52 protein-coding genes and 2 pseudogenes (2 of these 54 cut by a window edge) are annotated in these 57,671 nt (G+C 53.9%); 36 read left to right on the top strand and 18 right to left on the bottom strand.

What is annotated here, in order from left to right; all coding sequences use genetic code 11:
• Positions 1–647: pseudogene (locus METLA_RS20565) on the bottom strand (DUF2490 domain-containing protein) (it extends 135 nt beyond the left edge of the window).
• 468 nt (positions 648–1,115) lie between these two features.
• Here METLA_RS20565 and METLA_RS20560 point away from each other — a divergent pair.
• The 5 genes from METLA_RS20560 to METLA_RS21730 all read left to right on the top strand — a co-directional run bounded on the left by METLA_RS20560 (position 1,116) and on the right by METLA_RS21730 (position 5,611).
• Positions 1,116–1,970 (top strand): sodium:calcium antiporter, encoded by an 855-nt coding sequence (locus METLA_RS20560; protein WP_198408447.1) that lies wholly within the window; start codon positions 1,116–1,118, stop codon positions 1,968–1,970.
• A 122-nt stretch (positions 1,971–2,092) separates the two neighbouring features.
• Positions 2,093–3,268: a cation:proton antiporter gene (locus METLA_RS0104575; RefSeq protein WP_024297435.1), complete on the top strand. Its 1,176-nt coding sequence runs from the start codon at positions 2,093–2,095 to the stop codon at positions 3,266–3,268.
• 57 nt (positions 3,269–3,325) lie between these two features.
• A complete protein-coding gene (locus METLA_RS23145) occupies positions 3,326–3,739 on the top strand; it encodes a DUF2934 domain-containing protein (RefSeq protein WP_036281443.1) in 414 nt (137 codons plus the stop codon).
• Positions 3,740–3,792: 53 nt separating this feature from the next.
• Positions 3,793–5,082: a chloride channel protein gene (locus tag METLA_RS0104565; RefSeq protein ID WP_024297433.1), complete on the top strand. Its 1,290-nt coding sequence runs from the start codon at positions 3,793–3,795 to the stop codon at positions 5,080–5,082.
• Positions 5,083–5,311: 229 nt separating this feature from the next.
• On the top strand, positions 5,312–5,611 hold the full coding sequence (locus tag METLA_RS21730; protein ID WP_245598728.1) for a hypothetical protein: 300 nt from the start codon (positions 5,312–5,314) through the stop codon (positions 5,609–5,611).
• 300 nt (positions 5,612–5,911) lie between these two features.
• Here the strand turns inward: METLA_RS21730 and METLA_RS0104560 are convergent, their stop codons facing one another.
• The 5 genes from METLA_RS0104560 to METLA_RS0104540 all read right to left on the bottom strand — a co-directional run bounded on the left by METLA_RS0104560 (position 5,912) and on the right by METLA_RS0104540 (position 10,676).
• Positions 5,912–6,556 (bottom strand): c-type cytochrome, encoded by a 645-nt coding sequence (locus METLA_RS0104560; protein ID WP_024297432.1) that lies wholly within the window; start codon positions 6,554–6,556, stop codon positions 5,912–5,914.
• Between the two features lie 2 nt (positions 6,557–6,558).
• Entirely contained in the window at positions 6,559–8,181 is a 1,623-nt protein-coding gene (locus tag METLA_RS0104555; protein ID WP_024297431.1) for a b(o/a)3-type cytochrome-c oxidase subunit 1, read from the bottom strand.
• On the bottom strand, positions 8,174–8,701 hold the full coding sequence (locus METLA_RS0104550) for a cupredoxin domain-containing protein (RefSeq protein WP_024297430.1): 528 nt from the start codon (positions 8,699–8,701) through the stop codon (positions 8,174–8,176). The genes METLA_RS0104555 and METLA_RS0104550 overlap by 8 nt, the downstream gene beginning before the upstream one ends.
• A 9-nt stretch (positions 8,702–8,710) precedes the next feature.
• Positions 8,711–8,863 (bottom strand): hypothetical protein, encoded by a 153-nt coding sequence (locus METLA_RS23140; RefSeq protein ID WP_024297429.1) that lies wholly within the window; start codon positions 8,861–8,863, stop codon positions 8,711–8,713.
• Positions 8,864–9,098: 235 nt separating this feature from the next.
• Positions 9,099–10,676, bottom strand: a complete 1,578-nt coding sequence (locus METLA_RS0104540; protein WP_051459740.1) for a bifunctional aminoglycoside phosphotransferase/ATP-binding protein — start codon at positions 10,674–10,676, stop codon at positions 9,099–9,101.
• Positions 10,677–10,822: 146 nt separating this feature from the next.
• Between METLA_RS0104540 and METLA_RS0104535 the strand changes: the two genes are divergently transcribed.
• Together METLA_RS0104535 and METLA_RS0104530 are read left to right on the top strand one after the other, a co-directional pair.
• Complete coding sequence (locus METLA_RS0104535) at positions 10,823–11,344, top strand: Hsp20/alpha crystallin family protein (RefSeq protein WP_024297427.1); 522 nt, start codon at positions 10,823–10,825, stop codon at positions 11,342–11,344.
• A gap of 47 nt (positions 11,345–11,391) precedes the next feature.
• Positions 11,392–12,417, top strand: a complete 1,026-nt coding sequence (locus METLA_RS0104530; protein WP_024297426.1) for a zinc-dependent alcohol dehydrogenase family protein — start codon at positions 11,392–11,394, stop codon at positions 12,415–12,417.
• Positions 12,418–12,420: 3 nt separating this feature from the next.
• Here the strand turns inward: METLA_RS0104530 and METLA_RS0104525 are convergent, their stop codons facing one another.
• Complete coding sequence (locus tag METLA_RS0104525; protein ID WP_342665852.1) at positions 12,421–13,791, bottom strand: TolC family outer membrane protein; 1,371 nt, start codon at positions 13,789–13,791, stop codon at positions 12,421–12,423.
• A gap of 124 nt (positions 13,792–13,915) precedes the next feature.
• On the opposite strand from METLA_RS0104525, the gene METLA_RS0104520 reads away from it, so the two are divergent.
• Positions 13,916–15,160, top strand: coding sequence for a hypothetical protein (locus tag METLA_RS0104520; RefSeq protein WP_024297424.1), 1,245 nt, complete (start codon positions 13,916–13,918; stop codon positions 15,158–15,160).
• A gap of 9 nt (positions 15,161–15,169) precedes the next feature.
• Here the strand turns inward: METLA_RS0104520 and METLA_RS0104515 are convergent, their stop codons facing one another.
• Genes METLA_RS0104515 through METLA_RS0104505 form a run of 3 tightly spaced genes read right to left on the bottom strand, consistent with a single transcriptional unit; the run spans position 15,170 to position 17,154 of the window.
• On the bottom strand, positions 15,170–15,904 hold the full coding sequence (locus tag METLA_RS0104515; protein WP_024297423.1) for an SDR family NAD(P)-dependent oxidoreductase: 735 nt from the start codon (positions 15,902–15,904) through the stop codon (positions 15,170–15,172).
• Positions 15,904–16,458: a beta-class carbonic anhydrase gene (locus METLA_RS0104510; protein WP_425411736.1), complete on the bottom strand. Its 555-nt coding sequence runs from the start codon at positions 16,456–16,458 to the stop codon at positions 15,904–15,906. Before METLA_RS0104510 ends, METLA_RS0104515 begins: the two co-directional genes overlap by 1 nt.
• Positions 16,459–16,500: 42 nt before the next feature.
• Positions 16,501–17,154, bottom strand: a complete 654-nt coding sequence (locus tag METLA_RS0104505; protein ID WP_024297421.1) for a DUF938 domain-containing protein — start codon at positions 17,152–17,154, stop codon at positions 16,501–16,503.
• Positions 17,155–17,439: 285 nt separating this feature from the next.
• Here METLA_RS0104505 and METLA_RS0104500 point away from each other — a divergent pair, with 285 nt between their 5' ends.
• Positions 17,440–18,993: a sigma 54-interacting transcriptional regulator gene (locus METLA_RS0104500; protein ID WP_024297420.1), complete on the top strand. Its 1,554-nt coding sequence runs from the start codon at positions 17,440–17,442 to the stop codon at positions 18,991–18,993.
• 370 nt (positions 18,994–19,363) lie between these two features.
• Here the strand turns inward: METLA_RS0104500 and METLA_RS0104495 are convergent, their stop codons facing one another.
• On the bottom strand, positions 19,364–19,771 hold the full coding sequence (locus METLA_RS0104495; RefSeq protein WP_152539367.1) for a hypothetical protein: 408 nt from the start codon (positions 19,769–19,771) through the stop codon (positions 19,364–19,366).
• A 444-nt stretch (positions 19,772–20,215) separates the two neighbouring features.
• Here METLA_RS0104495 and METLA_RS0104490 point away from each other — a divergent pair, with 444 nt between their 5' ends.
• Both METLA_RS0104490 and METLA_RS0104485 read left to right on the top strand, forming a co-directional pair.
• A complete protein-coding gene (locus tag METLA_RS0104490; RefSeq protein ID WP_024297418.1) occupies positions 20,216–20,491 on the top strand; it encodes a hypothetical protein in 276 nt (91 codons plus the stop codon).
• A 39-nt stretch (positions 20,492–20,530) separates the two neighbouring features.
• On the top strand, positions 20,531–21,004 hold the full coding sequence (locus tag METLA_RS0104485) for a hypothetical protein (protein ID WP_024297417.1): 474 nt from the start codon (positions 20,531–20,533) through the stop codon (positions 21,002–21,004).
• Between the two features lie 88 nt (positions 21,005–21,092).
• On the opposite strand, the gene METLA_RS21725 is transcribed toward METLA_RS0104485, so the two are convergent.
• The 4 genes from METLA_RS21725 to METLA_RS0104470 all read right to left on the bottom strand — a co-directional run bounded on the left by METLA_RS21725 (position 21,093) and on the right by METLA_RS0104470 (position 22,648).
• Positions 21,093–21,215 carry an XRE family transcriptional regulator gene (locus METLA_RS21725; RefSeq protein WP_084480062.1) on the bottom strand — a complete coding sequence of 41 codons (123 nt, stop codon included), beginning with the start codon at positions 21,213–21,215 and terminating at the stop codon, positions 21,093–21,095.
• 105 nt (positions 21,216–21,320) lie between these two features.
• On the bottom strand, positions 21,321–21,617 hold the full coding sequence (locus tag METLA_RS0104480; protein WP_024297416.1) for a DUF29 domain-containing protein: 297 nt from the start codon (positions 21,615–21,617) through the stop codon (positions 21,321–21,323).
• On the bottom strand, positions 21,611–22,051 hold the full coding sequence (locus tag METLA_RS0104475; protein WP_024297415.1) for a VOC family protein: 441 nt from the start codon (positions 22,049–22,051) through the stop codon (positions 21,611–21,613). Before METLA_RS0104475 ends, METLA_RS0104480 begins: the two co-directional genes overlap by 7 nt.
• Positions 22,052–22,057: 6 nt before the next feature.
• Positions 22,058–22,648, bottom strand: coding sequence for a DNA-3-methyladenine glycosylase I (locus METLA_RS0104470; protein ID WP_024297414.1), 591 nt, complete (start codon positions 22,646–22,648; stop codon positions 22,058–22,060).
• Between the two features lie 192 nt (positions 22,649–22,840).
• On the opposite strand from METLA_RS0104470, the gene METLA_RS0104465 reads away from it, so the two are divergent.
• From METLA_RS0104465 to METLA_RS0104340, 23 genes and pseudogenes are all read left to right on the top strand, one after another.
• Positions 22,841–24,376: a thymidine phosphorylase family protein gene (locus tag METLA_RS0104465; RefSeq protein ID WP_024297413.1), complete on the top strand. Its 1,536-nt coding sequence runs from the start codon at positions 22,841–22,843 to the stop codon at positions 24,374–24,376.
• A 4-nt stretch (positions 24,377–24,380) separates the two neighbouring features.
• The gene (locus tag METLA_RS0104460) at positions 24,381–25,274 is read left to right on the top strand and encodes a ribose-phosphate diphosphokinase (protein ID WP_024297412.1); all 894 of its coding nucleotides are present in this window, start codon (positions 24,381–24,383) and stop codon (positions 25,272–25,274) included.
• A gap of 205 nt (positions 25,275–25,479) precedes the next feature.
• Positions 25,480–25,893, top strand: a complete 414-nt coding sequence (gene ndhC, locus METLA_RS0104455; protein ID WP_024297411.1) for an NADH-quinone oxidoreductase subunit A — start codon at positions 25,480–25,482, stop codon at positions 25,891–25,893.
• Positions 25,894–25,902: 9 nt separating this feature from the next.
• Positions 25,903–26,544 carry an NADH-quinone oxidoreductase subunit B gene (locus METLA_RS0104450; RefSeq protein ID WP_024297410.1) on the top strand — a complete coding sequence of 214 codons (642 nt, stop codon included), beginning with the start codon at positions 25,903–25,905 and terminating at the stop codon, positions 26,542–26,544.
• Between the two features lie 26 nt (positions 26,545–26,570).
• Positions 26,571–28,349 carry an NADH-quinone oxidoreductase subunit C/D gene (nuoC, locus tag METLA_RS0104445; protein WP_024297409.1) on the top strand — a complete coding sequence of 593 codons (1,779 nt, stop codon included), beginning with the start codon at positions 26,571–26,573 and terminating at the stop codon, positions 28,347–28,349.
• A gap of 1 nt (position 28,350) precedes the next feature.
• Entirely contained in the window at positions 28,351–28,839 is a 489-nt protein-coding gene (nuoE, locus tag METLA_RS0104440) for an NADH-quinone oxidoreductase subunit NuoE (protein ID WP_024297408.1), read from the top strand.
• A 15-nt stretch (positions 28,840–28,854) separates the two neighbouring features.
• Entirely contained in the window at positions 28,855–30,147 is a 1,293-nt protein-coding gene (gene nuoF, locus METLA_RS0104435; protein WP_036281437.1) for an NADH-quinone oxidoreductase subunit NuoF, read from the top strand.
• The gene (nuoG, locus tag METLA_RS0104430) at positions 30,147–32,852 is read left to right on the top strand and encodes an NADH-quinone oxidoreductase subunit NuoG (protein ID WP_024297406.1); all 2,706 of its coding nucleotides are present in this window, start codon (positions 30,147–30,149) and stop codon (positions 32,850–32,852) included. The genes nuoF and nuoG overlap by 1 nt, the downstream gene beginning before the upstream one ends.
• Complete coding sequence (gene nuoH / locus METLA_RS0104425) at positions 32,852–33,808, top strand: NADH-quinone oxidoreductase subunit NuoH (RefSeq protein WP_024297405.1); 957 nt, start codon at positions 32,852–32,854, stop codon at positions 33,806–33,808. The genes nuoG and nuoH overlap by 1 nt, the downstream gene beginning before the upstream one ends.
• A 23-nt stretch (positions 33,809–33,831) precedes the next feature.
• Positions 33,832–34,347, top strand: coding sequence for an NADH-quinone oxidoreductase subunit NuoI (nuoI, locus tag METLA_RS0104420; protein WP_024297404.1), 516 nt, complete (start codon positions 33,832–33,834; stop codon positions 34,345–34,347).
• An 8-nt stretch (positions 34,348–34,355) separates the two neighbouring features.
• Complete coding sequence (gene nuoJ, locus METLA_RS0104415; protein WP_425411735.1) at positions 34,356–34,877, top strand: NADH-quinone oxidoreductase subunit J; 522 nt, start codon at positions 34,356–34,358, stop codon at positions 34,875–34,877.
• Positions 34,874–35,182: an NADH-quinone oxidoreductase subunit NuoK gene (gene nuoK, locus METLA_RS0104410; RefSeq protein WP_024297402.1), complete on the top strand. Its 309-nt coding sequence runs from the start codon at positions 34,874–34,876 to the stop codon at positions 35,180–35,182. Before nuoJ ends, nuoK begins: the two co-directional genes overlap by 4 nt.
• Positions 35,183–35,191: 9 nt before the next feature.
• Positions 35,192–37,027, top strand: a complete 1,836-nt coding sequence (gene nuoL, locus METLA_RS0104405) for an NADH-quinone oxidoreductase subunit L (RefSeq protein WP_024297401.1) — start codon at positions 35,192–35,194, stop codon at positions 37,025–37,027.
• On the top strand, positions 37,024–38,538 hold the full coding sequence (locus METLA_RS0104400) for a complex I subunit 4 family protein (RefSeq protein ID WP_024297400.1): 1,515 nt from the start codon (positions 37,024–37,026) through the stop codon (positions 38,536–38,538). The genes nuoL and METLA_RS0104400 overlap by 4 nt, the downstream gene beginning before the upstream one ends.
• Positions 38,520–39,971, top strand: a complete 1,452-nt coding sequence (locus METLA_RS0104395) for an NADH-quinone oxidoreductase subunit N (protein WP_024297399.1) — start codon at positions 38,520–38,522, stop codon at positions 39,969–39,971. Before METLA_RS0104400 ends, METLA_RS0104395 begins: the two co-directional genes overlap by 19 nt.
• A gap of 1,099 nt (positions 39,972–41,070) precedes the next feature.
• Entirely contained in the window at positions 41,071–44,520 is a 3,450-nt protein-coding gene (locus METLA_RS0104380) for a dockerin type I domain-containing protein (RefSeq protein WP_024297398.1), read from the top strand.
• 82 nt (positions 44,521–44,602) lie between these two features.
• Complete coding sequence (locus tag METLA_RS0104375; RefSeq protein ID WP_024297397.1) at positions 44,603–45,196, top strand: recombinase family protein; 594 nt, start codon at positions 44,603–44,605, stop codon at positions 45,194–45,196.
• 45 nt (positions 45,197–45,241) lie between these two features.
• The gene (locus METLA_RS0104370) at positions 45,242–45,979 is read left to right on the top strand and encodes a hypothetical protein (RefSeq protein WP_152539366.1); all 738 of its coding nucleotides are present in this window, start codon (positions 45,242–45,244) and stop codon (positions 45,977–45,979) included.
• Positions 45,934–47,088: pseudogene (locus METLA_RS0104365) on the top strand (DDE-type integrase/transposase/recombinase); the annotation flags it as partial. The gene METLA_RS0104370 and the pseudogene METLA_RS0104365, both read left to right, overlap by 46 nt.
• Positions 47,078–48,058 carry an ExeA family protein gene (locus tag METLA_RS0104360; protein WP_024297396.1) on the top strand — a complete coding sequence of 327 codons (981 nt, stop codon included), beginning with the start codon at positions 47,078–47,080 and terminating at the stop codon, positions 48,056–48,058. The pseudogene METLA_RS0104365 and the gene METLA_RS0104360, both read left to right, overlap by 11 nt.
• Before the next feature lie 170 nt (positions 48,059–48,228).
• Positions 48,229–48,474: a hypothetical protein gene (locus METLA_RS0104355; protein WP_024297395.1), complete on the top strand. Its 246-nt coding sequence runs from the start codon at positions 48,229–48,231 to the stop codon at positions 48,472–48,474.
• Between the two features lie 313 nt (positions 48,475–48,787).
• Positions 48,788–50,074 carry a hypothetical protein gene (locus METLA_RS0104350; protein ID WP_024297394.1) on the top strand — a complete coding sequence of 429 codons (1,287 nt, stop codon included), beginning with the start codon at positions 48,788–48,790 and terminating at the stop codon, positions 50,072–50,074.
• A 174-nt stretch (positions 50,075–50,248) separates the two neighbouring features.
• Positions 50,249–52,384 (top strand): PKD domain-containing protein, encoded by a 2,136-nt coding sequence (locus tag METLA_RS0104340; protein ID WP_084480060.1) that lies wholly within the window; start codon positions 50,249–50,251, stop codon positions 52,382–52,384.
• Positions 52,385–52,422: 38 nt separating this feature from the next.
• Here METLA_RS0104340 and METLA_RS0104335 read toward each other — a convergent pair whose 3' ends face one another.
• Both METLA_RS0104335 and METLA_RS0104330 read right to left on the bottom strand, forming a co-directional pair.
• Complete coding sequence (locus METLA_RS0104335; RefSeq protein ID WP_024297392.1) at positions 52,423–53,325, bottom strand: hypothetical protein; 903 nt, start codon at positions 53,323–53,325, stop codon at positions 52,423–52,425.
• A complete protein-coding gene (locus METLA_RS0104330) occupies positions 53,322–53,534 on the bottom strand; it encodes a hypothetical protein (RefSeq protein WP_024297391.1) in 213 nt (70 codons plus the stop codon). The genes METLA_RS0104335 and METLA_RS0104330 overlap by 4 nt, the downstream gene beginning before the upstream one ends.
• A gap of 460 nt (positions 53,535–53,994) precedes the next feature.
• Here METLA_RS0104330 and METLA_RS0104325 point away from each other — a divergent pair, with 460 nt between their 5' ends.
• Together METLA_RS0104325 and METLA_RS23135 are read left to right on the top strand one after the other, a co-directional pair.
• A complete protein-coding gene (locus METLA_RS0104325) occupies positions 53,995–54,891 on the top strand; it encodes a hypothetical protein (protein WP_024297390.1) in 897 nt (298 codons plus the stop codon).
• Between the two features lie 436 nt (positions 54,892–55,327).
• Complete coding sequence (locus tag METLA_RS23135; protein WP_198408446.1) at positions 55,328–56,926, top strand: PxKF domain-containing protein; 1,599 nt, start codon at positions 55,328–55,330, stop codon at positions 56,924–56,926.
• 64 nt (positions 56,927–56,990) lie between these two features.
• Here METLA_RS23135 and METLA_RS0104315 read toward each other — a convergent pair whose 3' ends face one another.
• Positions 56,991–57,671, bottom strand: partial view of an ISAs1 family transposase gene (locus tag METLA_RS0104315; protein ID WP_029646412.1) — the 3' portion only. Its footprint extends 411 nt past the window's final position; the window shows 681 of its 1,092 coding nt (coding positions 412–1,092); its start codon lies off the right edge, out of view; it ends in the stop codon at positions 56,991–56,993.

The raw sequence follows: 57,671 nt of genomic DNA, 5'->3' as shown, positions 1-57,671 counted from the left end.
CATTTTATGAGGCAGTTTGAGGGGCAATGACGGTACTTTATCGAACCCACCGGAAAACAAGTGTTTTACGACAGGTCGGCAATGACCAATAAGCCTGTGTATTTTCAGAAGACGAGTGCTGAAAACTTCAATTTTAGGCGTGAATTGATAGCTTAATCCGCTGAAAACACGGTTCTCGGTAAAGCCCTGCTTGCCCCAATCTGTTTGATTCAAATAGAACATGACTTCATCGCCGGCGTAGACACTTAAGCCCTTAAAGGATGGCTGATTTGTAATAATTGTCTGGGACGGTAACCTTCATTACCGCTTGTTTGGTTAATCCGATCTTCCATACGGGTTCGGCTCATGAGTTTGAAATCGCCCAAATCCTGTTTCCAGACAAAATCTACATAAGGACGGCTCTCCTGAAAGGCAGTCTTGTTTAGCGGATGAAGCCAATCATGTGTATAACCTAGCCACAGCGATGCGTTATTGTTTATTTGATAGCCGACTTGGCTAAATAACAGATTTTCGGAATACCTTGATCCACTTGGCGAATCTTCGCGGGTACGGCTTTGATCCACGATGAGCCAATTAAATTTGTTGAGGCTGGGCGACAAAGCTGTAAAATCCCCTTGCAACGTAGCCGAACCCCATACGCCGAACATGTTATTTGTGCCGTCGTCAGCGGCAAAACTGGAAAGCGGTTGAGTCAGTAATAAAGGGCCTAAAACCACAGTAGCTTTAAATTTGGTCATAAAAGAATTCCATAACTATGTTTATGCAAATATTTTTTACAAAAAGAAAGCATATTATGTGCCAATTTATAAGTTTATGATTTTTATATAGAATTCATTATCTCCGAGAAATTTAGAAACTATGAACGGTTGAAAAAACCAACTTGCGCTGGTTCTGTGGCGAGTATTAGAGCGAACGATTCACCCGGCTTGCATGGGCGTCATTTTAAATTTTTGTCTTGAACATGCCTACACGAGCCGAGTTGGACTCGCGGCATTTTAATTGCGTGATCAACATAGGGACCGGATGTCACATTGGCTTTTATTGCTTGAATTTGCCGGCTTAGCGTTGGTCATTGGAATCGCTGGCTATTTTCTCGCCCTCTATGGGTGACCTCCTTGCCGGAATTGGTAACGGGTATTAGCTCGGTAACGTATGTTGGTGTTCCGGATATAGCATTGGGCGATGCCTTGGGCAGCTGCGTATTCAATCTGCTGCTGATCGTGATGTTGGATTTTATGCACCGAGGTTCTTCGGTTTACACCCGAGCCAGTCAGGGTCACATCCTCTCGGCTGGGTTTGGTGTGGTACTGCTCGGATTCGTGGCGTTTAACATCCTATTGTATCGAAACGGATTCCGTTTGAGTTTGTGGCATATCGGGCTGTATGCCCCGATCATAGTACTATTTTATATCGTGTCCATGCGCACGGTGTTTCGTTTCGAAAAAGCTCAGCACCTGGAAGCCGTGGAAGAAATTGTCGAGCGGCACCCTAAAATGAGTTTGGCAAAGGCAATTGCTTTTTATTGTGTCGCCTCAGCCGTGGTCATTGCCGCAGGTATCCGTCTGCCATTGACGGCCGACCATGTCGCCCAGGCCATGGATTGGCAGCGTAGCTTCGTGGGCACGGTATTCGTGGCCTTGGCGACTTCGATGCCTGAAGTAGCTGTGACGTTCTCAGCTTTCAGAATCGGTGCCCTGGACATGGCCATCAGCGACTTGTTCGGCAGCAACCTGTTTAATCTGGTCATCATTGCCCTAGATGATGTAGCTTATTTAAAAGGCCCCCTACTTGCCTATGTTTCGTCTGCGCATCTGATTTCAGCACAGTCGGCCATCATGATGACAGGTGTTGCCATTGTCGGCCTGCTGTATCGTCCAAACACTCGCCTCTTCAAGACGGTGGGCTGGGTCAGCTTGTTCATGTTCAGTATTTTCATACTCAATATATCTGTGCTGTATTTGCAACATTAATAAGTCAATATTTGCCCCGATCACATTTATTTAAAAATACCGAAAAACATTGGCCTGTGATTGCTTTCTCATTTAAACTCAGATCCAAGCGATAATAATTAAACCAATAACGGAGCTCATCTATGGAAGCCTATCCTTCTGAACTTCTGCTGATCGCCTTTGTTGCGATGCTTGCACCGCTCCTTGCCGAGTTGCCCCCTGGTTTCCGCTTACCTGTTGTGGTTATTGAAATCATTTTGGGGATACTGATAGGCCCATATGGGTTAAACCTAGCCGTTCCGGATGGCATGATCGGTACACTGGGAGAACTCGGCTTGGCTTTTCTGTTATTCATGGTCGGGCTTGAGATCGATTTCGACAAGATTCGCGGCAGACCCTTGTCCTTGGCGGTAGGCGGTTGGTTTCTTTCGTTCTTCATGGCTATGGTTTGCATGTATTTTTTCCATGCGATTGGATTGATTCAAGCTCCGCCTTTATTGGCGGCAGTCGCTTTGTCCACCACAGCCTTGGGCGTCTTAGCGCCCATTTTGCGTGACCGGGGAGAGTTGGACTCCGCCTTCGGGACCTATATGGTTGCGGCCGCCGCAGCGGGTGAATTCGGCCCCTTGATGATCATTTCGCTTTTACTGATCCCCACGCATGACTCCTTTCTACATGGGCTGTTCATGGTGACTTTTATCATCATTGCTTTTGTCGCTGCGAATATCGCTCTTAATGCGCGTTCATCACGGATGATTGAAATCATGACGCGCACGATGCAAAGCAGCGGTCAGCTTCCTGTAAGAATTTGTATTCTGCTTCAGATTCTGTTCGTCTCGCTCGCCGCCAAATTCGGCTTAAATATCGTGATGGGCGCTTTTGCGGCCGGTATGGTGGCAGGGCTCGTCATTAAAGGGAAAGCGGGAGAACCACTCCGGCAAAAGCTGGATGCAATCGGTTATGGCTTTCTGATACCCATATTCTTTATCGTAGCGGGCATGAAGTTTGAAGTCAGCGCCTTATGGTCGGCCCCACTGGCACCCGTCCAAGTGATGCTTTTGTTGGGTTTGCTGCTATTGGTCCGGGGTGCCCCGGTGTTTTTATACAAGAAGGATTTGGCTCCCGACGAGCAGATACCCTTCGCGTTTTATTCCGCCACAGGCCTGCCTTTGATCGTTATCATCAGCGAAATAGGCGTTTCCGCCGAGCTGATGTCGCCCGGCAGGGCAACGATACTGGTGTGTGCGGGTATGCTTTCGGTCTTGCTCTTCCCTGTCTTAGCCGTGAAGCTGCGGGGGAAATTCAGTTTGACTTGGTGAATCTTCACTTTAAATAGGGCCATAGGATACGCACGTGGGAAGTGCTTAAAGCTGTCCGTGGCAGGACATCTGACGATTTTCCTGACGCGCACGCGCGGCCCATTCTGGTCCATACGCCCCGCGCGGATATTATGGGTGGCTGTGCTCGGCACGCAAATCGTGGCGACTTTGCTTGCGGTTTATGGGGTGTTCATGACCCCGCTCGGCTGGGGCTGGGCCGCGTTCGTTTGGGGCTATGCCTTGGTGTGGTTCCTAGTGAACGACCGGGTGAAACTGCTTGCTTATCGGGTGTTCGATCCGACTGCAGCCCCCCTATTGGTCAAAAAGCAGGCTGATGCGAAACCTGCGCCTGCCGATATGACGCAACAGATCGCCAAGCGAGCCTATGAGCTCTACGAGCAGGGGGGCCGCCAGGGCGGTCATGCAGTAGAGGACTGGGAGCAGGCAGAGCGGGAAGTTCGAAAAAAATAAAGCCCGCTCATAATCAGACGCGAACAACGCCGCATCAATGCGATCTTAATCAGATGCCAAAACAGTCTTTTCTTTCTTTAATCGTTTGGAAGCAACACCTGGTATTCTGGTTAGGCGCAATTGTTGTCGGTTTGGTTATCGTCGCCATGACGCTGCTCAGCGAATGGGCGGCAAACGTCTACCGAAGCCTTTCCATTCTCTATCCCTGGTTCCACTTCGTCATCCCTCCCGTCGGATTGGGAATCACAGCATGGATAACTTTTCGTTTCTTTCCCGGCAGCGAACGCAGCGGCATACCACAGGTTAAAACAGCGCTGGAAATCGCCGGCAATCTGGAAGCAAGAAATCAATTGATCTCCTTGAGAATCGCTTTAGGAAAACTGCTGTTACCGATCATGGGCCTGATTTCCGGAGCGTCAGTCGGTTTTGGCGGCCCCGCCGTTCACATCGGCGCATCCATTATGTTGTCTCTAGGTAAAGCGGTTAAATTTCCGCCGCATTACATGGAGAAAGGGTTGATTATAGCCGGCAGCGCCGCCGGTTTTGCGGCCATGTTCAGCGCTCCTTTGGCCGGCATCGTTTTTGCCATCGAAGAAATGGGCCGAACGTTGGAAGAGCGCATAAGTAGTCTGGTATTGACCGCGATCGTATTTTCCGGCGTGACCGCCTATGCTTTATTGAACAGCTATATATACTTTGAAGACGAATCGCTGCGCATGCCATGGGGACAACATTGGCTGGCTATACCTGTATGTGGAATCGCCGGCGGCTTTTGGGGTGGTTTGTTCAGCAAAATAACGATTGCAGGGGGACGTTTACTTAAGCGTTCAGGACTTCCCTTCGTCGTTATTGCTATTGCTTGCGGCGGCGTGATAGCCGCATTAAATTTTTTATCCGATGGGGCAACCGTAGGCACCGGTTACCAGCAAACCAAAGCCATTTTAAACAGCACGGCCCCTCTGGGTATTTCCTTTCCATTTCTCAAAATGCTTGCCACTTGCGCAACTTTTTTCAGCGGTATACCGAGTGGAATTTTTGTGCCCTCGATTGCAACCGGTGCGGGGCTGGGTATTGATCTAGCATACTGGCTTCCGATTGCGCCTGCTCCAGTGATGATTTTGTTAACCATGACCGCTTATTTCTCGGGGATGCTACAATCGCCGCTCACCTCATTTGTGATCGTCATGGAAATGACTAACAGCCATGAAATCCTGATACCATTGATGGCTACAGCTTTTTTTGCTACCGGAACGTCAAAAATAATGAACCCGGTGCCTTTGTACCTAGCTTTATGCGATGCCTACTCTACCTTAGGGACATCCCACAATTCCGTCAAAAACTAATTTCTGTTTTTAAATGCCGAACAGCGGCAGCTGTCCCAGCGGCTTCGACACAAATCTGTCCAATAGTCGAGTTTATATTTGGATCCAGACTATCAGATATTTGTTTTTTATATTCAGTGACTGACTCAAAATGGTCAACTGCTGCTATTCACGGCGGTCAGTATGCTCATATTTAGTATGATAAAGAGCCCTCCTACAGCGGGATAAACATGATAATTCTGAATCATAGATGCAGAAATCACATGAATTTATCTACTATTGCCCATTTTCGCACGAATCCTTACGGTCATCCTTCCTGATCGTATTGGGATTGCTGACGGCTATTCTGGTCGTCATGGCGATTTTACCTTCCCAATTACTAGGCCAAATGGAAATCTCTTTTCAGGAAGTGGCCTCGACAGGCAAAAATCCACGATCCGTGCCAAGTTTTGTAGATTGGATGGTTTTTTGCGAAATGGGTGGTCGCTGGCTGTTGGGGATCGTGGCCGCTTGGCTGAGTATTCAATTTCAGCGTTGGTTACTGCGGTAATGGGATAATCGCTCTGTCTATCGCTACTACAACAAGATGGAATTGTTGGTGGTTCGAAAACGACGCTTAACGTCACATCCTTTTTCCAACTAATAAAATTCGTGATGTTACTCATTTACGAAGGAATCCTTACGGTCATCCGATTTGACTTGAACGTGGACCAGGGTAACGTGCATGATTTCGCCTAAACAACAGTGGATAGGCCGTCATTATACTGCACGCGGTCGGTTCGATTGGGGCGAATTTGTAAGGGGACTCCCGCGCTATGGATGCATCCATAGCGCGGGATTTGCGGCAACACTACTTCAAGCTTTGATAATAAGCGCCGAGTTCTTCGATTTCCTTTTCGGTCAGCGTTTTCGCGATCAAACGCATTTTGCCGTAAACATCGTTATGGCGGCTGCCGTCCTTGAAGGCGTTCAAGGTTGCGCTCAGATACTCGGCCTTCTGTCCTGCCAGCGCCGGGATGTCCAGTTTCTGGCCTTCGCCGTCGTTGCCGTGGCAGACTTCGCAGGGGACGAGCAGGCGTTCATTGTCGCCTCGGGTGACCAAGGTTTCGGCCTGTTTGAGGTCAGCCAAGCCGGAGTTCTCGGAAGATGCAGGCTGGGAGGCAAACCAGGCGGCCAGATCCGCCATATCCTGCTTGCTGAGGCCCTTCGCGATGCCCGTCATAAATGGACTGTCGCGGCTGCCGTCCGCATAATCCTGCAATTGCTTGAACAAATAAGTCGGCAATTGTCCGGCCAGCGACGGATAGGCCGGCGTTTCGCTGTCGCCGATGTCGCCGTGGCAGGACGCGCAGGAGGCAGCCAGTTCCTGGCCTTTCTGCGCATTGCCGGCTTTGACGAATTTCAATTGTTCCGCAGTCCAGGCAACCTGGGATGAAGGCGCGGCGCCAGCCAGTGCCGGAACCGCCAAAATCAGAGAGAGCAATAGTCTGTTCATACTCAGTATCCCCAAGGGCTGGAACCGTAGGTTTTCATCAAAAAGAACTGCGCGACCGGATATCCGAACGCGAACAGCATGAACGCGCCAATCACCCAGTTCCACATCGCAAAGCTGTTCAGGTAGGCTGGAAGCGCTTTGACCGGATGGATAGGCTCCGCGTATTCGACTTCGCCTTCATAGGTCTCGGTCACGTGAAACTGTGTCTTCGCGAGGTTATAGATCAACAGACCCGCCGATCCGACCAGGATCAGGCCGCCGAAGATCATCGTGATTTCGTAAGGCTCCCAGGACAAGGTCAGCAAATTGTTGTAATGGACGCTGTCGATCCGCCGCGGCTGGCCGAGCAGGCCGAGGATGTGCCAGGGGGTGGTCAGGATCACCATGCCGATGAACCAGGTCCACAGCTGGATTAACGCCAGATTGTTCGAAAACAGCGGCCTTCCGGTCAATACCGGCCAGAAATAATAGGCAATCCCGAAATACATGATGATCGTGGTGCCGCCGAAAATCAGGTGGAAGTGTCCCGGAACCCAGGCGGTATTATGAATCATCGCGTTCATCGCATAGCTGGCGTTGATCAGGCCGCCGAAGCCGCCGAGGATCAGCATCAATAGAGCCAGAATGATCGCCAGCACCAAATGATTGGTCCACGGTAATGCGCCGATCCAGCCGAACAGACCCTTGCCGCCATTCAGACGCCCGGCGATTTCCAAGGAAGCAATTACCGTGAAGCCGGTGATGAAGGTCGGCAAGGTTACCACGAAGGTGCCGACCATATGCAGCAGCTTCCAGCCGCTGGCTTGTTCCGGGTCCATGTATAAATGGTGAAAGCCGATCGGCAAGCTGAACACGACCAGCAGAATGAACGAGGCCCGCGCCAACTCGTCGCTGAACACATAGCCACCCGCCTGTTTGGGGACCAGGCAGTAAAACGCGATATAGGCCGGAATCAGCCAAAAATACACGATCGGATGCAAAGTCCAGGCGAACAGCGTGCGCGCGAGGCCGGCATCGATCGTATCGACCCAGCCGAGCGCCCAGGGGATCAACTGGAACAACATTTCGGCCGCGACTCCGGCGCTGGTCCACAGCCAGAGGATCGTATTCGCGGCGGTCGCAAACATCGCGAGCGGCACCGGATCATCCGGATTGGCTTTTTTCCACTGCATGTACATCACGATCATCGACACGCACCAGAACCAGGAGCCGACGACTAAGAGTGTCGCGCCGATATAGAACAGCACATGCGCCTGCACCGGCGGATAGAACGTGTACAGCACCGAAGCCGCGCCGGTTAATAAGGGCAGGGCGGCCAACACGACGCCGGACAGTGAGACCCAGAAACCGGCCCAGGCGAAGGTCTTGTTCCAGACCGGCAGTTTCAGCGTGGTGGTCGCGACATAGTAGCCGAAGCCCATGATGAAAAACGTGGTCAGCACGAACGCCATCAACACTCCGTGCGTACTGGTCGAGGCGTAATAGACTTCGCGCGATTGAATCCAGCCGATGAAGCCTGAGCGCTCGATCACCTGATAGATGCCCATCAGGCAGGCCAGCGCGAAGGCGCCGAAGGCGACCCAGAAATGGGACAGCGCCAGTGTTTTTTCAGTCGTATTATTCATGGCTCGCGTCTCCTTGTGGATGTTTGAGCGCATCCCACTGCTCTTTGCCGATCACCTTGATATTGTTCCACATGTGCGCATGGCCCATGCCGCAATATTCGTTACAGAGCAAGGGGTAGGCGCCCGCATGATGCAGTTCGGTCTTGACCTCGGCGACATAGCCCGGCACGATCATCGTGCTCATATTCGTCATCGGGACGTGCACGCCGTGAATCACGTCCTGGCTGACCATCCGAAAGGTCAACGGCGTATCGGTCGGCAACACGATGTCCTGCGGATAAAAGCCGTAGCGCCCCGCGACGATGCGTACCGTGATATTGCCGGCGGCGTCTTCTTCGATACCCAGCTTGTCCTCGGCAAACTCGCCGCTCAAGTGCAGGGAGGCGGAGTCGATCGGTTCGACATGACTCGGCGCATGAATGCCGTGAAAAAGCGCCGAGGACAGAATCACCGTCACAAAGAGCCCTGCAATCCCGAGCGCAATCGCCGCCCATTTTTTTTCCAGTGGATCGATATGCATACCGCCCCCTTAACCGATCGGGCCGCGCGGCAGAAACACGCCGTAATACATGAACAGCCAGGCCAGCGCCATCGCGCCGCCGACACTCAGCATCAAGGCCCAGGTGCCGACCGGTGAACTGGTCAGAATTTTTTGTCGCTCTTCTTCGCTTAACTGACTCATAAGTTGCTGCCTCAAGAGGGTTGGAAAGAGATAAACCGACTGATATACTCGGATTTTCAATACGATTTGTGATACTTTTATCTTACACGGAACCTACTGATACCGATAGCATTTATCAGGTCTTGAGCCAATTAAATGCCGTTGAATTTTATTGAACTATGTTAAATGAATGATCCGGCTGTGTTTTTTTGATGATTAAATTTCAGGAAATAAACGCTCTCCAAATCTCTGCTGGCTAGGCCAACTGAGAAAACGCCCAGGCGATTGCCTGATCGTTTTCGGAATCGATCGTGATCGCATGCGTCTGCTCTTCCGGACGTAAGGCCTCGGCGATTTGCTGCTGCCGCTGCAAAACGGCGAGCGTCGCTTCGGAAGCATCCTGATGTTGCCGCTGCAAAATGCGCTGCATCAATACCGAGTCGGCCGCCTGAAAATCCAGAATCCGAAACGGAACGCCGCATGCGCTTGCCAGTTGCCTAAATTGCCCGCGCTGCGCGGTTTTCAAAAAGGTCGCATCGACGATCACCGAAAAACCGGCTTCGAGCACGGTTTTCGCCTCGGCGGCGAGCCGGTCGTAGGTGAGTTGCGTCGCCTCCGCGCTGTAGATGCCGCCGCCGGTCGCACTGCCGGTGCCTTGCTCGGCGCCGAAACCGTAAAGCCGCTTGCGTTCGATGTCCGAGCGTAGCTGCACCGCGCCGATCCGTTCGGCCAGTTGGCCGGCGTGATAAGACTTGCCGGAACCGGAAAACCCGTGCGTGATCAACAGCATCGGCTTGGAAGGCTGGGTAAAACGTTCGGCCAGATTGGCGTAAACACGGTATTCGGCGAGATTCTGTTCCAGGCACGCCGGATCGAGCTGCTGCTCGGAACGCAGCAAACTGACCTTGGCCAGCACCAAGGCCCGGTAAACCAGATAGTAGCGCAGCAGCGCCACGCCCTGATAATCTCCGGTATGTTGCAGATAACGGTTCAGAAAACGGTAGGCGAGGGCGTCGAGGTTGAAGTGCAGCAAATCGATGATCAGGAAAGCCACTTCGCTGACCACGTCGATCCAGCGCAGCATCGGATTGAATTCGATGCAGTCGAACAGGATAATTTGACCGTCGATCGAGGTCATGTTGCCGAGGTGCATGTCGCCGTGGCATTCCCGCACGCAGCCTGCGCCTTTGCGGTCTTCCATCAGGCCGGCTTTCAACTGCCATTCGGCCTGTCCCCAGTCTTCGATAGTTCGTATTTGTTCCCGTTGACGTTCGTCCTTCAGCCGGAGACGCAGATGCGCGAAGTTTTCCTCGAACCAGTGCCTGATGCACGGACTGCCGCCATAAGGCGAATCTGCCTCGGCCTTCGCGATATGCGCATGAAAATCGGCGAGCAGGTCGGTAATCTGATCGATTTCGGCACGATCGACTTGCCCGCTTTTGACCCGGTCCTTCAAGGTCAGTCCGGTCGGAAATTGCCGCATCTTGACCGCGTATTCGATCGCCTCTCCGGTACCCTCGATACGGGGCTGTTCAAGCGAGCCGGTGATCGCTACGACGCCCAAATACCAGTCCTCGGCCAGCCGACGGTTCAGGCGCAGCTCTTCATGACAATATTGGCGGCGCAGTTCCAGCGTCGAAAAGTCCAGAAAGCCGAAGTTGACCGGCTTTTTGATTTTGTATGCAAAGTCGCCGGTCAGCAGCACCCAGGAAATATGGGTTTCGATCAAGCGCACGGCGGTAACTGGATGCGGATACCTATTCGGCGACAGCAAGTGTTGAATCAGCGTTGATCCGGGATTCATCGGTGTCGGCTCGGTTTTGATCAAGGTCATTTAGGTAGTTATACGAATAGGATTGTGCGGCGGAATAGGCTACTTTACCGTTATAAAAATTCGGCTGTCCATTGGTTTTTGATTAACCGGACGATCGGCTTTTTTCGGGCAGGTGGGTTCATTATCTTTAGGATCGGAGAAAGGCTATGAAAGAAGCAAAAGAAAACAAAGAAAATAAAGCAAGCAAAGACATTGTCAGCAAGGCATCCGATAGTGAAAGCGCGCGCGGCTTAATGCCTTTTGACGATCTGGACCGCTGGTTCGACGACATGTTGTCGCGGCGCTGGCTGCATCCTTTGGATGCCAAATTTCCGCGCTTTCCGGCGATGCATTTTTCTGCGGGCATCGAGATGCCGAAGGTCGATATCATCGAGAGCGAGTTTGAAGTCAAAATTCATGCGGCGCTGCCCGGCGTCAAAAAAGAGGATCTCGACGTGACGCTGAGCAATCAAACGGTCACGATCAAGGCGTCCACCAAGAAGGAAGAAAAGAAGGAAAGCGGCGAATATTACCGGCGCGAGATCAGCCGCGGCGAATTCCAAAGAACCTTGACGCTGCCGGCGCAGGTCGATTCGGATAAGGCGAAGGCTTCGTTCAAGGACGGCATACTCGAAATCGTGCTGCCCAAGCTGGAAAAGACCAAGCGGAAGAGTATCGAGATCAAATAATCGACGGATCAATCGCTGGCCTCTGCCGGCGGCTGGCATTATCGCTCATGAAAGCGATGGTCTTAACCCACCTTAGCAAGCTGGCCGACAACCCGCGTCCGCTCGCGTTGCTCGATATGCCGGCTCCGGTGCCTGACGATCACGGCGTGTTGATTCAAGTCTCGGTCTGCGGCGTATGCCATACCGAGCTCGATGAAATCGAAGGACGGACACCGCCGCCACGCTTGCCGGTGATTCCGGGGCATCAAGTGGTCGGGCGGGTCGTTGCAATCGGCGATCGAGTCACTTCGGTTAAACTCGGCGACAGAGTAGGGGTGGCATGGATCTTTTCGGCCTGCGGCCGCTGCAAGTTTTGTCTTGCGGGTAACGAAAATCTGTGTGCCGACTTTATCGCCACCGGCCGGGATGCCAACGGCGGTTATGCCGAACTGATGACTGTTCCGGAGCATTTCGTTTATCCGATACCCTCGGCGTTTAGCGACGCGGAGGCCGCGCCCTTGTTGTGCGCAGGCGCCATCGGTTACCGCGCGTTGCGCTTGACCGAACTTCAGGACGGCGCGCGTCTCGGCCTGACCGGATTCGGCGCCTCCGGCCATCTGGTGCTGAAGATGGCGCGTCACCAATTCCCCAACAGCGAAGTCTATGTGTTTGCCCGCAGCGGCGAGGAACGGCGTTTTGCGCTCGAACTGGGGGCGGCATGGGCCGGAGAGAGTGATCAACTGGCGCCGCACAAGCTGGATGCGATCATCGACACCACGCCGGCCTGGGCGCCGATCGTGCACGCCTTGGCGAATCTCGAAGCCGGCGGGCGGTTGGTGATCAATGCGATTCGGAAGGAGGACGACCAGCACAAATTGCTGGAACTGGACTATCCGAAGCACTTGTGGCTTGAAAAAGAAATCAAAAGCGTCGCCAACCTCACCCGCCGCGATGTGAGCGAGTTTCTGGAGCTCGCGGCGGCCATGCGGATGCAGCCGGAAGTTCAGTTATACCCGTTGAGCGATGCGAACCGGGCGCTGGTCGAGTTGAAGACCGGCAACATTCGCGGCGCGAAGGTCTTGCAGATTGCTTGATGATTACGGTGCGGTTTTTTGCGCCGGCGCTTGTGCTGGCAGCAACAAACGGGTGATTTGAACCAGATCTTCACGGGTCAAATTGCTGGCTAATTGTTTCAATTTGATGCTGTTGATCAAATAATCATAACGCGCCCTGGAAAAGTCGCGTTTGGCTCTGTACAGATTCCTTTGTTCGCTCAACACTTCGACCATCGTGCGCGTGCCGACTTCAAGGCCCGCCTGGGACGCTTCCAGCGAGGCTTCCGATGAGGCGACCGCGGTTTTGAGGGCCTCCACGCGGCTGATGTTGCTGACCACGCCGCGATAGGCGTCCTTGACCTGGCGGGTGGTCGAACGTTTGACCGCATTCAGGTTTTCCTTGGCGGCATCGTATTCATATTGCGCCTGCCGCGTCCGTGAATTGACCGCGCCTCCCTCAAACAAAGGCACGTTCAAGCGCATGCCGACACTCTCATTTTCCCCGCGAAAACCAAACGAACTGTTCACGTCCGATTTCTCGTAGGATGCGACAATATCCAATTGCGGCAGATGGTCGCTACGTTGAATCTCGATCGACTTGCGCGCCGCTTCGGCCTGATTGTAAGCGGCGATCACGCCGAGATTACTCGCTTCCGCGCTATCGCTCCATTGGTCGATATCGGCGGGCTCGGGTTTTTTCAGCGGCAGCTCCTCGCCCAGCAGGTCGAGCACGACATCGTGGTCGCCGATGATCTCCTTCAAGGCTTCATTGGTGTTGTCGAGCAGGTTCGCCGCTTCTATTTCATTCGCATAGGCTTGATCGAATGCCGCCTGCGCCTCATTCACATCGGTAATCGGAATGATGCCGACCTCGAAGCGTTGTTTGGCCTGGTCGAGTTGCCGCGCGATCGCTTCTTTTTCGGACATCGTAAACTCCAGATTATCCCGGGCCGACAAGATATCGAAATAAGCGGTCGTCGTTTTCAGCAACAGATTTTGGATTTCGGCAGCCAAATTGGCTTCGGCCTGCGCAATCACATTGTCGGATTGGCTCAATTGCACCCAGTGATCCCAATGGAATACGGGTTGGGTAATATTCAAATCGAAGGTATGGCTCCAGTAATCCTGGTCGACCAGATTGCCCGCTAAATTGAAGGCGGGAATTTTGATATTGCCGGAAGGGATGATAGCCGCTTTCGCCTTTTGATTGTGCAGAAATTCTTTAGTCGATTTGGCTGTCGCCGAGACGACCGGAAGAAATCGGGCCAGACTCTGGTCTTTCGACTCACCGTGAGCCAACCTTTCGGCTTCCACCTTTTTCAGATTCGGATCGTTCTGCAGAGCAAGATCAAAAATTTCGGAGAGGTTCTGAGCCTGGAGAGGCGGGATACCGAATAAAAATACAACAATCAATCCTGTTAACCGATTAGCGAAGTGCCTGATCATAATCCTGTATAACTCAACAGTTGAGTTCCGTATCAATTTTAAGGGCTAAGTGATAGTATTTCTGCCTTCCTTATCGCCACCACTATAACCGATGAAACGATTATTGAACATCCTCATTTTACCTTGCAGCGCAATTTTACTGAGCGGTTGCGCCGCCAGCCTGGGGAAGGGCATGGTCGAGGCTTTTCTGGAAAAACAGGAGTCAGTCGATACCCGCGTCTGCGAAATCTGGGGCAAGCCGTTTGCAGGGCTATTGCCGCACCTCAACAATTCACAGGGAAAAATGAAGGTGCTGATGGTGCATGGCGTCGGCGATCATCTGCCGGGCTATGCAACGCAGTTTCTGGAAAAGCTCGCGCAAAAGCTCGACCTGACCGCCCAGTCCGCGCATCCGAAAAACATCACGCTGACCAGCCGGGCCGATGCCAGCAAAAATCTCGGCAATTTGCGCATCCACCGTTTGCTCAGTAAGGATAGAAAAAATGAGTTACTGTTTTATGAATTGACCTGGTCGAAGATCACCGCGGCACAAAAAGAAGTGCTGGCATACGACAATTCCGGCGAATATTCGTTTCGGCGCGCGGAAATCAACGATCTGTTGAAAAAGTTTTCGAACGACACCGGCCCCGATCCGATCATTTATCTTGGCGAGAGCCGGGAAGACATTCTGGTGTCTTTCGCCCAGGCCTTCTGCTGGATGGCCCGCAACGGCTGGGACAGTTTGCCGGACGATGTCCAGCAGTCCTGCTCGTTTAATGATGTCGAACTGGCCCAAAATGTACGTACTGATGAATACGCCGTTATTTCGCACAGCCTCGGCAGCCGCATCACCATCGACGGCATGCAGCGCATCGCTTCCTTGATCAACGAGCGCGATGTCGGCTTTCGGGAGGCCTTGAAAAACAAGGAGATTCCGATCTACATGATGTCGAACCAGCTGCCGATGCTGCAATTGGGCCGTAAATTGCCGGACGTCGCGAACCAAAAACACGCCTATTGTGATGCCTCGGGCGAGAAATTTCAGGAGCGCTTGCTGACCAAAACACCGATCATCGCGTTCAGCGATCCGAATGATTTACTGAGTTATGCGATTCCGCACGGTTTTGTCGAAAAATACCTGGACTCGAGGCTTTGCATCGACGTGACCAATATCAATATCAATGTCGCGACCATTTTTGACGCTTTCGGTCTCGGCAAACTCGCCAATCCTTTGGATGCGCATGTCGGCTACGATACCGACGATCGTGTGATTACGCTGATTGCGAAAGGCATCGGCAATCAAAAAACCGACAAGCTGGTCAAGGATCGCTGCCGGTGGACCGAAACGGTGGATTGATTGTATTCATCAAAATGGCTCCTTGAATGGACGCAGATCGATTTCGTGGGTCCAGGCACTCGGATGTTGACGGTGCAGTTGCCAATAAGTTTCGGCAATCGCATCCGGTTGCAGCAGGCCCTCCTGTCCTTTCGCGGCGACAAACTCCGGGAATTGGCCGCGCGCCCGGTCGCCGTCTATCACGCCGTCGATCACCGCATGCACCACATGAATGCCTTGCGGCCCGAATTCCCGCGCCATGCCTTGCGCCAACGCGCGCACGCCGGCCTTGGCGGCGGCGAATGCCGTGAATGGCGGTTTGGCCCGCAACGACCCGGTCGCGCCGGTGAAAAACAGCGTGCCGCGCTGTGGCGGCAGCATGTGTTTGACGGCTTCGCGGCCGAACAGAAAAGCGCCGAGGCAGTTTTGCCGCCACAAGGTGGTAAAAGTGTCGACATCGGTGTCCAGCAAGGGGGCGGGAATATTGCTGTCGACATTGTAGGCGGCGATTTCCAAAATCCGACCGTCCGCGGTCGCCATCTCGAATAACCTCTGTACCTCAGTCTCGACGGTCGCATCAGCGATGACCGGACATGCCGCGCCGCCAAATTCGGCGATGGCGTCCGCGACCAAAGCCAGTTTCTCCAAGCTGCGCCCAGCGATAAAAACCTGTAGGCCTTCGGCCGCGAAGCGCCGAGCCAACGCCGCGCCGAGGCCCTGTAGCGGGCCGACACCCAGCACCAGCGCCACTTTGCCCGTGGTCATCAGCTGGCTCGCCCGAGTTCGGTGGCGGCGGGGACTTCAAGCAAGCGTCCGGATTTGACGTCGTATATAAAACCGTAAACGGGAATATCCGCCGGCACCAGCGGATGAGACTTGATTCGTACCACATCTTCGAGAACGCTCTCCATCTGGTCTTTAATGGTCATCCAATTGATGTACTTGCCTTCGCAACAACCCGGGCCTTCGCCGCAATCGCTCCAGCCGCCGGCGTCGATGCTGGCGGTTTTAAGGCTTTTACTCAACAGATCGCTCATGATCTCGTTGGTGAAGGTTTCCATGCCGCAATCGGTGTGATGGATCACGAACCATTCGCGGGTGCCCAGCAGTTTGTAGGAGACCACCAGCGAACGGATCGCGTCGTCACTGGCGCGGCCGCCGGCATTGCGGATCACGTGAGCGTCGCCTTCGGACAGTCCGGCATATTTGGCCGGGTCGAGGCGGGCGTCCATGCAGGTCAAAATGGCAAAACCGCGGCCCGGCGGCATCGGCAAATCGCCTTTGTCGAATGTGGCGCTGTAGCCTAGGTTCGCTTGCATAATTTGGTCGAATATCGAGCTCAAAATGTTGTCTCCCGAGGGTTAACCGCGGCCGAAAATCAACGAAAAGTTGTTGGCCGGCATATCGATAATTTCCTTCAACACCATGCCGTGGTGGGCGGCGGCCATTTTCAGATCGGCTACGTCTTTCAATCCCCATTCAGAAACTTGGTAGGACGACAAGGTGTCATGGAACTCCTTGTTCGAGTCGGTGGTAAAACGGCCTTCGACTTTGAATGGACCGTAGATCAACAGAATGCCGTCGTCGCTTAACAGATGCGAAGCGCATTCCATCATGCCGTCGGCGATCGAAATCGGAGCGACCTGAAAAATGTTGATGCAGAAAATCGCGTCGAACGAGTTTTTATCGCCGGGATTGAACCAGGTTTCCGGATCGGTCAGATCCAGATGCACAGGATCGGCGATGTTGTCGTTGCCATGGTCGGCGGTCAACTGTTTGATGTTATCGAAGACTTCCTGATCCTTGTCGGTGGGATGAAAGTGTAGATGGTCGAAATGCGGCGCGAAGAAATTGATATGCATGCCGCTGCCGCTGGCCATTTCCAGAACCCGCCCCGACTCCTTAGGCAGTTTTTCTTTCAGTACGCCGAGAATCGGCGCGCGGTTGCGGTTGCCGGCCCAGGCTACATAGTCGCTCAGCGGGTGCGGGTTTAATGGCGGTCTGTCGGTGCTCATGAAGGTTTCCTAACGATAGTTCTGTTTAATAAACGCCGTAGCCATCGGCGGGTGCGAAGAGACTGCGCAACGGCGGTTTCATTTCGGATGCGCAGCGGGAGGGGGACAACCATTGCCATCCGGTTTTTCTATCCGTAGACAGTCTCGAGTAGAACAAAGCAAACTTTGGGCCAAGAATGCATGCAGATAAAACACCATAAAAATCAATTAATTGGTAATTTAAGCTTGTCCAATAATTGAATGTGTGTTTCAATTTATGAAAATTGATTTCACTAATTTGCCATCATGAGCGAACACGATTTTTCCCATATTTCCCCGGTATTTTTTCTGCAAACTTTCATCCTGGAACTGATGCACGCCTGCGAACAGGAGGGGGAAGGGCATTGCGAATCGTTGATCGAGCATATCGCCAAGAGTGCCGGACAGTATTTCGAGCAGACCTATCGCGACGAATATGATAGGCAGGGCGAACTGGACCGTGAGAACTACATCGATTTGATCCTGGCGTTGAAAAACCGTATTGGCGGAAATTTCTCGTTGGCATCGGTCGAGCCGGGCACCATTACCGTGGTTAACAGCCGTTGTCCGTTCGGCGAGGGCGTGACCAATTTTCCAGAGCTGTGCCGGATGACGTCCAGCGTATTCGGCGGTATCGCCGCCCGTAACTTCGGTTACGCCAAGGTGGAAATCCGCCAGAGTATCGCCAGGAAACACGGCGGTTGTGAAGTTTGTATTCACACCAGCCCCGATACCGCCGCCGACAAGCCCGGTCTGGAGTACCGGCGCGAGGATCAGCGGGAGGACAAATCGGAAATGGCGGCGCTGCATTCCCGCATCGAGGAAAGAATGCGCACTATTTGGTGGAGCAAGCCCAAGCAGCATGCCGCTAAACCGGCGCCGGCGATTATCGCCAAATCGCCGGCCATGCAAAAGGTCTTGCAGCAAGTGGAAATCATCGCGCCGACCCGCGCGACGGTGCTGATCAGCGGGGCCACCGGCGTCGGCAAGGAATTGATCGCGCGAGCGATACACGCGATGAGCGAGCGCGGACACCGACCGTTCGTCGCGATCAATTGCGGCGCGATTGCGGAAAGCCTGATCGAAAGCGAGCTATTCGGCCACGAGAAGGGCGCTTTTACCGGAGCCGTGGAAGTGCATCAGGGGTTTTTCGAGCGGGCCGAAGGCGGGACTTTGTTTCTCGACGAAGTGGACACATTGTCGCCGGCCGCGCAAACCCGTCTGCTGCGGGTACTGCAGGAAGGCGAGATGGAGCGGGTCGGCGGCAAGCACACCTTGAGTGTCGACGTGCGTATTATTTCCGCCAGCAACCGGCAGTTGGAACAGCATGTCGAACAGGGATTGTTTCGTCAGGATTTGTTTTACCGTCTGAATGTGGTGCGGCTGTGGATACCGCCGCTGATGAAACGCCCGGAGGACTTGCCGCATCTGGTGCAGTTAATTTTGAAACGGCTGAACGACAAATACGGCAAGAACGTGCTGTCGGTCAACCGAGAGGTGATGAGTCAAATCCGCGCCTACACCTGGCCCGGAAACGTGCGAGAGCTGGAAAATACGCTTGAACGCAGTGTGCTATTCACCAAAGGCAACGAACTCACTCGGCTGGAATTGGACGCGAAACCAGCGGCAACGGCACAGGATTGGAACGCCTACCGACAGCAAATCCTGGCAGACGCCGAACAGGTTTTTCTGAAACAGACCCTGCAAACCCATCACGGCGATATCAAAGAAGTGGCGTCGGCAATGGGACTGACGACCCGAGCGGTATACGGAAAGCTGAAGAAATATCGTATGAGCGCTAGCGAGTTCAAAAAACGATGAATCACGAAAGCCATCAAGATCACTCGTGGGAACGCTCGGCAATGAACAGAAAGGGCAGCCACTCTGATAATACACAATTTAACATAATATACATTATGCGAAGTCTCGGATACCACGTTAAAGATCGACCCTTAAGCGCCTTGCGCCTGTAGACGTTACGACTGGCACACCCGCAAGGTTTATAAAAGCGGTTGATAATAAAAAGCAGTCTATCTCAGTCAGAAAAGCCCGAAATCCCTTGTTACGCCGGGTTCAACGTTCCAAGCTTCGCTCAAGGTTCTTTTCCGGCTATATCCGACCGGAAAAGCGCCGGTCGGATGCTCGACTTCCTGTCTCGCGTGGGCAGCCTAACGCCACCGCACGAAACCGGCTACCCAGGCAGCACGGCCCGCCATTTGCCATCATAGCGTTGCGCCCGGATACCCGCCTTAACGGCATTGGTCAATGAGCCATAGTCCGACTTAAGCTGACGCTGAACGTCTTTTGGCACGCGTTCCAAAGACCGTAACGCGTCTTTATCGAAAGGCACCGGCGTATCCGCCTGTTTGATTTCAGCTTCATCAATCAAAGACGCTGACGCACCCCCTGACTTGATTTCTGTTTCAGGAATCAAAGACGGTTCCACAATGGCCGGTTTGATTTCTGCATCAGCATTCAAAGTCTCGCGACGATGCGCAATCAGCGCCTGAATTTCAGGAATCAAGGAAATCGGAACCCGAACCATTTTAGTCGGTTCGCTGGGTTTACGCCCTGCCCCTGGTCGTTTGCCGCCCCGCATAGAATAGGCCCTATTTGATTGTTGCTATCATAAATCAATGATAGCACGGGTTTAAAAAAGCGCAAGATCGAGCGCAACGATTGCGGAAGGAAAAAAGAAGGTTGAGTTTGATTTCAGAATCAGAAATCAAGGGAATTTTCGAAGTTACCCCCCTGTTAGTAAAGGGGGGGCATTTCCCCCGGTGCCCATGCCGGCTAGACTAAGCGTCTATCGCCGGCAAATGGGCACCAGGGATGTTTGTTTAAACTACTACGGCCCACAGAAACAGGCAAGTATTTATTGAGCCAACGCATAATGCGCCTTATGCAAAAAGGCCCCGACGGGCTAACCATGATCCGCCAGGGCCTTTATACATAAGGCCGCTACATTATGCGAAGTCTTTTAAGGCTAATCGGAAACAAGCTTTGGCGACTATCCTGAAGCTTTTTGCAATGATCACGAAAAATGAAGCGCGGAAGAAAACCCAAATCAAAGTTTTATCACATCCGCTGGAATACCGTGGGACTGAACGAAGAACGTGCGACGGACGCTCCACCGATGGCCGAGCAGCTTTTGCTGCTATGGGATCGTAAAAGCATAAATATCGAAGGCTGGGAAGGCTTTATATTTTCGCGAGGCGTTTTACGCTGCAAAAATCGCCGGTGGACGGCCAAAAGGATTTTAGAACTAACAGGCCAGAAACAACAACTCTACCCAATCTTAAAAAATCTCTTTTATTAGCTTCTATACTTAGGTCATTTTAAGAAACAGAGCAAAAAAATGAGAAATCATAGGTATGATGAAGAAAGAAATCATGATGGGCCAGAACCAATTTTTCCGATAATCCCAGCCGTCGCCATCGTGTTTTGTTGTTTGATTGTAATGGAAGTGATCTACTTCGGCGGGCAAGCCATGCTAATAAAGCAAACCAGCTTTGAGTTTAAAGAACTGGCAAGAGGCATAAGCAACTTCATTACGGGAGGGACTAGAAGCGAATCCTTGGAATCGAAATTAAGGCCCTACCCGCTTTATAGCGCCCCCCAAATTGTAGTACCTAAAACAAGGAGTCAAATTGTGTATGAAAACAGCACAAAAGCCTATCAGGCAGCAGTACAAGAGAATTCAGAGTTCAAAAAAATATACCAGAAACCCGAACAATGTAATTATCTAAGAGATCATGCAACCCGAGTCTTTTGTGCAAATGATTTTATGAGGGCAAAAAAGGAATGGAAAAAAAACAACAGCAAAAGCTGATGCTAATATAGGCAAAGCGCCTTGCTCCTGTGGGCCCATGCCGGGAAGACCCTTTATCGGTGTCCGTCCGGTCAGGCGCCCAAAATCATCATGCCGCATCAAGCGTTATATGAACCCGAAGACCGAGAGGCTCCGCGATATTTAGTAAAGCATTGAGTGAAAATTTAGAGATTTTGCCCTTAAGCAAGTCATTCAAACGCGGCTGAGTGATGCCTCAATGATTAAAACATCCCTGTGGCCTGGATTCCGGCAATCCCTGCCGGAATGACGGACTTGTGGCTATAAGCGCCTTGGCTGCGATTGAAAGAACATCAGTTCAATCCGGATAAAAATCTTTCTGAATCAATTGTTCCATTGTCCATGGACAAGCAACAGGAAATATATCGAAACGTAATCCCGTTTCATGCGCGGCCTTCATCACGGCGAGTTCATAAGCATCGGATAGGATTTCAGCAATACCGGATTTTAAGCCGGGATTTTGCTTAAGGACTTTTTGAAAGCGCAAGCGCTGTTCATCAATCGAAAATTTCCAGCTATTTCCACGTCTGCCGGGTTGATATTGCCATTTCAGCATGTGCAAGAGAAGTATAAAAAGACCTGCTGGTTTTACCAACTTCCGCTATTCGCCATAGAAAGCCATGGTTCCTGGGGCCGCAACGGGCCGTCTTTCTGTAATAATTCGATAGAAATCTGATCCGGCGAACGGATGAACGCCATGTGGCCGTCGTGCGGCGGCCGGTTGATCAAGATACCGGCATCCATCAGCTTTTGGCAGGTTTCGTAAATGTTGTCGACTTCAAACGCCAGATGACCGAAGTTGCGGCCGCCGGTATAGTCTTCAGGGTCCCAGTTGAAAGTCAGTTCGATTTCCGGAGACTGCATTTCTTTGGATTGGTTGGCGTCTTTGGGCGCGTGCAGATAAACCAGCGTGAAGCGGCCGACCTCGCTGTCCATCCTTCTGCCTTCGATCAGCCCCAGTTTGTTGCAGAAAAAATCGAGCGACTCTTCCAGATCGCGAACCCTAATCATCGTGTGTAAAAAACGCATGGCGATTTACTCCTCTTCTTCTGGCAATGGATATTGATTGATGATTTCGGCATGCCGGAAACAATCGATCGTGTGATCGTTGACCATGCCGGTCGCCTGCATGTGCGCATAACAGATCGTGCTGCCGACAAACTTGAAACCGCGTTTCTTCAGATCGCGGCTAAGGATTTCGGACACGCGCGTCGAGACCGGAATTTGCTCAAGCGTCCGCCAATGATTCACGACCGGCACGCCGTCGACAAAACGCCAGATATACTCGTCGAAGCTGCCGAAATCTTCCTGCACGGCCAGAAAAGCCTTGGCATTGGCCACGGCGGCCTGAACTTTCAGGCGGTTGCGGATGATGCCCGGATTTTGCAGTAGTTCTTCAATCTTCTGTTCGTCGTAGCGAGCCACGGTTTCGGGATCGAAATGATCGAACGCCTGCCGATAATTTTCGCGCTTGTTTAAAACCGTCGACCAACTCAACCCGGCCTGCGCACCTTCCAATACCAGAAATTCAAACAACAACCGGTCGTCATGCACCGGCACGCCCCATTCGGCGTCGTGATAGTTTTCCATTTGCGGGCTGCTCAACGCCCAACTGCATTTGCTCATAATTGATGATGTAATTCTCCGTCTGCCGCAAACTCTCGGCCGAAGCGGGTTTGTGGTTCCCTGCCCTCGGCGCCATTGAGTCTGCCGGCCAATGGTTTACTATGCCATTCCATGGCTTGCCTGTAAAGCCGGCTAGTTGACAATAGGCCGGATTAATCGCATGATCGGCAAACGCTAACCATAACAACCGCCATGAGTACCGACACCCTGCAACTTCGCCGAACCGCGATCGATACCTATCATGAAAACGTCGCCTATATGCACCGCGAATGCGGCATTTACCGCGCGGAGGGTTTTCAGGCGCTGTCGAAGATTCAGGTCAGTTTGGACAGCACCAAGGTGCTGGCGGTTCTGAATGTGGTCGATGATGCTTCGATCGTGCAGCCCGGAGAGCTCGGCTTGTCGGAACAGGCTTTCGAGCAATTCAGCTGCGAAGAGGGCTGCCTGGTCACGGTCAATCATGCCGAACCGCCCAAATCGATGGATGCTGTGCGCCGCAAGATCAATGGTGAGAGGCTCGATCAGGCCGACTTCAATAGCATATGCAATGACATCGTCGAAAGCCGCTATTCGAAAATGGAGATTGCCGCTTTTCTGGTCGCGACCGGCCAAAACAGTCTGGATCGCGACGAGCTGCTCTATTTGACCCGCGCGATGCTGCAATCCGGAGACCGGATCGACTGGGATGAACCCCTGGTGGCCGACAAGCATTGCATCGGCGGTATTCCCGGCAACCGGACCTCGATGCTGGTCGTGCCGATCGTCGCCGCGCATGGCATGCTGATCCCGAAAACGTCGAGCCGGGCGATCACCTCGCCGGCCGGCACCTCGGATACCATGGAAATGTTATGCGAAGTCAATCTGACTCCCGAGCAATTGCATGACATCGTGCGCCGCGAACGCGGCTGTCTGGCCTGGGGCGGCACGGCCCGGCTCGCGCCGGTCGATGATATGTTGATCGCGGTTGAGCGTCCGTTAAGTATCGATTCGCAGAGTCAATTGGTTGCGTCGATCTTATCCAAAAAGCTGGCGGCCGGCTCGACGCATCTTTTGATCGACATACCTGTCGGTCCTTCCGCGAAAGTTAGGCAAATGCGGCAGGCGCTCGCATTGCGCAAGCTGTTCGAATTCGTCGGCGACCGGCTCAATCTGCATCTGGAAGTGATGATCACCGACGGACGCCAGCCGATCGGACGCGGCATCGGCCCTGCGCTGGAAGCGCGCGATGTGATGCTGGTGCTGCAAAACGATCCTGGTGCACCAGAGGATTTGCGTCAAAAATCCTTGCACTTGGCCGGCCGCATCATCGAATTCGACCCCGACGTGCGCGGCGGTCAGGGCTATGCGATTGCGCGCGATATTCTCGAATCGGGCCGGGCCTGTGCGAAAATGAACGAGATTATCCAGGCTCAGGGTTCGAAACCGATCGATTTGACGCCGGGCTCGCTTTGTCATGAGGTGGTTGCGCAAAACGACGGCATCGTGACCGAAATCGACAATCTGCAGATGGCCAAAATCGCCCGGATGGCCGGCGCGCCGATGATGAAACGGGCCGGCGTCGATCTGCTCAAAAAATTGGGCAGCCCGGTCAAAAAAGGCGATGTGTTGTACCGCATTCATGCCGAGTTTCCGGCCGACTTCACCTTCGCTAAGGATCTGGCCGCCCAAAACGACGGCTACACCTTGGGCGATAGTGTCGACTTACTCAAGCCGCTGATGGCCTTTTAGAACGATGCTGATTCTGGCCTTTTCCGATTATCTGCCGCAGGCGCGACGCCTGGCAAAGCGTCTCGGACTGCCGCTGGCCGTAGTCGAGGTGCATCATTTTCCGGACGGCGAAAGTTTCATCGCCCTGCCCCCCGATTTGCCCGAGCATGTGCTGATTTGCCGCAGCCTGAACCAGCCGAACGACAAGCTGATCGAATTATGGCTCTCTGCCAGAACCGCAAGGGAACTCGGCGCAAAGCGTTTGACGCTGATCGCGCCTTATCTCTGCTACATGCGCCAGGACTTTGCGAACCGGCCGGGCGTCGCGGTCAGCCAGCGTCACATCGGTCGGTTGCTGGCCGACCTATTCGACGCTGTGATCACGGTCGATCCGCACCTGCACCGGATCGACCGGCTGCAACAGGCGATACCGCTTGACCATGCAATCAGCCTGAACGCCACGGCCGCGATCGCGGATTTTCTCAAACAGCAGCTCGATACCGCGCTGTTGCTGGGGCCCGACAGCGAATCGAGGCAATGGGTGGCGACGCTCGCCGTGATGACCGGCTTTGCCTTTCAGGTCGCGGAAAAAGTCAGGCTCGGCGATACCCAGGTCACGCTGACGCTGCCGGAGGCTGATTACCGCCACCAACCGGTCGTGATCGTCGACGACATGGCCAGCACCGGACGCACGCTGGCCAAGGCCGCCGAATTGTTAAAGGCCAAAGGCGCAGGCGAGATTCATGCGGTCGTGACCCATGCGCTGTTTTGCGGCGATGCCGAGCGCGTGATTCGAGAGGCCGGCATCCAGACGCTCTGGAGCACCGACAGCATCGATCATACGACCTCCTGCATCAGGCTGGACGGCTTGCTGGCCGATGCAGTCAAGGCGATGCTGAACGGGAATGGGAAAGGATGAGTTCATTCGTATTAACTCAAGTACAAAAAATCTGCGAACGATTACCGAATTGTTTTGTCACATCAATTAAATGAAGCTAGGGGGACAGTTTTTATCCCCAAATAGAGACTATCCGAAATAAGCTTTATCGAAGCCCGAATTGATTCAAATTTGGTGACTCTGAAGGCTGGTCTCCTTCTCATTCTCGGTAAGATGAGGGTTCTGAATGAATGCCGAAGTCAGTCCTGCCGCCAATCTTCTCCCTCTGATCATTTATTTCGGGGCGATACTCTTGATTACTGCCATGATGCTGGGCGGCGCTTATCTTCTCGGACAAAGACACCGCGCGCAGGCTGCCGATGAGCCTTTCGAATCCGGCATCGTCCCAACAGGCGATGTGCATATTCGTTTTTCGGTGCACTTCTATCTGATAGCGATTTTTTTTGTGATCTTCGATATGGAGACCGTCTTTCTGTTTGCCTGGTCAGTGGCCGTGAAGCAGGCAGGGTGGATGGGCTTTTTCGAAGCGTTGATTTTTATCGGCATCCTGATCGCAACACTAATCTACCTCGCCGCAATCGGCGCGCTCGACTGGCGGACCCGCCGGCAACGCCACGATGCTCCTGTCAACAGGCCATAGGGGATATTCATGCATTGGACTCTGACCCGCGCCGACGATGATCCCGCCCCGCAACCAGGGACGCATGCGAACGAAGAGGTGCTTCGCCACAGCTTCCTGCTCGCGAGACTCGAGGACATGGTCGCCTGGGGCCAGGCCAATTCGGTCTGGCCGTTTAATTTCGGGCTTTCCTGCTGTTACGTCGAAATGGCGACCGCCTTCACCAGCCGTCACGACATTGCCCGTTTCGGCTCCGAGGTGATCCGTGCTTCGCCTCGTCAGGCCGATTTGATCGTCATATCAGGCACCGTTTTTCGGAAAATGGCGCCTGTCATTAAACGCCTGTATGAGCAGATGCTGGAGCCGCGTTGGGTGATTTCGATGGGTTCCTGCGCGAACTCCGGCGGTATGTACGATATCTACAGTGTCGTGCAGGGCGTAGATAAATTTCTGCCGGTCGACGTTTATGTGCCGGGCTGCCCTCCCCGGCCTGAAGCGCTATTGCAGGGGCTGATGCTGCTGCAAAATGCGATAGGCCAGGAAAGGCGCCCTTTAAGCTGGATCGTCGGCGACCAAGCCGTCGTCAAACCGGCCGAAAAACCGAGCTATCGCGACCTTCTGACCGATGAAAGGATGCGCACTCGGGAGTTAAGAAGTCCCGACGAACTCTAGATCGACCGGATTCAGGGGATTAAACAGTGAACGCTAACGCCGACCAAACCGCTGACCCTTCTGGCAATCTCGAAATCGCACAGGAACTCGCCGAGCGCTTGAGTATCGCCGACCTAATTACTCAATCCACCGACGACGGCATCGCGACCTTATGGATACCTCGTCAGCATCTTCGCACCATCCTTGGCTATTTAAAGCTCCAGATATTTTCCCCTTATGTGCTGCTGTTCGACCTGACCGCCGTCGACGAGCGTCAGCGCGTTCACCGTCACGGCCTGCCGGAAAGCGACTTTACAGTCATCTATCATCTACTTTCATTTACCCGCAACGAGGACATTCGTCTGAAAGTGGCCCTGTACGAAGATGATTTAGCCCTACCGACGATTAGCGATATCTGGCCCGCCGCCGACTGGTACGAACGCGAAGTCTGGGACATGTTCGGCATCGTCTTCGAAGGCCATCCGCATCTTCGGCGCATCATCATGCCGCCAACCTGGCAAGGCCATCCGCTGCGCAAGGACCATTACGCCCGCGCGACCGAAATGGAACCTTTTAGCCTTCCCGACGAACGCCAAGAAATCGAGCAAGACGCCTTGCGCTTCGTTCCCGAGGATTGGGGCATGAGCCGGAGCAGCGAAGAGACCGACTTCATGTTTCTGAACATGGGGCCGAATCATCCGAGCGTTCACGGCGCTTTTCGCATCGCCCTGCAACTGGACGGCGAAGAGATCGTCAACGCGTTGCCGGACATCGGCTATCACCACCGCGGCGCCGAAAAAATGGGTGAACGCCAATCATGGCATACCTATATCCCTTACACGGACCGGGTCGATTACCTGGGCGGCTCGCTGAACAACCTGCCTTATGTGCTGGCGGTCGAAAAACTGGCGGGCATCAAGGTCCCGCAGCGGGCCGAGGTGATTCGGGTCATGATTTCCGAATTCTACCGGCTGGCCAGCCATCTTTTGTTCTATGGCACCTTTGCGCAGGACATCGGCCAGATGTCGCCTATTTTTTACATGTTCATCGACCGCGAAAAGGTCTTCGATATTGTCGAAACGATCAGCGGCGCCCGCATGCATTCCAGCTATTTCCGGATCGGCGGCGTCGCGATGGATTTGCCGAAAGGCTGGGACAGGAGGATTCGGGAATTTGTCGACTATCTGCCGGGGCGGCTGGACGATTACGACAAACTGGTGCTACAGAACAGCACGATCAAACGCCGGACGCAGGGCGTCGGCGCTTATACGACCCAGCAAGCGATAGCCTGGAGCGCGACCGGCGCGGGACTGCGCGCGACCGGCCTGGACTGGGATTACCGGAAAGCGCGGCCGTACTCGGGCTACCAAAACTACGACTTCGAGATACCGACCGCAGCGCATGGCGACTGCTACGACCGCTGCGCGGTGCGAGTCGAGGAAATGCGCCAGAGCGTCAGGATTATCAAGCAATGCCTGGACAACATGCCAGAAGGCCCCTATAAGGCCGAGCATCCGCTAACCACGCCACCGCCGAAGACGCGCACGCTGCACGATATCGAAACCTTGATTCAACATTTTCTGAACGTGAGCTGGGGGCCTGTCGTACCGGCCGGCGAGGCCTGTGTGACCGTCGAGGCGACCAAGGGCTTGAACGCCTATTACTTGACCAGCGACGGCGGCGGCATGTCCTACCGCACCCGCATCCGAACGCCTTCTTTCGCACATTTGCAAATGATACCGATGATGTGCCGGGGCATGATGATACCCGACCTGATCGCGATACTGGCCAGCATCGATTTTGTGATGGCCGACGTGGACCGCTGACATGCAGGAATCAACAAACCCACCGTTTGCAGGGTTAAGCTCCGCCGAAATCGGCGAGATTCACAGCGAAATGAGCCACTATGAAGACAAGTCAGCCGTTTCGATAGAGGCGCTGAAGATCGTTCAAAAACACCGCGGCTGGGTTTCCGACGACAGCCTCGTGGCCGTCGCCGAATTGCTCGCTATCGCGCCGGCGCAACTGGAAGGCGTCGCGACTTTTTATAATCTGATCTATCGTCAGCCCGTCGGCAAGACCGTGATCCATGTTTGTAACAGCGTCACTTGCTGGATGCTGGGCGCTGAACAGGTCCGCGAACGTCTGTGCCGGCATTTGAACGTCGAACTCGGCGAAATGTCACAAGATGGCGAATACACGATTTTACCGATCGTCTGCCTCGGCGCCTGCGATCACGCACCGGTGGCGATGGTCGGCGATCAACTGATACTGGATCTCGCCGATAATACGGTGAAGCAGATTTTCGGGGAATAAAGCGCGATGGATAGAATGGACAGACCATTAACCCAAAACATCAAAGCGGATCGCCCCTTCGCGTCGCTGGCGGATTATCTGCAAACCGGCGGCTATCAGGGACTCGCCAACGCGATTAAGAATCTACAGCCAAAAGAAGTCCAGCAATGGGTCAAGGACTCAGGACTCAGAGGCCGGGGCGGCGCAGGCTTCAATACCGGCCTGAAATGGAGCCTCGTTCCGATGCCGGAGCCGAACGACGCCGACAGAAACCCAACCCACTATCTGGTCGTCAACGGCGATGAAATGGAACCGGGGACGTTCAAGGACAGGCTCCTGCTCGAAAAAGACCCGCATCAATTGCTCGAAGGCATCGTGATCGCCGCCTACGCGATTCAGGCGCAAACCGCCTATATCTTTCTGCGCGGTGAATACCACCTGGCGGCCGAAAGATTGGCCCACGCCCTAGAGGAAGCCCGCGCCCAGGGCTATGTCGGCGAGCATATACTCCATTCCGATTTCAGCCTGCGGATTCATCTGCATAGCAGCGCCGGCCGCTATATCTGCGGCGAGGAGTCGGCGCTCTTGAATGCGCTGGAAGGCAAACGCGCCACCCCGCGCCCCAAGCCGCCCTTCGCGGTGGTCAGCGGCCTGTGGGGCAAGCCGACGGTGGTCAACAATGTCGAAACCTTGTGCAACGTGCCGCATATTCTGCGTTACGGCGTCGAATGGTATCGCAGCCTCGGACGCGGCGCGGACAAGGGCACCAAGCTGTTCGGCGCGAGCGGGCGGGTCAGGCGCCCAGGCCTCTGGGAATTGCCTATGGGCACGCCGATCCGCGAAATCATCGAGGATCATGCCGGCGGCATGCGCGATGGCTATCAGCTGCGCGGCTTTCTGCCCGGAGGCGCCTCGACCGATTTCCTGCTGCCCGAACATCTCGACGTGCCGATGGATTACGATGCGGTTACGAAGGCCGGCAGCCGCATGGGCACAGGCACCCTCATCGTGCTCGACGACCAGACCTGCCCGGTGCAAATGGTGCTCAACCTTGAACAATTCTTTGCCCAGGAGTCGTGCGGCTGGTGCACGCCGTGCCGGGACGGTTTGCCGTGGACGGTCACCTTGTTGAAAGACATCATAGAGGGACGCGGACGGCTCGAAGATCTCGATACGCTAGCCGGCTTAACTCGGATGCTGGGGCCCGGCAATACTTTTTGCGCCTTGGCTCCCGGCGCAATGGAGCCTTTGCAAAGTGCACTGAAATATTTCCGCGCGGATTTTGAGCGCTACATTTCCTGCGGCAATACGATCCTGGAGACCGGCTGATGGCCCGCATCGAAATCGACGGCAGCACTTACGACGTAAAGGACGGCGACAATCTGCTCGCTGCCTGTTTGTCGTTGGGCCTGGATCTTCCTTATTTTTGCTGGCATCCGGCGCTGGGATCGGCGGGCGCCTGCCGGCAGTGCGCGATTGTCCAATACAAGGACGCGGACGATAATCACGGACGCCTGGCGATGGCGTGCATGACGCCGGTCGCCGATGCGATGCGTATTTCTATAGATTCCGAACAGGTCCGGCAATTCCGCCGCGACAACATCGAACTTTTGATGACCAATCATCCGCACGACTGCCCGGTGTGCGAAGAAGGCGGCGAATGCCATTTGCAAGATATGACCGTGATGACCGGACACACCGCGCGGCGCTATCGAGGCCATAAGCGTACCCACGGGAACCAGGATTTAGGCCCGTTCATCAATCACGAAATGAACCGTTGCATCGCCTGCTATCGTTGCGTCCGTTTCTATAACGATTACGCGGGCAGCCATGACCTGCAAGTGCTCGGCATCCATAACAACGTCTATTTCGGCCGCTTCGAAGACGGTGCGCTGGACAGCGAATTTAGCGGCAATCTGGTCGAAGTCTGTCCGACTGGCGTCTTTACCGATAAAACCTTCAGCGCGCATTACACGCGCAAATGGGACTTGCAGACCGCGCCTTCGGTCTGCGTTCACTGCAGCCTGGGCTGCAACACCGCGCCGGGAGAGCGCTACGGCGAATTGCGGCGGATCGTCAACCGTTATCACGGTGAGGTGAACGGCTATTTTCTCTGCGACCGCGGACGCTTCGGCTACGGCTTCGTGAACAGTGCCCTCCGCATTCATGCCCCACGGATTTCGGGTCAAACCGCCGCAACTTCGGAAACCGCGACGACGCATTTTCGAACGCTGCTGAAATTACCCAAGGGAGCCATTGGCATCGGATCGCCGCGCGCTTCTCTGGAAGCGAATTTCGCACTGCGCTCTCTGGTCGGCGAGGCCAATTTCTATCTGGGGTTTGACGACACCGAGCACACGCTGCTCGATACAATTCTGAATATCATGACTAAAGGCGGCATTCATACCCCTTCCCTACACGAAACCGAACAGGCCGATGCGGTATTGATTTTGGGAGAAGACGTCACGCACAGCGCGCCGCGTCTAGCGCTATCGCTGCGGCAGGCGGTACGCAACGCAACGTTCGAACTGGCCCACCAATTGAAAATTCCTCACTGGCTGGATGCCGCTGTCCGGCAGTTGCAGAATCTGGCGCGAAGCCCGCTGTTCATCGCGAGCCTCTGCGCCACCCGGCTCGATGATGTCGCCACCTCTACCTTTCACGGCAGCCCGGATGCGATCGCCCGTTTTGGCTTCGCGATCGCTCATTACCTAAATCAGGAATCTCCCCTTCCCCACGATCTTGGCGATGCGGAACGGGCGCAGGCTTCCACGATAGCCAGCCAATTAATGCAGGCAAAACGGCCTCTGATTGTTACTGGAACGAGTTCAGCGAGCCTGGCGGTCATTCAGGCGGCGTACAATGTCGCGAAGGCGCTGCCGGCTCAGGACAAAGGCTTGATCTTTACGCTGCCCGAAGCGAACAGTTTAGGCTTGGCGATGATCGGCGGCAAACGACTGCATGAGGTTTTCGCGCGCGTGAACGACGGTTCGACCGATACCGTGGTGATTCTCGAGAACGACCTGTATCGGCGCGCACCGATACCGCAAATGGATTCGTTCTTTAGTGCCGCTAGCCATGTCGTGGCGATCGACAGTTTACATAACAACACGGCCACCAAAGTCGAATTGTTGCTGCCCGCCGCGACATTCGCCGAATCCGAAGGCACCGTGGTCAGCAATGAAGGACGGGCTCAGCGTTATTTTCCGGTTTACCCGGCGGAAGGACGGGTACAGGCCAGTTGGCAATGGCTTATCCAGGCGATCGAGAACCCTCAATGGAACCATTTTCAGGATCTGGCTTCGGCCTGCGCGGCATCTATTCCGGCTCTTGCCTGGTTAGACCGCCTCGCGCCGCTTGGAAATGCCCAACCCATCGGCGCTAAAATCCCGCGGCAACCGCACCGCTACAGCGGGCGCACCGCGATGCATGCCGACATCAAGGTCAGCGAACTCGGCCAACCGCAGGACACGGAAACGGCGTTCGCTTTTTCGATGGAAGGCGACACGGTTCATGTTCAGCCGGCTTTATTGCCGGTGGTTTGGGCGCCGGGCTGGAATTCCAATCAGTCGGTCAATAAGTTCCAGGATCAAATCGGCGGTCCTCTGCGCGGCGGCGATGCCGGCATCCGCTTGATTGAAGCCTCGGGAACGCTGCCCTGGTTTAAGGAAATTCCATTGCCTTCAAAACAGGAACCTGGGCTTTGGCGAGTCATCCTTCTGCCGAACATTTTCGGCAGCGAAGAGCTCAGCCTGCATTCACAACCGATTGTTGAACGGCTTCCCGCTTTTTGCGTTTTAATCAATCCCGAGGATGCCGAAACCTTGGGCGTCTGCGGCAGCGAGCCAGTCGAAATTTTCGACCCAAAGGGATTTCTCTTAGTGAGAAGTCTTGTGCGAATCGAGCTTACCTTGCCTCCCGCCATGCTCGGCGTCACGGCCGGTCTGCCGCAATGTCTCCTCTTAAAAAATGGCGCCCGGGTTGTGCTGAAAAAAGCGGAGCCCGAACAATCGCCCGATACGGAGATTCGCTGATGAACGCTGAACTCGGTCAAGCAAGCGATATCGTCGGCATTCTGGCCTCGGTGATTTTTGTCGCGGCGATGCTGATCTGGGTGGAGCGGCGTCTTCTGGCGATCTGGCAGGACAGACTCGGGCCCAATCGGGTCGGACCGTTGGGTCTGATGCAGGTGGCCGCGGATATGATCAAGATGTTTTTCAAGGAGGACTGGATTCCGCCTTTTGCGGACAAAGGGGTATTTGTGCTCGCGCCCGCCATCGTGTTCATCGCCATGCTGCTCGGATTCGCGGTGATTCCTTTTGCGCCGGGCATTGGCATCATCGACTTCAATTTCGGGCTGCTTTATTTCCTGGCCTTGTCCTCGCTGTCGGTCTACAGCATCGTACTGGCCGGCTACGCATCCAATAACAAATATTCGCTGCTCGGCGGCCTGCGCGCCGCGGCGCAGACCGTCAGCTACGAAGTCTTCATGGGCATTTCGATCATGGGCGTGGTGATGCTTTCCGGTACATTCAATTTGCGAGAGATCGTCGAGGCTCAGCGTGGCGTCTGGTTTGTCGTGCCGCAATTTATCGGCTTCGTCATCTTCCTGATTGCGGTCATCGCCGAGAGCCGACGCGCACCTCTCGACCTGCCCGAAGCCGAACAGGAACTGGTGGCGGGCTTTCATACCGAGTACTCCGGCATGAAATTCGGCATGTTTTTCGTCGGCGAGTATGTCGCGATCATCTTGAGTTCGGCGATCATCGTCACGCTTTTTTTCGGCGGCTGGCTGGGGCCATGGCTACCCCCTTTAGTCTGGTTTTGTCTGAAAACCGGCATCGGCGTGTTGTTTTTTATTCTGATCCGCGGCGCGCTGCCGCGCCCGCGCTACGATCAGCTGATGGCCTTTGGCTGGAAAATTCTCTTGCCGGCGGGACTTTTGAACCTGCTGGTGACCGGCGCGGTAGTGCTGGCGTCGCCGGGTTAATGTATCGAAACCAGGAAAAGACAATGCTGAGTCAATTGCGATCATTGTGGGAAGTATTGAAGCATTCGTTCGTCAAGGCGGATACGGTCGAATACCCTGAACAGAAACCGGCTTTGTCCCCACGTTATCGGGGACGCATTATACTGACCCGCGACCCGGACGGCGAAGAGCGCTGCGTAGCCTGCAACCTTTGCGCGGTCGTCTGCCCGGTCGATTGTATTGCGTTGCAGAAAACCGAAGACGAGAATGGCCGCTGGTATCCCGAATTTTTCCGGATCAATTTTTCCCGCTGCATACTCTGCGGATTTTGCGAGGAAGCCTGCCCGACCTTTGCGATCCAATTGACGCCGGATTTCGAGATGTGCGAATACGACCGGCAGAACATGGTTTACGAGAAACAGCATCTGTTGATCGACGGTACCGGAAAATATCACGATTACAATTTTTACCGGGTCGCCGGCATGACGATCTTTGGCAAAGCCAAGGGTCAGGCCGAAAACGAATCTCCGCCTGTTGATGTAAAAACCCTGCTGCCTTGAAGGAGAGCATGATGACGTTGATCCTGTTTTATGTCACGTCCGCGGTCGCGGTTTTCGCGACGATCATGATGATTACGCGGCTCAATGCGGTTCATGGCCTGTTGTACCTGATTCTGTCGCTGCTGGCCGTCGGCGTGATTTTCTTTTTGTTAGGCGCCTATTTTGCCGCCGTGCTGGAAGTGATCATTTACGCAGGCGCGATCATGGTACTTTTCGTTTTCGTGATCATGATGCTGAATCAAGGGCACAAAACGATAGCCCAGGAACGCGCCTGGCTTGAGCCAGGGACGTGGTTAGGCCCGTCGCTGTTGGCCCTGATCCTATTCACCGAAATGCTTGTGGTCATCGTCCAGGGCGGCAGCGCCGAAACCGGCCATGTAGTCAGTGCCAGTCAGGTCGGTATGGCGTTATACGGACCTTATCTGATCGCGGTTGAACTGGCCTCGATCCTGCTGCTGACCGGTCTGGTCGGGGCTTATCATCTCGGCAAACCGATACTGAAAATGGCAAAACCCCGGAGCGAACCATGAGCGTGATTCCTGCCGAAATGGGGCTGCTGCTGTCCGGTCTGCTGTTTGTGCTCGGCTTGATCGGCGTATTGGCGCGTCGCAATCTGATCATGATCCTGATGTCCCTCGAAGTGATGCTGAATGCGGCCGGACTCGCGTTTATCGTGGCGGGGTCGCGCTGGGGACAGGCGGACGGGCAAATCCTATTTTTGCTGGTATTGACGCTGGCCGCGGCGGAAGTGGGTATCGGCCTCGGCTTGGCGCTGCAGATTTTCCACCGCTTCAAAACGTTGGACGCCGATTCGATCAATCAGATGCAAGGCTAGGAGACGACCGTGTTTGACTTGCTGGGCTGGGTACCGATCATTCCGCTGCTGGGATTTCTGATCCTGGTCTTTTACGGCCGGCGCTTGTCCAAGCCAGAGATCGCCTGGATCGGTGCCGGCAGTGTCGGGATTTCGACAGTGCTGGTGGCGCTGCTCGGCTTCGAATTCCTGCAAGGGCCGATGTCCCCCTATCGTCTGACCTTGGGCTCGTGGATCGTGTCGGGCGACTTGTCGATTCCGTTCGGCTTTTACCTCGACGCTTTATCTCTGACGATGCTGTTCGTCGTAACCGGCGTCGGTTTTCTGATTCATCTGTACGCGGCCGAATTCATGGAAACGGACGCCTGTTATGCGCGCTTTTTCGCCTACATGAATCTTTTCGTCGCGGCGATGCTGGTGCTGGTGCTCGCGGATAATCTGGTGCTGCTTTACCTGGGCTGGGAAGGCGTGGGCCTCGGCAGCTATCTGCTGATCGGCTTCTGGTATCAAAATCCGGCCAACGGCTATGCCGCACGCAAGGCCTTCGTGATGACCCGCATCGGCGATACCGCGCTGGCATTGGGCCTATTCCTGCTTTTCACCGAATTGCATACGCTCGATATCCCGTCGCTGATGGGACGGGCCCAGAGCCAATGGACGACCGGTGCCGTGTTGCCGATCGTCGCGGCGGCGCTGATTTTGGGCGGCGCGGTCGGCAAATCCGCACAATTGCCTTTGCAGACCTGGCTGCCGGACGCGATGGCAGGCCCCACGCCAGTCAGCGCGCTGATCCATGCCGCCACGATGGTCACCGCCGGGGTCTACCTGATTGCTCGCACCCATGTCTTATTCATGCTGGCGCCTCCGGTGCAAGGTGCGGTCGCTTTGATTGGCGCGGTTACGCTATTAATGGCGGGCTGTTCGGGTCTCGTGCAGACCGACATCAAACGCATCCTCGCCTATTCGACGATTAGCCAGATCGGCTACATGTTTCTCGCGCTTGGCGTTGGGGCCTGGTCGGCGGCGATTTTTCACCTGCTGACGCATGCCTTCTTCAAGGCGTTGCTATTCTTGGCCGCCGGCGCGGTGATCTTCAGTTTTCACCACGAGCATGACATTTTTAAAATGGGCGGGCTGCGCAAAGCAATGCCGCTTGCCTACTGGAGTTTTATGATCGGCAGTGCCGCGCTGACCGCGCTGCCTTTTACTTCTGGATTTTACAGCAAGCACGAAATTTTACTGGCCGCCTACGAAACCTCCCACATCCTGTGGGGGGCTGGCTGCCTGGGCGCGTTGATCACCGGCATCTACAGCTTTCGTCTGGTGTTTGTGGTGTTTTTCGGCAAGCCAACGCGGGAGATCGAAAAGAAAATCGGCGGACGTATGACTATTCCTCTCGTACTGCTGAGCGTTTTGGCGCTGTGTGGGGGATTGCTGCAAATCCCGCTGGATACGGTATTTCCGGCCTTGAGCGAACAAAATCCCGGGCAAAACGCTACGCTCGTTTCGATCATAACCCTGGCGGCGCCGATTCTCGGGGTCGCGATCGCGGGACTGTTCTATCTGACCGGCACGTTTTCGGCAGCCAATTTTGTTAATTTACCTGGGGCCAGGCTGTTAAATCGCTTATTTTTGACCGGCTGGGGCCTCGATGCGATTTACGGCGCCGTGCTGATCAGGCCTTTTAAAACCCTCGCTGCCCTGAATAAAAACGATGCGGTCGACAAGTTGTACCTCGGCATTGCCTGGCTGAGCCGACAATTGCACCGCCTGACCAGCGCCACGCAAACCGGACGTATCCGTTGGTATGCTTCGTCGATGGCATTCGGTACGGTCGTCGTGATCGCGATAGGACTGCTGTCATGATCTTGCCCTCATTGATCGCCGTTCTGTTTGTAGGCGGGCTCGCCGCCTGGATTTCGGCGCGCTGGCATGCGAATGCGCCGCGCTGGACCGCCATTGTTACACTCGCCTTGGAAGCATGGCTGGCCGCCTCTCAATTGACCGGCAACCACGCCGCGGAAATCCCGCTTCCGGGCAGGCCGGCGGCATGGCTGACCGAACTCGACCTGCCCTGGATTCTGCGCTTCGGCATCGGTTTCCATTTGGCCGCCGATGGCCTCAGTCTGCTTTTGATAGCGCTGACAGTTCTGCTCGGATGGATGGCGGTCTGCTGTTCCTGGACCGAAATCGGCAAGCGGACAGGATTCTACTACTTCAACCTACTAGCCTGCCTGGCTGGCACCGTCGGGGTGTTTCTGGCGGTCGATCTCTTCCTGTTCTTTTTGTTCTGGGAAGTGATGATTATCCCGATGTATTTTCTGATCAGCATCTGGGGGCATGAAAACCGGACTTACGCGGCAATCAAATTTGTAATCTTCACGCAAGTCAGCAGCCTCTTGATGCTGCTCGCGATCATCGTGCTGGTGCTGGTCAATTATCAGCGTAGTGGCGCCTTTTCGTTCGATTATTTCGCCTTGCTGAATGTCCCGCTCGAACCCAAGCTTGCCGATTGGCTGATGCTCGGCTTTCTGATCGCCTTTACGGTCAAGCTACCCGCCGTGCCATTCCATACCTGGCTGCCGGACGCGCATACGCAGGCCCCCACCGGCGGCAGCATCATCCTGGCCGGTGTCTTGCTGAAGACCGGCGCCTACGGCCTGTTGCGTTTCGTGATCCCGCTGTTCCCGGATGCGGCGCATCGCTTTGCCCCGATCGCGATGACGCTGGGTGCCGTGAGTGTGCTTTATGCCGCAATGATGGCTTATGCTCAGTCCGATATCAAACGGCTGGTCGCCTATACCAGCGTCAGTCACATGGGGTTCATCCTGCTGGGGTTATTTTCCTGGAACCTGCTGGCGATGCAGGGGGCGGTCGTCACGATGCTCGCGCACGGCCTGAGCGCTGGAGCCTTATTCATGATCGCGGGTTTCCTGCAAAAACGCCTGCATAGCCGGGAATTTGGAGATATGAGCGGTATGTGGCAGGCCGTACCGCGACTGTCGGCGTTCATGCTGTTCTTTGTGATGGCCACGCTGGGGCTTCCAGGCCTTGGGAATTTCATCGGCGAATTTCTGGTGCTTCTGGGCGCCTTTAAAGTGAATCCGATAGTCACCTCCGTGGCCGCCCTTGCGTTAATCCTGGCGCCGGTCTATGCGCTGATCATTATCCAGAAAGCGTGTCACGGCCCCTTGCAAAAGCGGCCGATTTTGACCGATTGCGGCATCCTTGAACTGTCATCGCTGGGTGTGCTGATACTGGCCTCGGTCTGGCTTGGCCTACATCCCCAGACCGTATTGGATATTTCGGCGCCGGCGCTGCAACAAGTGATTCAAAACATGAATGCAAAGGAACCCTCATGGACCTTGATTCGCTAATCGTTCTTGCACCTTTCATTGCGATGATCGTCACGGCCATCACCCTCATGCTCGTGATCGCGGTCAGACGGAATTTCGCGCTGGTCAACGGTATCGCCGGCTTTGGCATCGTGTTGTCCCTGCTCTTGATTGGCCCTGCCTGGCATAAATCTTCGATCCAGGCGATTCCATTGCTGAACATAGACCATTACGCGTTGTTCTTTGTCGCCTTGTTGTTACTGGCAGGCCTCGCGGTGCTGGGCCTGTGCCATGATTATTTCAAGCAATACGATGCAGAAAACGAAGAACTTCCGTTGCTATTGTTAACCGCGCTCTTAGGCGGGTCGGTGCTGGCCGCCAGCAGTCATTTCGCCGCCTTGTTTTTAGGTCTTGAAATACTGAGTATTTCACTGTTCACGCTGATCGGCTATCCGGTCAATCGGACTCGCCCGCTCGAGGCGGCAATCAAATACCTGGTATTGTCCGGCGTGTCTTCGGCCTTTCTGCTAATGGGCATTGCCTTGCTCTATGCCGAAAGCGGCGAGCTTGATTTCATCGGCATTGAAGGCTTCATCGATGCCCACCTTCCCCTAAATTCCGTGATTCTGAGCGGCGTTATTCTGATCGCGGCAGGGCTCGGTTTCAAGCTATCGTTGGCCCCGTTTCATTTGTGGACACCGGATGTCTACGAAGGCGCTCCGGCGCCGGTGACTGCGTTTATCGCGACCGTCTCGAAGGGTGCTGTTTTCGTTCTGCTCTTACGTTTATTGGTGACCACCGGCAGCTACCGTTACGTTCCTTTGCTGACCGTGTTCAGTTTCATCGCGATGCTGTCTATTTTGGTCGGCAATATGCTGGCATTGCTGCAAAAGAATATCAAGCGCTTGTTAGCCTATTCGTCGATCGCCCACATGGGCTATCTCTTGGTAGCCTTGATTGCCGGCGCAAGCATTGCGAGGCCACTAGTTGTCGAATCGGCCGCTTTTTATCTGGTTGCCTATTTCATTACCACGATCGGTGCCTTCGGAGTCGTTTCGGTGCTGTCCACGCCGCAACAAGAGGCCGGTGATGTCGCAATCTTGCGCGGTCTGTTTTGGCGGCGTCCGTGGTTGGCCGGAACGTTTACGCTGATGTTGTTATCGCTGGCAGGCATTCCCCTGACCGCCGGATTTATCGGTAAATTCTATGTTTTCACCAGCGGCGCCGATGCCCGACTGTGGGTCTTGCTGGCTAGTGTCATCATCGGCAGCGGCCTTGGGCTCTACTACTACGTTAGGATCATTGTCGCGATGTCGATGAATAGTGAAGAGGTGATGTCTGAACCCCCCAAAAAATCCCGCAAATGGCTGTCTACCGTAACACTCGCCGCCTTAAGCCTGCTGCTGGTCTGGTTCGGCATTCTTCCCGGACACCTAATCGATTGCATTCAGTCGATAGCCATTTCGATGAGATAGGCTAACTGTAGCGGCCCGATAACATAAATCACAGGACCCGATTACATCCGTTTTTCGGGACCACTTTAGCTGATAATATCCATGCGCTCCGGCCCACATTAAACGAGAATGAGCCCAGATTCATTGAGAACAGCCCGATAACATCGGTTAGGAACCAGATTAACTGAGAATGAACATAGTGCAAATAATGCGTACCAACCCGTCTCATGCTGTCAAACGATTGACTATACCCGACCCCAAGCGGGCAATCGGTGTATAGGATGTATAGAAAGAAATGACTGAGTGTAAGCGCCCAGCCCTTTCACATAGTCAGGCTGCCAAGGCTATGATTTAATCCGAGCAACGAAAGGGCGGTAATTCGTCGATGCGGCTGTTAGGTCAGGCAGGCAGTTTTTCTAGAGCATTTTCGTTTCGGATGTACGGTCTTGAATAATGCCGCTAAGTTAAGCCAGGGTTCGTCATTCCGGCAGGGAGTGCCGGAATTAAACTGCCAAGGATGGCAGGCTTTAATACTTCCATGTACTCTCGGCAATTGCTCCTGCCTTGCCCTACCTCCTGCGTCCGTGCAGTCGTGGATCTCGGCAATCCCTGCCGAGATGACGGCTTAACTTAACAGCATTGCACCTTTACCCTATATGAAAATGCTCTAGGGGGCTTTTAATCAGGCCGAAGGATCGAGGCCGTTGAGCTTGGCGGTGCCGGGCGGCGCGGCGGGTTTCAAGGCGGAGATTTGCTGCTGATCGCCAAGCCAAGGGTGCGCGCAGCGCACCCTTGGCTTTACAGATCCATTACTATGACCTTTTCTGTTCGATCCGCTTGAGCAATTCGAAAAGATCGCTGTTGGTAGACATTACAATCGTAGCCTCTTCGTTCAAAACTTTGCGGTAGGTTTCCATACTCTTCGAAAATTTGAAGAACGCTCCGCTCTACCCGCCCTACCGCGCCAGAAAGTTTTCAACGCCGTTTGACAAATTTCCGCCACTCTCTTATGTTATCGCAAAAGCGCATCAGCTAATAAGCTAGCTAAATTTTCCATTCCATTGCGCCTCAAACCCCAAAAATTGACAATACTTTCCCCTTCATTTTACAGGCGCATTGCATGAAAATGTGTAGAAACTCCTCGTCTACCCTGAAACAGTACGTGATAAAGATATGGCTGCTGGTTGCATCCATCGTGCTGGTATTACCAACTTTTTCAATATGCGAGGCGCAAGAAACGAGAGACGTTCGAAGCGACAGCCCCGCGCCCAGTACAGCACTTTCGGCTGCCACGGCCAATCGAACTTCCCCTTTTGATCCGCCAACAAGCGATGTTTTCATTGCCGACAATGGCAATGGACTGGATACGGGATGTACCTTTAATACAGACGCAGGTCATCCTTTAGTTATTGAAGTCGTTATCGACAAATTTGTCGGCGATGTCGATGCTGACGGCTATTTGATCGACCCGTCAGCGTTTATTACTGCTGGTATCATTCCTGCGAAAGTCGCAGTTAAGATGCCTGCTTATGATGTCGATGTTACTGGCGGTCCGCCAGCGGAAAAAGACGAAGTACTGTTCAACGGTGAAAGTGTAGGTTTTCTGACAGGAGATAATAATATTTGGAAACTAAATGATTTCACTATCGACATTCGAAAAGTGAAATTTCCTCAGCGGCCGGGTAATGGCTCTAGCGTAACGCCAGTTACCAACAAAATTCAAATCAATGTCGATACGTTAAGTAGCGGAAGCTGGTGTACAGCCATCGACTGGGTGGCGATGCACATCCCTATCCGCCCAAAATTGGCTCTTAAGATGTCGGTCGGCGAAGGTGGTAATAAAGTTCGACAAAATACCGGCGAGGAAACGATTGATGTTATTTATGAGCAAGAGTTTGATCAAACATGCACCGTGACAACTACGACAGAAGCCATCGACGAATATCCTTTCTCGGGTTTTACCGGGGGTGGCAGCCCCAATTTGAAAGCTAAAATCAAGACTTGCCCCGAGAACAGCATCGACCCGCCCGAAGTATCAGTCGAATGGACCATTAGCGGGGGTGGCAGTGACTCCAAGACATGGTCAGGTTTTGAGGGTGATTTTCCAGTGGCTGTGCCGGATAAAATAGGCAGTTATCTGGTGAATTTCACTTATACAGTAAATGACAATAAAAATAATCATCAGGAAACCCTCGGTGCCAGTCGAAAACTGTTTGCGACCAAAGCCAGCCCAAATGATAACGTTAATCCGCCTCGCCGTGCCTGGTACGAAAAAGCGACCGCGTGGGCTGCCGGAAAATCGGACGAGGCCGCGATACATGCTGCGGTACTTCAGGGCGTTTATAGCTTTGGCGGAGCCAACTGGCAGTACTCAACGTATCCTCAATGCCGTGACTGGAGCGGAATGGTCAATGATCCGATCACCTGCACGCAGGCCGATTGCTACCTGTTCAGCGATGTATTTAGCGCAATGTCGAAAACACTGGGGGTGGACGGAATGTACAGGGAAATACAAAGAGGCTCGCTAGAAAAAGGCTTTTTAACAGTTCTGGGGCAGCAATCAATCGACCCTCTCTTCAGGGGGAATGCTAAAGCATTCGAAGGTACCGTTTATGACCGATATAGATTCTTAGATCACAGCTTACGCCGATATAACAATAATTTCTATGACGCTACCTTCAACAAGATTTATTCTACAAAGAATGAGTTTGTTGCTTTTAACCAAACCGGAGAGACGCTGGCGGATGCCAACGGGCCTTACTTGGTTACCGTTGAAGGCGCGAAAATTTATCAATTGCCAGGCCAAGCACCGGCATCTCCAGGAGCTGATTGGGATAATTATAGTTATTTGTTGCCACCGGCTCCCCTCTCCACTTCTGCACTAATCGCGAATGCAGAGGCAACCGTAGGCGGGCTCCAATTCCCGGATACCGCAAATTATCGCCTGATAGATACTGAAAACGACGGCATCTATGAGGCCCTTGCTGTCGATGTCGATGTCGAGATTACCCAGGCGGGTTCCTATACCATAGGGTGCGAATTAAGGAAAAACGGCCAGTTAATTACCAGCGGCCAGTATCATTCTTCAGCTGACTGCACGAAAACCTTGATAGCCGAATCCGGAAAGCAAACGGTAACGCTGATGTTCTCGGGTGAAGAAATCTTCCGTTCCGGTCAAGACGGTCCCTACGACCTCAATCTCTCAGTCTTAGGCGAAACGAACACAAAAAGTCTGCAAACGCCAAATTATGATCATCAAACTTTCGGAGAGCTTCTCGCATACATTACCGGAGCGCACGATGAGGGGGTAGATGAGAATGGTGATGGGATGTTAGAGGGTCTCCGTGTGACGATGGATCTCATTGTTCGCGCAAGTGGTAATTACCGTTTTGCAGGGTCTTTGTATAAAGATGGCAAGCCCTCAATAAGTAACGCTTATGCCGACGATGTCATGCTTACGGCCGGGCAGACGCAGTATAGTTTTGTGTTTCCCGGTTTACCGTTGCGTCGGTCCGGCCTGAATGGACCATATGATGGAGGGTTGTCGCTTGAAGAAAGCAGCGGCGAAGGCAATCGCTATGCGGTAGGTTTCAAATTTGTCACCCAGCCTTATCAGTTTCAAAACTTCGCCTCCGTGTTTGAACTGGTGGACGGTTCCGTTGCCGATAAAGGGGTTGATAACAATGGCAATGGGCTGTTCGACCTCCTTAATGTCACCGTTGATGCCAGTTTTTCCCAAGCAGCGACTTATCTGTTGGAAAGTCAGCTCGAACTGACGAGCACCTCGGGAACCTACCATACATCAAGTATTTCACAATCAATCACGGTAACACCTGGGATTCGGCAATTGAGTTTTGATTTTGACGGAGCTTATATTTTCAAACGTCAAATTGACGGCCCATACCGGGCGGAAGTTGTCCTTAAGGATCCTGAAACTCACAAAGTAATTGACAGGCTTCAGCTTCCGCAAGAGACTAAAAGCTATTCGTATACCGAGTTTGACCCCAATCAAGCGACTGTTCCAGCCATCGTGCTGACGGGCTCTTCGAGCAATCGAGGGGTCGACACCGATGGAGACGGCTTGTTCAACCAACTACAAGTTGAGGTAGGGGTAAAACTGAAAACGAGCGGCACCTACGTTTGGAGCGCCCGCTTAGTCGATTCAACAGGTACGGAAATCGGTTTTTATACGCATCAACTGGATTTAAGTGCCGGCGATGCCCAGATAAGCTTTGTCTTTGACGGCAGCAGAATCGGTACTAATGGTCAAGACGGTCCTTACTTCGTAAAAGATTTATTGATAGCTGGCCCCAGCGGCAGCAACTTGGTCAGCTTCGATCTAGCCACGACTTATGCTTACAAGGCCAGCGAGTTTGAAGGATTCGTTCCGCCTAAAATACGCGGGGATCTCAATGGCGATAGCCTGGTTGATGATCTTGACATCGCGTTGTTAAAAAATGCCCTGGGCAGTAAAGTCGGCGACCCGAAATTCAATCCGGATGCGGACCTGTATCGGGATGAACGGATTAATGGCAAAGACCTGCAAATCTTGCTCGACTTGACTAATTAGCTACTGTCAGCGTTCGACAAAACGATCATTTACTTTTGGGTGATGAGTATAATGGACGATACGCATACGACAAAAGATTCCCATGAATATTGGTTACGCCCGCGTCAGCACCCGCGATCAGACCGTAGCGCTTCAGGTCGATGCGCTAAAGGAGGTGGGCTGCGCCAAGGTTTACACGGAAGTCATCAGCGGCGCGGCGACCGAGCGGCCGATATTGGCCAAGCTACTCGAAGAGGTGCGACCGGGTGACATCGTGGTGGTTTGGAAACTGGATCGTCTGGGGCGTTCGCTCAAGCATCTGGTTGAGACCGTCAATCTGCTGTTACAGCGGGATGTCGGCATCAAGAGCCTCAATGATCCAATCGACACCACAACGCCGCAAGGACGTCTGGTGTTTAATCTTTTCGCTTCCTTGGCCGAATTTGAACGCGATGTGATTCGCGAGCGCACGCAAGCCGGTCTTTCCGCCGCCCGCGCACGTGGACGCATCGGCGGACGCCCGAAAGGCTTGCCGCAGAAAGCCCTATCCACCGCTTGCGCCGCCGAAACACTGTACCGTGAAGGCAAGCTCAGCGCCCAGCAAATTGCCGAGCATCTGCATATTTCCAAGAGCACTTTATACGCCTATCTGCGCCATCGCGGCGTACCCCTCGGCGTATCGAGAGCGGTTCGGTAGCGTCGAGATTGTGCTGTGACTAGAAAGATCATTCCCTCTGAGACCTTGATCGATCTGGCACGGCGGCTGGCATTACTGCCGACTCGCAGTCACGAACGCCGCCTGGTCGTGGCGGAAACCGCGCAGACGTTTGGTGTTTCTGAGCCCACCTTGTACGGGGCGCTGGCCGAGCGATGCCGGCCAAAGGCTTTGCGCCGCGCTGATCGGGGAGTGCCGCGCGTACTGCCTGCAGAGCAGTTAGAGCACTACTGCGAATTGATCGCCGCGATAAAAGTGCGAACATCAAACAAGAAAAGCAGACACCTTTCGACCGCCGAATCGATCCGGCTGATCGAGACGTTCGGGATCGATACCCCCGCTGGCCATGTTCAAGCCGCTGCCGGCACACTCAACAAGACCACGGTGAATCGCTATCTCAAACAATGGGGTTACGACCGCACGACCCTAGGGCGACCACCGCCTGCGGTGCGCTTCCAGGCGGAGCACAGCAACGATTGCTGGCAATTCGACCTTTCGCCATCGGACCTCAAGGAAGTCGAGGCTCCGTCATGGATTCGTCCGGATATGAAGGCGCCCACCCTGATGCTGTTTTCCGTCGTCGATGATCGCAGCGGGGTGGCTTACCAGGAGTACCACTGCGTCTACGGCGAGGATGTCGTCACCGCCTTACGTTTTCTATTCAACGCCATGGCCGCGAAATCCTCGCCTGACGCTCCGTTACAAGGTATCCCGCTGATGATATCAAGGAAGTCGAGGCTCCGTCATGGATTCGTCCGGATATGAAGGCGCCCACCCTGATGCTGTTTTCCGTCGTCGATGATCGCAGCGGGGTGGCTTACCAGGAGTACCACTGCGTCTACGGCGAGGATGTCGTCACCGCCTTACGTTTTCTATTCAACGCCATGGCCGCGAAATCCTCGCCTGACGCTCCGTTACAAGGTATCCCGCTGATGATATACACTGATAACGGACCTGTGGCACGTAGCCAGGTATTTCAGCGCGTGATGCGTTACCTTGGCATCAAGTTGCGCACCCACCTGCCGGCCGGCAAGGACGGCCGTCGTACCACGGCCCGTTCCAAGGGCAAAGTCGAGCGCCCATTCCGCACCGTGAAAGAGCTCCATGAAACCTTGTATCACTTCCAGAAACCGCGCGATGAAATGGAAGCGAATGCCTGGTTACAGAACTTCCTGGTTCGCTACAACGCAATGGATCATCGCTCTGAGCCGCATTCGCGTGCCGAAGATTGGTTGCAGAACCTGCCCGCCGGCGGCATTCGGGCGATGTGCAGTTGGGAACGTTTTTGCACCTTTGCCCGCGAACCGGAACGGCGCAAGGTGGCGATCGATGCGCGCGTCACGGTGGACGGCATACCGTATGAGGTCGATGCTGACCTAGCCGGTGAGGAGGTGGTGCTGTGGTGGGGGCTGTTCGACCAGGAATTGTTTGTCGAGCACGGTGAAAAACGCTTCGGTCCTTACTTGCCGGTCGGCGGTCCCATCCCCTTGAATCGCTACCGCGCTTTCAAGAAATCAGCCACGCAGACGCGTGCGGATCGCATCGAGACATTGGCCGCTCAACTCGAATTGCCGCGTGCCGCCCTGGAAAATCGGCCCGACGTCGCGGCATTCATTCGGCCCGACGGCTTACCCGCGCAAGCGTTTGCCGATCCCGATCCATTCAACCAGTTGGCTTACCCGAGCATACTGGCGGCGAAACGCGCCATTTCGGAATTTTTGGGGCTGCCACTGGCGAAATTGTCTGCCGATCAGCTCGCTCGGATCAATGCGCTTGTTCAGTCCACGCTGAACAAGCGGGAAGTGCTGGCACGGGTCCGTGCCTGTATCGAACCTGTCGAACATGTATCGGAGAACCCGCCTCATGCTGAGTGACATTAGAAACCACTATGGCCTCATCCGGGAAATGAGTTCGCTTAGCCAGGTCGCCTATTTCGAAACGACCCAATTACAACAAGTCGTCACCGAACTCAAGCTGGCCATCAAGGACAGCAAGCTCATCGTACTGGCCGGCATGGTCGGTACCGGTAAGACGGCGATGCTGCAAAAAATCCAGGACTTACTGGAACAAGATAAAGCCATCTTGACTGCCAATTCCTTAGCTTTGGATGTTAGCCAAGTCACACCCGCAACGCTGGTACAGACATTATTCAGCGATCTGGCCATCGATAAGGATGACCCCCTGCCTAAGTCGGTTGGGCTCCGAGAACGGGCGTTGCGCGAGTTGATTCGCAAAAGGAAAAAACCGGTCGCCTTGTTCATTGATGACGCTCACCAGCTGCCGAGCAAGACCCTGATTGCCCTAAAACGCTTGATGGAAATCGTGCGGAGCGGCAAAGGGACCCTGTCCGTGGTGTTGGCCGGGCACCCAAAGCTCAAGAACGACTTGCTGCGCCCGTCAATGGAAGAAATTGGCGCACGAACGACGTTTTTCGAACTGAACAGCTTCGGGCACGACAAGAAAAAGTACGTGTACTGGTTGCTCGATCAAGTCACGGCAGCAGAAACCCAGCTGGATACTTTAATCACCGATGCTGCCGTGACATTACTCTGCGAGAAATTGACGACACCGTTACAGTTTGAGCTTTATTTGACGCGCGCTTTCGAGGAGGCCTTCCGAGTCGGACAAAAACCGGTCGACGCCGATACCATTCAAGATATTTTGGCGCCTGACCTGGATGGGTTGGAAGCACGTCTGACGCGTAACGGTTACAACGTCAGGTTGTTGACCGACATACTCACCGCCAAACCCAAGGAAATCCGCTCGTTCCTGAGCGGTCAATTACCGCCTGAACGAACCCAAGAACTCCACGATCAATTGCTGGCTGCCGGCGTATTACTGTAAGGCATAACACATTAGCAGCAAAGCGGTAGCCGTTCTCGGTTAATGTGGTTCCTGGCCGATGTTATCGGGCTGTTCTCAATTAATCAGGGCTCATTCTCATTTAATGTGGGCCAGAGCGCACGGATATTATCAGCTAAAGTGGTCCCGAAAAACGGATGTAATCGGGTCCTGTGATTGAGGAGGCCTTCCGAGTCGGACAAAAACCGGTCGACGCCGATACCATTCAAGATATTTTGGCGCCTGACCTGGATGGGTTGGAAGCACGTCTGACGCGTAACGGTTACAACGTCAGGTTGTTGACCGACATACTCACCGCCAAACCCAAGGAAATCCGCTCGTTCCTGAGCGGTCAATTACCGCCTGAACGAACCCAAGAACTCCACGATCAATTGCTGGCTGCCGGCGTATTACTGTAAGGCATAACACATTAGCAGCAAAGCGGTAGCCGTTCTCGGTTAATGTGGTTCCTGGCCGATGTTATCGGGCTGTTCTCAATTAATCAGGGCTCATTCTCATTTAATGTGGGCCAGAGCGCACGGATATTATCAGCTAAAGTGGTCCCGAAAAACGGATGTAATCGGGTCCTGTGATTTATGTTATCGGGCCGCTACATTTAGGCTTGCTGGCCGATGCGGTCAAGACGATGCTGAACGCATATTGACCGAGATAATTACGGCTGTTAGACTCTTTGCTTCGCAAAAGTCCTTTTCTAATTCCCCGGAGATGCTCATGAGTCTGATAAAAATGATGCCGTTGCAGGCCTTGCTGTGCGCAAGTGCCTTACTGACCGGCTGCGCATCGAATGAGATATACCGGAGCATTTATGAGCCGTGTAGCGTTTCACCAGGCAATGCGTGCGAGCAAAACTCGCTGCATCTTTACAATACGGGAAAGGACAATGAATACACGCTGGGCTTCGTCGAAATCGACGATCAGGGCCAGATGCGCGACCGCAAACAGATGCAGGCCCTACTCGATACCCTCTACAAAAAAGCCGCCGAAGAAAGCGTTTTGTTGAACGTCTTCGTGCACGGCTGGCATCACAACGCCCGCCCCGGCGATCCGAATATCGAAAGTTTCAAGGACAATCTCGCCAAACTCAGCGCGATCGAAAGCCGGCGCAGCAAGCAACTGAAGCGCCCTGCCCGCAAAATTGTCGGCGTCTATGTGGGCTGGCGCGGCGAATCGCTCGACGTACCGCCGTTCAATTATCTGACCTTCTGGGACCGTAAAAGCACCGCGCAGGATGTCGGCTATCTCGGCGTCAGCGAACTCTTGGTCAAGCTGGAGGAAATCGCGAATGTGCGCAATTCGATGATTCCTCCGATCAAAAGCCGCCTGGTCGTGATCGGCCACAGCTTCGGCGGCGCGGTCGTGTACAGCGCGACCTCGCAAATTTTGGCCAGCCGCTTCGTCGACAGCCAGGAAGGCAAAGGCTTTACCGATACCGCCAAAGGCTTCGGCGATCTGGTCGTTCTGCTGAACCCGGCGTTCGAAGCGCTGCGTTATGCGCCCTTTTATGATCTGGCCCAGTCGCGTTGCAGTTACTTTCCGGAACAAGTGCCGCGTTTGGCGATTTTGACTTCGGAAGCCGACAGCGCCACCGGTACCCTGTTTCCGTTGGGCCGCGTGTTCTCGACTTTTTTCGAAACCCATCACGATATCGAACGCAACGACTGCAAACATCCGCTCGCACTGGATGAAGGCGAAGCCGACCGCAATACGGTAGGTCATTATCTGCCGTTGATCAGCCACACCTTGAAGCCTTTGGACAAGGAAAAGAACATGCGGGTCGCGAGCTATGCCAACATGAAAAACATCTGGAGCACGCAAACGCCGGGCGGTTCCACGCAATACGGCTCCACCGTGCTGACGCATCTGAACAAAACCACCCCACAAAATCCTTATCTGAATATCCGGGTCGATGAGGAGATCATCGACGGCCACAACGATGTATTCAATGAAAATGTGATGCAATTTATCCGCTTGCTGATCGGGCTTTCAACAGAAGACTAAAAGTTAGATAGTTTTTTGCAATACAGCTTTCCTTTTTCTTCAGTGAGAGGTGATTCATTCGGTGGAATGCGCTGGGCATTCCACCCTGCGCATCATTGTCATTAAGTTAATCGCTTCGACTCCGCTCAGCCAACGATATATCGGTCCTCGTTATTCTCAAAATCAATAAACACTATGGACAGCAAAAAAGCAGCCTTATTTGCCATCTTGGGTGCCATTCTCGTTACCCCATTGGCCGCTGAATCCTGGCCGATTAAGCATTTCAAGCGCGGATCGCATTTCCAGCTTCATGATCTTCCCGCAGGGCGGTTTCGGGATAGGCTGTCGGGACTTCCTGATCATGTTAGAGACCGGGTGTTGGGAAACCTTGACAACATCTCCTTTACCGAAATTGATTTAGCGCATCTTCGCGTTAACGATCAGGGGGATGTGTTTTACGCTGATCTATTCGAAGCGCCGGATACTACCTCCGCAGTTGCTCGGCCGAGCGCTGCATCATCGGCAAACATCGCCATGACCGAGCCTGATGTCTTTGCTTTGCATAGCTTGCCTGGCTCAAAGAACGTGATTTACCTGGATTTCAACGGGCGCGATATTGTCGGCACGACCTGGAATAGCGATTACCCTAAAAACACGGTGTTAAAGGCCAAGGAGTTCACTTCCGATAACGACAATGCGCATTTTAGTACGGCGGAATTACTCCAGATCGCCGAAGTTTGGCACCAAGTTGCCGAAGACTTCGCGCCGTTCGCTGTTGACGTGACCACCGAAGAGCCGGCTGTGTTCGGCCCGACGACGGGAACCATTCTGATTACGAGCGACGTCGATAGTAATGGCGTCGCTATGCCGGCATACCAGCAAGCTTCCGGCGCGTCTAGTCTTGATGTCTGGGGGAATCGCGATTATGCCAGCTATTATTCGCCCGCATTCGTGTATTACAACGCTACGGGTCTGGATCCTACGAATATCGCGCTGATCGCTTCGCATGAAATGGGACACAATTTAGGGCTTGCGCATGACGGTTACTCGAATGGCGGCTCCCAGCTGGACTATTATGCCGGCAGTGGCTGGGGAGCGTCTTCCTGGGCGCCCATCATGGGATCGGGCTATAACAAAAGCGTCACCGAATGGAATAACGGCGACTACCCAGGCGCCACGCAAACCCAGGACGACACGGCCATCATCGCCGAAAAACTCGGCTATCGCCCTGATGACCACGACGGCATTACGCCTTTGGTTATCGCTTTAGACGGCAGCATTCAGTCCACCAACCCGGAAACCGACCCGAATAATACAATACCTTATAACAAGGGCATTATCGGAACCCGCGACGATGTGGATTACTTCATGTTGGATGCGGCCGGCTCGATCAACCTGATCGCAACGCCCGCATGGGAAGCGTTTTATTCGCCGGATCGGCGCGGAACCAATCTGGATATCAAGCTTGCCTTGTATGATTGGAACGGCAATAAACTAGCCGAAAGTGATTCCCAAACCGACACCGATGCCACGATCACCACATCGCTTCAGCCGGGCCACTATCTGTTAGCCGTTGAAGGGGTAGGCAATTTTGTGACCGCCTATTCCGATTACGGCAGTCTCGGCCAATATTTCTTTACCGGCAATGTCGCGGTGCCGCCGCCGATGGCCAAGGCTTCCGTGTCAAAGCAAAAGGGCAAATCGAAATATACATTAAGTTTCTCAAGCGACGGCACGGTGGATCCCGCTAACGCAGCCTTAACCTACCTTTGGGATTTTGGCGATGGTTTTTCCTCGAATCAAAAGACCCATGAGCATGTTTATTGCTCTCCAGGCGCTTACCGGGTCAGATTGTTCGTGACGAATACGACCGGCCTGACGGGACAAAGCATACTGACGCATACGATTGCAGGCAAGCCGACAACAAAGAAATCCGCCGCTTGCAAGACGCATCAGGTTGGCGATGCTTACTGGTTGGGTTTGGATACCCGTGGCGTAAATGACGCTCCGGTAGCCTGGGCGTCAGGCAGCAAAGTAGCGAAGAAATCCAAGTTCTCCATCCTGTTTTCGAGCGAAGGCAGCGGCGACGTGGATGGCGATGCGCCGTCTTATGTGTGGGACTTTGGCGATGGTTCCACCTCGGCCGAAAAGAACCATGAACACGCTTACTGCGCGCCGGGAACTTACACCGTGACACTGAAGGTGACCGACCCGCACGGTTTGTCAGGCCAGAAGGTGTTTACGCAGGTGATCAAAGGCAGCAAGCCCACGGCTAAATCCCTGGCGGATTGTCAAGCCCATGCCGGGGCGTCAGAGGATGGGCGTGAGTGAATTTGCATCGTTCACCGCGTTACGCTAAAGCCGGGATCCTAATGGGCTTGCGGATTCCGCTTCTGCACGAGCTTGACGATATCCGAGGCCATGCTCAATGCTTCAAACGCGCGGACAGCCGGGTGCATCAGGATCGCTTCCCGGCCTATCAGGGAGAGAACGCGCCGCGTCGCTAGGTCTTGCACCTTGTTTTCACTCATGAGTTTGAATAAGTCGGCGATCAGGCCGTTTTGACTTCGGTTGATCACATGACAACCTTTAGCATCGCACTCGCTCTCGACAAAGTTGCCGTCCGCATCGGTCGTCAGCACGCGCCCCAGAGGCTTCGCGCCGTCGAATCGATCGGCGACGATTACCTTACCGTCCTTGTATAAAACGCCGCTCTGATAGCGGCCTTCTTCCCCGGCCAGCAAACCCAAAAATTTTTCGCCGCTGGTCAATTGCGTCAACATGCCGGCGGCGTAACTGCCGTCGCTGTTGATTGCGCCGTCGAAAAGACCGCGTTTCGTATTCAGCGTGACCAGGATTTTGCCTTCATAAGCGGAAAATAGGCCATTATTCAGCAGGCCGGTGGCCGCGCCATAAAACGTGTGGTCATTCGGCGCGCACAATGTCGCAGAATCACACCAGCGCGCAAATCCGCTGCCGCTTGCCAAACCGTCGATACAGCCGCAGTCGTCGCCATTCGCACAGGCGGTTTTCCAAAAGCTGGTCAATGCTCGTTTTTTTGCGGAACGCATCAGGCTTCCCGCCGATTGGACGCTACAGGCGATCCAGTCTTCCGCGCTCACATGGGCTCTGGTTACCGGATTGACCGATGAATGAACGGGCGCAGGATAATCAAAGCCGTCCTCCAGACCCTCTTGCGGTTCGTAAAGCGCGCAACCGGTCAAGGTGCAGGCCATGACCAGCAGAATCCAAAGAAGGGGTTGTTTATTCATTCGTTAGCGATAGGTGTCGTGTAATCATTCTTGATGTCCTTGCAACGATCCCCGCATTGATCAAGCCTGTCCTTGCGCGCTTTTTGCGCGGCGCTGGCATTGTGCCGGAATCCTTCAGTCGCATTTTTCTCTGCTTGCCGAGTGTCCTTATTTTTGGATGACATGCCAATCAGAGCCAGCAGAATGACAAAGATAAGCCAAGGCGGCATGAAGGGCTCCGGATGATATGTATTTTAGGGGCGTGCATTATATGCTACGTTGATGATCGCGGAACATCAAAAAAAATTCACGCCCTACTCGCTTTAAAAAAGCCTCGGAAATATCAGATCTCATTTGTGTGATCATAATGCCTCCAAATCTGAAGGGAATGTCCGGATAGAGCGAGCAAGGTTGGAACTTTGATAAATACAGGTAATGCACGGCGGCCTCTTCTATTTTTATCTATTATATGATAATAGAACTTATAGTTTCAAATAAATAATGCCACTATTTAACATTTTAAAATCTACTAAATTAGTTAAGGATGCGGCTATATGCGTTATGTGTGTAGGATGATTTTTTTGAATTGGTAAAGAGGTTACTTTGATAGGGATTACATATAAATAGAATCTATTATCAGATGATAGTATAATAGGGCTGTACTTTATTTTTTCCACCCCGAGGAATGCTATGTCGTCTAAAGAATCCGAATTGAAAGCCGAATTACTCAACGTTTTCACGACGTTTAAAGATGCGCATGACGAATTGGTAGCCTGCCTGAATGCTGATGCGGCTTATCCGGCCTGGATTCAGCAGGTAGAGGGGGATCATGCCGCAACTCGGAATATGCTGAAAAGCATCGTGTTGAACTGGTCTTACAGTGACGATGGCCAGGAACCTGGATCCACGATCCAATATAATGGCCTGGCACCCTGCTCGATCGCCACCTACATGGCGGTTGAAAAAGTGAACGAGCAGCGGGATCTGCTGCATAAACAGCTAATGAAAATGGATTCGCTCGAAAATGAGCTTGAGTTGTCAGACAGCGAGGATGATGACGATGGCGATCGGTTATCCAAACGCGCCATGACCCGACTGGGTTATCCACGCTTCAATCGTCGGCAAGCATGCCGTAAATTTACCGCACTCCCCTACCCCGTGCTGTCGGCCGGTTTTTTTTGGAATCGGTACCGAAAAACCACTAAGCTGGACCGGGAACAAGTTCAGGCCCGGTTAGATAAACTGTTGCAGCGGTCGCTGGCTGAACATGACGCCATTTATGACGAAATAGAGCGATTTCAAGCGATTAACGATGAATGCTTAGTCCAGGTTTTCCCGGAAAGCATTCATCGACGTGTCAACTTATGCATCAACCAGGATGGCGTAGATAAACGCATTCAACGTTACGCCCATACACCCATTTTTTATGTGACCACGCCGGATCGCCCGTTGCCGCCAAAAACCTTGCTGCCGGATGAACCTGCCGCGAAAGAGTGCCGACTGGCAAAGCGCAATATTACCATCGAAAGCGAGCCTTATTTGCCTTTGCTGGATCTCTATAGGTTATTGGCGAAGCACCGAAAATAGCGGATTTATGCCGGCATAAGGTAAAGGGTTGCCATAAGCGAAAAAAATCTTCGCTCATCTTATTTTTTCCAAGAGCCAACAACGGCGTCTGCCCGGTACTTCAAACGTAAATTGCTGGCGTGGATCACCGTATTGATGAATGGATCGTGGCTTTATTGGTACCAGAGGCTGGGCATGATGCCCAAGGCCTGCATTTATCTTGCGATGCCGTCTTAACGTTGGGACGGTTAGCACGGTGGACTTTTAAAACATCTACCCTCTACTGTGATGCATCCATATAAATGCATCGACGGGTCAAGAAGGATGTATATGCTTGAGTATCCATGATGCGGCCGGCGCCACATCATGCGCTATCAATACCATGAACAGTCCACAAGCCCCCGTGCGGTTCTCGGGCTTGCGTTAAGCCACAGGCAATCCAAGGAGCACGACCATGATGAACAACGAACAAAGTCCTAAGCAATTCTTGCGGCCGTTGATCGCCTCCGTGATTTCGGCTTTCATTGTTTGCGTCCCGGCTGCCGCGTACGCAGCCACGTTGCCGGCGCTCACGACTTACACCTCCGAAGCTACTTGGCGGAGTTCGGTCGCGAACCCGACGCTGATTGACTTCGACAATCTGGCCGATGGCACGGCGGTGACAAGCCAGTACCCCGGCGTCGGTTTTTCGCCGTTCAATGGCGGCACGCCTCTGGCGGCAGCCGAGGCAGGCCCCCTTAGCCTGCCTAACGTGCTGAGCGTCGACAACCTGGCGCTGGGCGAGGGCGGCGGCGTCAGCATCGGCTTCGCCAGCCCGCAAACGGGCATGGGTTTCTGGTACAACGACGCCCAGTTCGCGGGCAACACCGTCACGGTTTACGGGGCGTCGAATCAAGTCCTGGGCACGTTTGAACTGGTATATCCGCATCCGACCGAATGGCAATTCGTCGGCTTCCTCTCGTCCGGCAATGACATCACGAAGGTCGAGATTGCGATGGCGGATGTGGATAGGGTCACGCTGGACAATGTGCAATTCGCCTCGCCTCCATTGCCGACCGCTACGCTCTCCAGCACCGGCGCCGCCGTGCCGGGCGCGGGCGGCGTGTTCACCGCCTTTCCGCAAAGCCCGGCGCTGGACTTGGGCGGCGCCGCTTTCTTAGGAGCGGGCAGCGCCGGATCGTTCGGGGTTTATTTTATCCCTGGTGAGCCCGTAATCCCCGGTGATCCCATCCGCATCGCCGACCTGAGCACCCTGATCCCCGGCGGCACCGGCAGCTTCACCGGCTTCACCGATCTCGCGCTCGCGGCGATCCCTAACGAACCCATCCGCGTCGCCTTCTTAGGCGCAGGCAGCGGTCAGGCGGGCGTGTATCTGTATGATAATAGCACCATTCCATCCGACCCAGTCCGCATCGCCGACCTGGCCACCCTGATCCCCGGCGGCACCGGCAGCTTCACCGGCTTCAATGCCGTCTCGGTCAGCAGCGAGCACACCGCCTTCCTGGGGCTGGGGGGCACCGGCCAGAAAGGCATTTATCTCGCCAGCACGTTGAGCAAGGTGATCGCGGCCGGCGACAGGCTCGCGGGCAAGACCGTCACCGATCTGCGTTTCGGGCGCGACGGCCTCAGCGGCATCCATCTCGCCTTCACCGCGCACTTCGCCGACGGCAGCGAAGGTGTGTTCGCCGTGCAGGTCGCGACCTATCCGTTTGTAGGCTTCTTCGCGCCGGTCGACAACCCGCCGGTATTCAACAAGGTTAAGCCCGGGGCGGCGATACCGGTCAAGTTCAGCCTGAACGGCAATCAGGGCCTGGCGATCTTCGCGCCCGGATTTCCGAAATCGCAGCCGATCGCCTGCGACGCCGCAGCAGCCGTCGACAGCATCGAGACTACCGTGGCGGTCGGCGTCAGCAGCCTGACTTACGATGCGACCAGCGGCCAGTACACCTACGTGTGGAAAACCGATAAGGCCTGGGCGAACAGCTGCCGCGAGTTGCTGTTGCAACTCAACGACGGCACGCAGCACAAGGCCAATTTCAATTTCAGGCTTAAATAGAGGCGCCGATCCCGCCGCAGCGTAGGCGCTGAGCGAATTCTGATAATCTGCAGGGTAATCGCGCTTAAATCATCCCGATGACACAGAGTAAATAATCGTTATCCCATCCGGCCTTTAAGCGCTTGATTTTCACTCCCACCTTAGACGTTTTTTCAGCTTTGGTCAGGTTCAGGGCAATATGCCGGATCACCGCCAAGTTCGCCGCACTATGTCCTTTCCGCGTTCGATTGCTGTCCTCATCAAAGGCGATATCAAGCACCCAATGAAGATTATTTTCAATCGCCCAGTGTGCTCGCACCGCACGCTCCAATCGCTTCGGATCATGGGCATCCAGACTGCTGATAAAATAGCGCGTTTCCTCGGTTACTTTGTTATCGATTTCTCTTTTGGCCGTGACGGCGATAATACTTTGCAAGCCTTTCCAGCCATGCCGCTCTTGCAGCCAAGCAATGTCGGCGGTTGCTCGAAGCGAGCGCGTTTCGATTCGGCCATGCTCGCCGTCATAACTGACAGAGGCGACTGCCGGCGATAACGACGAGGTAAAAAAGGTAAGGACATCCTCATGCAGAGTACCCTGGTTGCCTTTCAGGCTCAACACATAGTCACCACCTTGCTGTTTAATCTGCTCGGCTATCTTCTTTTGGCACCCCATCGCATCGATAGTCACCACGGCCCCCGCTATATCCAGCCGTGACAATAACTTCGGAATGGCCGTAATTTCATTCGATTTGTCATCGACTTTGAC

This window comes from Methylomicrobium lacus LW14 (assembly GCF_000527095.1).
In the GTDB taxonomy this organism is placed as follows: domain Bacteria; phylum Pseudomonadota; class Gammaproteobacteria; order Methylococcales; family Methylomonadaceae; genus Methylomicrobium; species Methylomicrobium lacus.
The sequence above is the reverse complement of the archived record's forward strand: the minus strand, read 5'-3'. Positions and strand labels throughout refer to the sequence as shown.

Excerpts from the sequence above, each read along its gene's own strand:
- METLA_RS0104325 (WP_024297390.1), top strand. The coding sequence starts at position 53,995 with ATGTCGTCTAAAGAATCCGAATTGAAAGCCGAATTACTCAACGTTTTC.
- METLA_RS0104475 (WP_024297415.1), bottom strand. The coding sequence starts at position 22,051 with ATGCGTTTTTTACACACGATGATTAGGGTTCGCGATCTGGAAGAGTCG.
- METLA_RS0104490 (WP_024297418.1), top strand. The coding sequence starts at position 20,216 with ATGAAGCGCGGAAGAAAACCCAAATCAAAGTTTTATCACATCCGCTGG.
- nuoJ (WP_425411735.1), top strand. The coding sequence starts at position 34,356 with ATGATGACGTTGATCCTGTTTTATGTCACGTCCGCGGTCGCGGTTTTC.
- METLA_RS0104520 (WP_024297424.1), top strand. The coding sequence starts at position 13,916 with ATGAAACGATTATTGAACATCCTCATTTTACCTTGCAGCGCAATTTTA.
- METLA_RS23135 (WP_198408446.1), top strand. The coding sequence starts at position 55,328 with ATGAACAACGAACAAAGTCCTAAGCAATTCTTGCGGCCGTTGATCGCC.
- METLA_RS0104555 (WP_024297431.1), bottom strand. The coding sequence starts at position 8,181 with ATGAATAATACGACTGAAAAAACACTGGCGCTGTCCCATTTCTGGGTC.
- nuoH (WP_024297405.1), top strand. The coding sequence starts at position 32,852 with ATGAACGCTGAACTCGGTCAAGCAAGCGATATCGTCGGCATTCTGGCC.
- METLA_RS0104360 (WP_024297396.1), top strand. The coding sequence starts at position 47,078 with ATGCTGAGTGACATTAGAAACCACTATGGCCTCATCCGGGAAATGAGT.
- METLA_RS0104460 (WP_024297412.1), top strand. The coding sequence starts at position 24,381 with ATGCTGATTCTGGCCTTTTCCGATTATCTGCCGCAGGCGCGACGCCTG.
- METLA_RS0104340 (WP_084480060.1), top strand. The coding sequence starts at position 50,249 with ATGGACAGCAAAAAAGCAGCCTTATTTGCCATCTTGGGTGCCATTCTC.
- METLA_RS0104450 (WP_024297410.1), top strand. The coding sequence starts at position 25,903 with ATGCATTGGACTCTGACCCGCGCCGACGATGATCCCGCCCCGCAACCA.
- METLA_RS0104470 (WP_024297414.1), bottom strand. The coding sequence starts at position 22,648 with ATGAGCAAATGCAGTTGGGCGTTGAGCAGCCCGCAAATGGAAAACTAT.
- METLA_RS0104560 (WP_024297432.1), bottom strand. The coding sequence starts at position 6,556 with ATGAACAGACTATTGCTCTCTCTGATTTTGGCGGTTCCGGCACTGGCT.
- METLA_RS0104505 (WP_024297421.1), bottom strand. The coding sequence starts at position 17,154 with ATGAGCACCGACAGACCGCCATTAAACCCGCACCCGCTGAGCGACTAT.
- METLA_RS0104550 (WP_024297430.1), bottom strand. The coding sequence starts at position 8,701 with ATGCATATCGATCCACTGGAAAAAAAATGGGCGGCGATTGCGCTCGGG.
- METLA_RS0104330 (WP_024297391.1), bottom strand. The coding sequence starts at position 53,534 with ATGCCGCCTTGGCTTATCTTTGTCATTCTGCTGGCTCTGATTGGCATG.
- nuoE (WP_024297408.1), top strand. The coding sequence starts at position 28,351 with ATGCAGGAATCAACAAACCCACCGTTTGCAGGGTTAAGCTCCGCCGAA.
- nuoI (WP_024297404.1), top strand. The coding sequence starts at position 33,832 with ATGCTGAGTCAATTGCGATCATTGTGGGAAGTATTGAAGCATTCGTTC.
- METLA_RS0104380 (WP_024297398.1), top strand. The coding sequence starts at position 41,071 with ATGAAAATGTGTAGAAACTCCTCGTCTACCCTGAAACAGTACGTGATA.
- METLA_RS0104335 (WP_024297392.1), bottom strand. The coding sequence starts at position 53,325 with ATGAATAAACAACCCCTTCTTTGGATTCTGCTGGTCATGGCCTGCACC.
- METLA_RS21730 (WP_245598728.1), top strand. The coding sequence starts at position 5,312 with ATGCAGAAATCACATGAATTTATCTACTATTGCCCATTTTCGCACGAA.
- METLA_RS0104515 (WP_024297423.1), bottom strand. The coding sequence starts at position 15,904 with ATGACCACGGGCAAAGTGGCGCTGGTGCTGGGTGTCGGCCCGCTACAG.
- METLA_RS0104400 (WP_024297400.1), top strand. The coding sequence starts at position 37,024 with ATGATCTTGCCCTCATTGATCGCCGTTCTGTTTGTAGGCGGGCTCGCC.
- METLA_RS0104375 (WP_024297397.1), top strand. The coding sequence starts at position 44,603 with ATGAATATTGGTTACGCCCGCGTCAGCACCCGCGATCAGACCGTAGCG.
- METLA_RS23140 (WP_024297429.1), bottom strand. The coding sequence starts at position 8,863 with ATGAGTCAGTTAAGCGAAGAAGAGCGACAAAAAATTCTGACCAGTTCA.
- METLA_RS0104530 (WP_024297426.1), top strand. The coding sequence starts at position 11,392 with ATGAAAGCGATGGTCTTAACCCACCTTAGCAAGCTGGCCGACAACCCG.
- METLA_RS0104395 (WP_024297399.1), top strand. The coding sequence starts at position 38,520 with ATGGACCTTGATTCGCTAATCGTTCTTGCACCTTTCATTGCGATGATC.
- METLA_RS0104540 (WP_051459740.1), bottom strand. The coding sequence starts at position 10,676 with ATGACCTTGATCAAAACCGAGCCGACACCGATGAATCCCGGATCAACG.
- nuoF (WP_036281437.1), top strand. The coding sequence starts at position 28,855 with ATGGACAGACCATTAACCCAAAACATCAAAGCGGATCGCCCCTTCGCG.
- nuoK (WP_024297402.1), top strand. The coding sequence starts at position 34,874 with ATGAGCGTGATTCCTGCCGAAATGGGGCTGCTGCTGTCCGGTCTGCTG.
- METLA_RS0104350 (WP_024297394.1), top strand. The coding sequence starts at position 48,788 with ATGAGTCTGATAAAAATGATGCCGTTGCAGGCCTTGCTGTGCGCAAGT.
- ndhC (WP_024297411.1), top strand. The coding sequence starts at position 25,480 with ATGAATGCCGAAGTCAGTCCTGCCGCCAATCTTCTCCCTCTGATCATT.
- METLA_RS0104485 (WP_024297417.1), top strand. The coding sequence starts at position 20,531 with ATGAGAAATCATAGGTATGATGAAGAAAGAAATCATGATGGGCCAGAA.
- METLA_RS0104575 (WP_024297435.1), top strand. The coding sequence starts at position 2,093 with ATGGAAGCCTATCCTTCTGAACTTCTGCTGATCGCCTTTGTTGCGATG.
- METLA_RS0104500 (WP_024297420.1), top strand. The coding sequence starts at position 17,440 with ATGAGCGAACACGATTTTTCCCATATTTCCCCGGTATTTTTTCTGCAA.
- METLA_RS0104465 (WP_024297413.1), top strand. The coding sequence starts at position 22,841 with ATGAGTACCGACACCCTGCAACTTCGCCGAACCGCGATCGATACCTAT.
- METLA_RS0104510 (WP_425411736.1), bottom strand. The coding sequence starts at position 16,458 with ATGCAAGCGAACCTAGGCTACAGCGCCACATTCGACAAAGGCGATTTG.
- nuoG (WP_024297406.1), top strand. The coding sequence starts at position 30,147 with ATGGCCCGCATCGAAATCGACGGCAGCACTTACGACGTAAAGGACGGC.
- METLA_RS0104565 (WP_024297433.1), top strand. The coding sequence starts at position 3,793 with ATGCCAAAACAGTCTTTTCTTTCTTTAATCGTTTGGAAGCAACACCTG.
- METLA_RS0104535 (WP_024297427.1), top strand. The coding sequence starts at position 10,823 with ATGAAAGAAGCAAAAGAAAACAAAGAAAATAAAGCAAGCAAAGACATT.
- METLA_RS0104495 (WP_152539367.1), bottom strand. The coding sequence starts at position 19,771 with ATGCGGGGCGGCAAACGACCAGGGGCAGGGCGTAAACCCAGCGAACCG.